The organism is Streptomyces sp. NPDC049627, from assembly GCF_044465645.1.
Lineage (GTDB): Bacteria > Actinomycetota > Actinomycetes > Streptomycetales > Streptomycetaceae > Streptomyces.
Window position 1 is genome coordinate 115344 of record NZ_JBITLW010000004.1, and the last position, 57086, is coordinate 172429.

General features: G+C 72.7%; 51 protein-coding genes and 1 pseudogene (2 of these 52 cut by a window edge). 23 read left to right on the plus strand and 29 right to left on the minus strand.

What is annotated here, in order from left to right:
* On the minus strand, window positions 1-1573 hold the 5' portion of the coding sequence (locus tag ACIBU0_RS12490) for a S8 family peptidase (RefSeq protein WP_398815838.1). 245 nt of this gene lie to the left of the window's left edge; only the first 1573 of its 1818 coding nucleotides appear in the window; it begins with the start codon at window positions 1571-1573; its stop codon lies beyond the left edge, outside the window.
* Between the two features lie 380 nt (window positions 1574-1953).
* Between ACIBU0_RS12490 and ACIBU0_RS12495 the strand changes: the two genes are divergently transcribed.
* Window positions 1954-2919 (plus strand): lytic polysaccharide monooxygenase, encoded by a 966-nt coding sequence (locus ACIBU0_RS12495; RefSeq protein WP_398816889.1) that lies wholly within the window; start codon window positions 1954-1956, stop codon window positions 2917-2919.
* An 18-nt stretch (window positions 2920-2937) separates the two neighbouring features.
* Here the strand turns inward: ACIBU0_RS12495 and ACIBU0_RS12500 are convergent, their stop codons facing one another.
* On the minus strand, window positions 2938-3591 hold the full coding sequence (locus tag ACIBU0_RS12500) for a Tat pathway signal sequence domain protein (protein ID WP_398815841.1): 654 nt from the start codon (window positions 3589-3591) through the stop codon (window positions 2938-2940).
* A 665-nt stretch (window positions 3592-4256) separates the two neighbouring features.
* Between ACIBU0_RS12500 and ACIBU0_RS12505 the strand changes: the two genes are divergently transcribed.
* From ACIBU0_RS12505 to ACIBU0_RS12540, 8 genes are all read left to right on the plus strand, one after another.
* Window positions 4257-4916 carry a DUF6230 family protein gene (locus ACIBU0_RS12505; RefSeq protein WP_398815844.1) on the plus strand — a complete coding sequence of 220 codons (660 nt, stop codon included), beginning with the start codon at window positions 4257-4259 and terminating at the stop codon, window positions 4914-4916.
* A complete protein-coding gene (locus tag ACIBU0_RS12510) occupies window positions 4916-5323 on the plus strand; it encodes a DUF6114 domain-containing protein (RefSeq protein WP_398815846.1) in 408 nt (135 codons plus the stop codon). The genes ACIBU0_RS12505 and ACIBU0_RS12510 overlap by 1 nt, the downstream gene beginning before the upstream one ends.
* A gap of 448 nt (window positions 5324-5771) precedes the next feature.
* Complete coding sequence (locus ACIBU0_RS12515; protein ID WP_398815849.1) at window positions 5772-6767, plus strand: substrate-binding domain-containing protein; 996 nt, start codon at window positions 5772-5774, stop codon at window positions 6765-6767.
* Window positions 6768-7023: 256 nt separating this feature from the next.
* Window positions 7024-9657, plus strand: coding sequence for a nitrate- and nitrite sensing domain-containing protein (locus ACIBU0_RS12520; protein WP_398815852.1), 2634 nt, complete (start codon window positions 7024-7026; stop codon window positions 9655-9657).
* Between the two features lie 11 nt (window positions 9658-9668).
* Window positions 9669-10088, plus strand: coding sequence for a roadblock/LC7 domain-containing protein (locus tag ACIBU0_RS12525; protein WP_147997842.1), 420 nt, complete (start codon window positions 9669-9671; stop codon window positions 10086-10088).
* A complete protein-coding gene (locus ACIBU0_RS12530) occupies window positions 10069-10449 on the plus strand; it encodes a DUF742 domain-containing protein (protein WP_398815855.1) in 381 nt (126 codons plus the stop codon). Before ACIBU0_RS12525 ends, ACIBU0_RS12530 begins: the two co-directional genes overlap by 20 nt.
* Window positions 10436-11020, plus strand: coding sequence for a GTP-binding protein (locus ACIBU0_RS12535; protein WP_398815858.1), 585 nt, complete (start codon window positions 10436-10438; stop codon window positions 11018-11020). Before ACIBU0_RS12530 ends, ACIBU0_RS12535 begins: the two co-directional genes overlap by 14 nt.
* A gap of 146 nt (window positions 11021-11166) precedes the next feature.
* Window positions 11167-12561: a glycoside hydrolase family 43 protein gene (locus tag ACIBU0_RS12540; RefSeq protein WP_398815861.1), complete on the plus strand. Its 1395-nt coding sequence runs from the start codon at window positions 11167-11169 to the stop codon at window positions 12559-12561.
* A gap of 72 nt (window positions 12562-12633) precedes the next feature.
* On the opposite strand, the gene ACIBU0_RS12545 is transcribed toward ACIBU0_RS12540, so the two are convergent.
* Entirely contained in the window at window positions 12634-13593 is a 960-nt protein-coding gene (locus ACIBU0_RS12545; RefSeq protein ID WP_398815863.1) for an ABC transporter substrate-binding protein, read from the minus strand.
* A 311-nt stretch (window positions 13594-13904) separates the two neighbouring features.
* Between ACIBU0_RS12545 and ACIBU0_RS12550 the strand changes: the two genes are divergently transcribed.
* Genes ACIBU0_RS12550 through ACIBU0_RS12565 form a run of 4 tightly spaced genes read left to right on the plus strand, consistent with a single transcriptional unit; the run spans window position 13905 to window position 18148 of the window.
* A complete protein-coding gene (locus ACIBU0_RS12550) occupies window positions 13905-16676 on the plus strand; it encodes an ATP-binding protein (protein WP_398815866.1) in 2772 nt (923 codons plus the stop codon).
* Window positions 16673-17149, plus strand: a complete 477-nt coding sequence (locus ACIBU0_RS12555) for a roadblock/LC7 domain-containing protein (protein ID WP_398815868.1) — start codon at window positions 16673-16675, stop codon at window positions 17147-17149. Before ACIBU0_RS12550 ends, ACIBU0_RS12555 begins: the two co-directional genes overlap by 4 nt.
* A 14-nt stretch (window positions 17150-17163) precedes the next feature.
* Window positions 17164-17586, plus strand: a complete 423-nt coding sequence (locus ACIBU0_RS12560; protein ID WP_398815871.1) for a DUF742 domain-containing protein — start codon at window positions 17164-17166, stop codon at window positions 17584-17586.
* Window positions 17573-18148 carry a GTP-binding protein gene (locus ACIBU0_RS12565; protein WP_398815874.1) on the plus strand — a complete coding sequence of 192 codons (576 nt, stop codon included), beginning with the start codon at window positions 17573-17575 and terminating at the stop codon, window positions 18146-18148. The genes ACIBU0_RS12560 and ACIBU0_RS12565 overlap by 14 nt, the downstream gene beginning before the upstream one ends.
* Window positions 18149-18257: 109 nt before the next feature.
* Here ACIBU0_RS12565 and ACIBU0_RS12570 read toward each other — a convergent pair whose 3' ends face one another.
* The 8 genes from ACIBU0_RS12570 to ACIBU0_RS12605 all read right to left on the minus strand — a co-directional run bounded on the left by ACIBU0_RS12570 (window position 18258) and on the right by ACIBU0_RS12605 (window position 24332).
* Complete coding sequence (locus tag ACIBU0_RS12570; RefSeq protein ID WP_398815877.1) at window positions 18258-18929, minus strand: ABC transporter permease; 672 nt, start codon at window positions 18927-18929, stop codon at window positions 18258-18260.
* Window positions 18926-19639, minus strand: a complete 714-nt coding sequence (locus tag ACIBU0_RS12575) for an ABC transporter permease (protein ID WP_398815880.1) — start codon at window positions 19637-19639, stop codon at window positions 18926-18928. The genes ACIBU0_RS12570 and ACIBU0_RS12575 overlap by 4 nt, the downstream gene beginning before the upstream one ends.
* Window positions 19636-20775, minus strand: a complete 1140-nt coding sequence (locus ACIBU0_RS12580; protein WP_398815883.1) for an ABC transporter ATP-binding protein — start codon at window positions 20773-20775, stop codon at window positions 19636-19638. The genes ACIBU0_RS12575 and ACIBU0_RS12580 overlap by 4 nt, the downstream gene beginning before the upstream one ends.
* Before the next feature lie 122 nt (window positions 20776-20897).
* Window positions 20898-21302: a hypothetical protein gene (locus ACIBU0_RS12585; RefSeq protein WP_398815886.1), complete on the minus strand. Its 405-nt coding sequence runs from the start codon at window positions 21300-21302 to the stop codon at window positions 20898-20900.
* A 15-nt stretch (window positions 21303-21317) separates the two neighbouring features.
* A complete protein-coding gene (locus tag ACIBU0_RS12590; protein WP_398815889.1) occupies window positions 21318-21722 on the minus strand; it encodes a hypothetical protein in 405 nt (134 codons plus the stop codon).
* A 521-nt stretch (window positions 21723-22243) separates the two neighbouring features.
* Entirely contained in the window at window positions 22244-22990 is a 747-nt protein-coding gene (locus ACIBU0_RS12595; protein ID WP_398815892.1) for a methyltransferase domain-containing protein, read from the minus strand.
* Window positions 22987-23598, minus strand: a complete 612-nt coding sequence (locus tag ACIBU0_RS12600) for a DUF2064 domain-containing protein (RefSeq protein ID WP_398815895.1) — start codon at window positions 23596-23598, stop codon at window positions 22987-22989. The genes ACIBU0_RS12595 and ACIBU0_RS12600 overlap by 4 nt, the downstream gene beginning before the upstream one ends.
* Window positions 23595-24332 (minus strand): glycosyltransferase family 2 protein, encoded by a 738-nt coding sequence (locus ACIBU0_RS12605; protein WP_398815898.1) that lies wholly within the window; start codon window positions 24330-24332, stop codon window positions 23595-23597. Before ACIBU0_RS12605 ends, ACIBU0_RS12600 begins: the two co-directional genes overlap by 4 nt.
* Window positions 24333-24435: 103 nt before the next feature.
* Here ACIBU0_RS12605 and ACIBU0_RS12610 point away from each other — a divergent pair, with 103 nt between their 5' ends.
* Complete coding sequence (locus tag ACIBU0_RS12610) at window positions 24436-25158, plus strand: response regulator transcription factor (RefSeq protein WP_398815901.1); 723 nt, start codon at window positions 24436-24438, stop codon at window positions 25156-25158.
* A gap of 5 nt (window positions 25159-25163) precedes the next feature.
* On the plus strand, window positions 25164-26276 hold the full coding sequence (locus ACIBU0_RS12615; protein WP_398816892.1) for a sensor histidine kinase: 1113 nt from the start codon (window positions 25164-25166) through the stop codon (window positions 26274-26276).
* Window positions 26277-26311: 35 nt separating this feature from the next.
* Here the strand turns inward: ACIBU0_RS12615 and ACIBU0_RS12620 are convergent, their stop codons facing one another.
* From ACIBU0_RS12620 to ACIBU0_RS12630, 3 genes are all read right to left on the minus strand, one after another.
* Entirely contained in the window at window positions 26312-27322 is a 1011-nt protein-coding gene (locus tag ACIBU0_RS12620; protein WP_398815904.1) for an NAD-dependent epimerase/dehydratase family protein, read from the minus strand.
* Between the two features lie 180 nt (window positions 27323-27502).
* On the minus strand, window positions 27503-28966 hold the full coding sequence (locus tag ACIBU0_RS12625; RefSeq protein WP_398815907.1) for an ATP-binding protein: 1464 nt from the start codon (window positions 28964-28966) through the stop codon (window positions 27503-27505).
* A complete protein-coding gene (locus ACIBU0_RS12630; RefSeq protein WP_398815909.1) occupies window positions 28963-29652 on the minus strand; it encodes a response regulator transcription factor in 690 nt (229 codons plus the stop codon). Before ACIBU0_RS12630 ends, ACIBU0_RS12625 begins: the two co-directional genes overlap by 4 nt.
* Before the next feature lie 152 nt (window positions 29653-29804).
* Between ACIBU0_RS12630 and ACIBU0_RS12635 the strand changes: the two genes are divergently transcribed.
* The 3 genes from ACIBU0_RS12635 to ACIBU0_RS12645 are packed head-to-tail and all read left to right on the plus strand — an operon-like array spanning window position 29805 to window position 32311.
* The gene (locus tag ACIBU0_RS12635; RefSeq protein WP_398815912.1) at window positions 29805-31145 is read left to right on the plus strand and encodes a ferric reductase-like transmembrane domain-containing protein; all 1341 of its coding nucleotides are present in this window, start codon (window positions 29805-29807) and stop codon (window positions 31143-31145) included.
* A gap of 19 nt (window positions 31146-31164) precedes the next feature.
* Window positions 31165-31569 carry an FMN-binding protein gene (locus tag ACIBU0_RS12640; RefSeq protein WP_398815915.1) on the plus strand — a complete coding sequence of 135 codons (405 nt, stop codon included), beginning with the start codon at window positions 31165-31167 and terminating at the stop codon, window positions 31567-31569.
* 1 nt (window position 31570) lies between these two features.
* Window positions 31571-32311 (plus strand): FAD:protein FMN transferase, encoded by a 741-nt coding sequence (locus ACIBU0_RS12645; protein WP_398815918.1) that lies wholly within the window; start codon window positions 31571-31573, stop codon window positions 32309-32311.
* Between the two features lie 20 nt (window positions 32312-32331).
* Here the strand turns inward: ACIBU0_RS12645 and ACIBU0_RS12650 are convergent, their stop codons facing one another.
* Entirely contained in the window at window positions 32332-32781 is a 450-nt protein-coding gene (locus tag ACIBU0_RS12650) for a hypothetical protein (RefSeq protein ID WP_398815920.1), read from the minus strand.
* Window positions 32781-34007, minus strand: coding sequence for a molybdopterin-dependent oxidoreductase (locus ACIBU0_RS12655; protein WP_398815923.1), 1227 nt, complete (start codon window positions 34005-34007; stop codon window positions 32781-32783). Before ACIBU0_RS12655 ends, ACIBU0_RS12650 begins: the two co-directional genes overlap by 1 nt.
* A 113-nt stretch (window positions 34008-34120) precedes the next feature.
* On the opposite strand from ACIBU0_RS12655, the gene ACIBU0_RS12660 reads away from it, so the two are divergent.
* Window positions 34121-35437, plus strand: a complete 1317-nt coding sequence (locus ACIBU0_RS12660) for a hypothetical protein (protein ID WP_398815926.1) — start codon at window positions 34121-34123, stop codon at window positions 35435-35437.
* Window positions 35438-35705: 268 nt separating this feature from the next.
* On the opposite strand, the gene ACIBU0_RS12665 is transcribed toward ACIBU0_RS12660, so the two are convergent.
* The 10 genes from ACIBU0_RS12665 to ACIBU0_RS12710 all read right to left on the minus strand — a co-directional run bounded on the left by ACIBU0_RS12665 (window position 35706) and on the right by ACIBU0_RS12710 (window position 47345).
* The gene (locus tag ACIBU0_RS12665) at window positions 35706-37256 is read right to left on the minus strand and encodes an ABC transporter ATP-binding protein (protein WP_398815929.1); all 1551 of its coding nucleotides are present in this window, start codon (window positions 37254-37256) and stop codon (window positions 35706-35708) included.
* Window positions 37253-38050, minus strand: a complete 798-nt coding sequence (locus ACIBU0_RS12670; protein ID WP_398815932.1) for an ABC transporter permease — start codon at window positions 38048-38050, stop codon at window positions 37253-37255. Before ACIBU0_RS12670 ends, ACIBU0_RS12665 begins: the two co-directional genes overlap by 4 nt.
* Window positions 38047-39000, minus strand: coding sequence for an ABC transporter permease (locus ACIBU0_RS12675; RefSeq protein WP_398815935.1), 954 nt, complete (start codon window positions 38998-39000; stop codon window positions 38047-38049). Before ACIBU0_RS12675 ends, ACIBU0_RS12670 begins: the two co-directional genes overlap by 4 nt.
* The gene (locus tag ACIBU0_RS12680) at window positions 38997-40562 is read right to left on the minus strand and encodes an ABC transporter substrate-binding protein (RefSeq protein WP_398815938.1); all 1566 of its coding nucleotides are present in this window, start codon (window positions 40560-40562) and stop codon (window positions 38997-38999) included. Before ACIBU0_RS12680 ends, ACIBU0_RS12675 begins: the two co-directional genes overlap by 4 nt.
* Window positions 40563-40577: 15 nt before the next feature.
* A complete protein-coding gene (locus ACIBU0_RS12685) occupies window positions 40578-41396 on the minus strand; it encodes a class I SAM-dependent DNA methyltransferase (protein WP_398816895.1) in 819 nt (272 codons plus the stop codon).
* Between the two features lie 428 nt (window positions 41397-41824).
* Window positions 41825-43066, minus strand: a complete 1242-nt coding sequence (locus ACIBU0_RS12690; protein WP_398815941.1) for an MFS transporter — start codon at window positions 43064-43066, stop codon at window positions 41825-41827.
* Window positions 43050-44117, minus strand: a complete 1068-nt coding sequence (locus ACIBU0_RS12695) for a dipeptide epimerase (protein WP_398815944.1) — start codon at window positions 44115-44117, stop codon at window positions 43050-43052. Before ACIBU0_RS12695 ends, ACIBU0_RS12690 begins: the two co-directional genes overlap by 17 nt.
* Window positions 44114-45190: a PLP-dependent cysteine synthase family protein gene (locus ACIBU0_RS12700; protein ID WP_398815947.1), complete on the minus strand. Its 1077-nt coding sequence runs from the start codon at window positions 45188-45190 to the stop codon at window positions 44114-44116. The genes ACIBU0_RS12695 and ACIBU0_RS12700 overlap by 4 nt, the downstream gene beginning before the upstream one ends.
* Window positions 45187-46053, minus strand: coding sequence for a Rossmann-like domain-containing protein (locus tag ACIBU0_RS12705; protein ID WP_398816897.1), 867 nt, complete (start codon window positions 46051-46053; stop codon window positions 45187-45189). The genes ACIBU0_RS12700 and ACIBU0_RS12705 overlap by 4 nt, the downstream gene beginning before the upstream one ends.
* Window positions 46054-46088: 35 nt before the next feature.
* Entirely contained in the window at window positions 46089-47345 is a 1257-nt protein-coding gene (locus ACIBU0_RS12710; RefSeq protein WP_398815950.1) for an ATP-grasp domain-containing protein, read from the minus strand.
* Between the two features lie 144 nt (window positions 47346-47489).
* Between ACIBU0_RS12710 and ACIBU0_RS12715 the strand changes: the two genes are divergently transcribed.
* Complete coding sequence (locus ACIBU0_RS12715) at window positions 47490-48977, plus strand: alpha/beta hydrolase (protein WP_398815953.1); 1488 nt, start codon at window positions 47490-47492, stop codon at window positions 48975-48977.
* Window positions 48978-49035: 58 nt separating this feature from the next.
* Here the strand turns inward: ACIBU0_RS12715 and ACIBU0_RS12720 are convergent, their stop codons facing one another.
* Window positions 49036-52305 carry a SpoIIE family protein phosphatase gene (locus ACIBU0_RS12720; protein ID WP_398815956.1) on the minus strand — a complete coding sequence of 1090 codons (3270 nt, stop codon included), beginning with the start codon at window positions 52303-52305 and terminating at the stop codon, window positions 49036-49038.
* A 260-nt stretch (window positions 52306-52565) separates the two neighbouring features.
* On the opposite strand from ACIBU0_RS12720, the gene ACIBU0_RS12725 reads away from it, so the two are divergent.
* Entirely contained in the window at window positions 52566-53315 is a 750-nt protein-coding gene (locus ACIBU0_RS12725) for a DUF4142 domain-containing protein (protein ID WP_398815958.1), read from the plus strand.
* Window positions 53316-53381: 66 nt separating this feature from the next.
* On the opposite strand, the gene ACIBU0_RS12730 is transcribed toward ACIBU0_RS12725, so the two are convergent.
* Entirely contained in the window at window positions 53382-53963 is a 582-nt protein-coding gene (locus tag ACIBU0_RS12730) for a hypothetical protein (RefSeq protein WP_398815961.1), read from the minus strand.
* A 135-nt stretch (window positions 53964-54098) separates the two neighbouring features.
* On the opposite strand from ACIBU0_RS12730, the pseudogene ACIBU0_RS12735 reads away from it, so the two are divergent.
* A pseudogene (locus tag ACIBU0_RS12735) lies at window positions 54099-55088 on the plus strand (beta-N-acetylglucosaminidase domain-containing protein); the annotation flags it as partial.
* A gap of 200 nt (window positions 55089-55288) precedes the next feature.
* Here the strand turns inward: ACIBU0_RS12735 and ACIBU0_RS12740 are convergent.
* Window positions 55289-56053, minus strand: coding sequence for a sugar isomerase domain-containing protein (locus tag ACIBU0_RS12740; protein ID WP_398815964.1), 765 nt, complete (start codon window positions 56051-56053; stop codon window positions 55289-55291).
* Between the two features lie 183 nt (window positions 56054-56236).
* On the opposite strand from ACIBU0_RS12740, the gene ACIBU0_RS12745 reads away from it, so the two are divergent.
* Window positions 56237-57086, plus strand: partial view of a MurR/RpiR family transcriptional regulator gene (locus ACIBU0_RS12745; protein WP_398815967.1) — the 5' portion only. 35 nt of this gene lie beyond the right edge of the window; only the first 850 of its 885 coding nucleotides appear in the window; it begins with the start codon at window positions 56237-56239; its stop codon lies off the right edge, out of view.

Here is a 57086-nt window from a genome sequence, read left to right on the forward strand (position 1 = left end):
CCGAGGGGGCGTTGCCGCTGCGGCCGCTGACGGTGATCGGGGACTCGATCGCGGAGCCGTTGTCCGGGATGGAGGCCGCGGAGGTGCTGGTGAAGGTGGTGCTGCCCGTCGACCCATCCGTGCCGCCGGAGCTGCCGCTCACCGCCTGCACCGTCTTGGCCGCGTCCGCGAGGCCCGCACCGCAGCCGCCCGAGCAAGTGCCGGGCAGAGCACGCGCGTTGGTCTTGAGCGCGGACTCGATCTGGGCCGGGGTCAGCGCGGAGTTCGCCGACTTCATCAGCGCGACGAGGCCCGCGATGTGCGGGGCGGCCATGCTGGTGCCCTGGTAGTACTTGTACGTCTCGCTCGACGGGCCCTGGGCGCCGCTGTTCAGCGTGGACAGGATGCCGTTCGCGGTGGTGGTACGGGTCTCGCCGCCGGGAGCCGCGATGTCCACGGTCGAGCCGAAGTTGGAGTAGTAGGCCTTGGAGCCGGAGCGGCCCAGCGCGGCCACCGAGATGACGTTGTTGCAGCTGGACGGCGAGTAGTTGGCCGCGTTGTCGTTCTCGTTGCCCGCCGCGACCACCACCGCGGTGCCGCGGTTCACGGCCGCGTTGATGGCGCTCTGGGTGGCGGCCGTGCAGGCGCCGCCGCCACCGAGGCTCATGTTGATGACCTTGGCGACGTTGGCGTTGGCGGGTACGCCGGAGACGGTGCCGCCGGACGCCCAGGTGATGGCGTCGATGATGTCGGAGTCGTAGCCGCCGCACTGGCCGAGGACCCGCAGCGGGGAGACCTTCGCGCCGTACGCGATGCCCGCGACGCCCTTGCTGTTGTTGGTGACCGCGGCGATGGTGCCCGCGACGTGGGTGCCGTGCCAGGAGGACGTGGTGGCCGTCCAGTCGCTGGCGCACTGGCCGTCGGTGGTCCAGTCGCCCGGGTCGGCCGGGTTGCTGTCGCGGCCGTTGCCGTCGTTGGAGACGGCGGTGTCGCCGATGAAGTCGTAGCCGGCGACGATGTTGGCGCCGAGGTCGGAGTGGGTGACGTAACCGGTGTCGATGACGGCGACGGTCACACCGGTACCGGTGGTGACGTCCCAGGCGCCCGGCACGTTCATGCCCGCGGTGGTCTCGAACAGGTCCCACTGCTTGCTGTACTCGGTGTCGTTGGGCGTGGCCGCCGGCTTGTTCAGCCGGTCCGGTACGACGTAGGCGACCTGCGGATCGGCCCGGTACTCGGCGACGACGTCGGCGACGTCCGCCTTGGTGACGTGCTCGCCCAGGTCGACGAGGGCGGCGCCGGAGCCGAGGCGGCGCTGGAAGTCGAGGTCCTCGCCGGCCTCCTTGCCCTTGGCGGCGGCGTCGGCCTCGGCGGCCTTGTTCGACTTGGCCTCGGCGGCGCCGGACTTGTAGCCGACGATGAGGCGCTCGGCCGGGGTGCCGGGGGCGGCCTCCGTCTGCGCCGCCGGTACGGCGGCTTCCTGGGGAGCGGGTTCCTGGGCCACGGCGACCGTGGTGGTGGCGGCCGTGAACAGCGCGGCGGAGACCGCGGCGACGGATATCAGCTTCCGTCTGAGGGGTGCAGAGGTACGCAAGGGCTTGCCTTTCGTGGGGCCGGCCGTACTCCGGGCAGCGCGGAGCGGCGGTCGAATTCGCTTCGTCGTCGAAGCGGCGGGGGGTGGGGCGAAAGTGCATTGCGGGGGCGCGGTGGCCGGCCTGGCGCGAGCTGCGACCCGTTCGGGGTTACCTGTGGGTCGGCTGTGGTCGAACGATAGGCAAAGAGCAGGTCACAGGGATACAGGGGAAACCCTCGATCCGGCCGGAAACCCACCCTCTACGTCCGACCACGTCGGGGAGTTGACCGCCAATGACGGATTTCGCCCGGCTCGTCGCGCAGTGAACGCGCCGGGCCGCATTCCCGTACTGGACGAGGACCCTTCCCGCACCGGCCGAGGAGACGTTCCGGATGTCCCGGATGCCCTGGATGAGATCGCACCGCACGGCCCTGGCGGCCGCCGCCGTCACGCCGTTGCTGCTGACGGTGTGGGCCGCGAGCCCCGCTCGGGCGCACGGTGCGCCGACCGATCCGGTCAGCCGTGTCTACGCCTGCTCGCCCGAGGGCGGCAGCGCGTCCCGGTCGGCGGCCTGCCGGGCGGCGGTCGCCTCGAACGGCGCGCCCTTCACCGCCTGGGACAACTTGCGGATCGCGAATGTGAACGGCCGGGACCGCCGGATCGTCCCCGACGGACAGCTGTGCAGCGGCGGACTGCCCGCCTACCGGGGCCTCGATCTCGCCCGCGCCGACTGGCCGTCCACCCGGCTGACGCCGGGCGCCACCCTGACCATGCGGTACGTCTCGACGATCCCGCACACCGGCACCTTCCGGCTCTACCTCACGAAACCCGGCTACGACCCGGCGAAGCCGCTCACCTGGTCCGACCTGCCGGACAAGCCGTTCGCGGAAGTGACGGACCCGGCGCTGACGGACGGGGCGTACCGGATCAGGGCGACACTGCCGTCCGACCGGTCCGGTCGGCACGTGCTGTACACGGTCTGGCAGAACAGCAGCACGCCGGACACCTACTACTCCTGCTCGGACGTGGTGTTCCCGGCGGCCCGGGACGCGGGCGATGAGGAGAGCGGCGGCGGGAGTGCGGCGTCGGCCGCCGCGGACGGGGAGCGCGACAACGGCCGTACGACCGCCGGTCCTTCGCCGACGAAGGAGTCGCGCACAACCGGGCCGCGTACGACCGCCTCGCCCGCCGATTCCTCGCCGAGCGGCGCCGAGACCCCGCGACGCGCCGGGGACGACAGCACGCCGGTGGCGTCCACCGGGGCCGCCGGCACAGGGCCCTCGACGCCACTGCTGGCGGGCGGCGCCGCCGCGGTGCTGGTGCTCACCGGGGGCGCCGCCCTGGCGCTGCGGTTGCGCCGGAGGTGAACTCCGGCTCGCCGGGGGTCAGTTGACGTAAACCGCCTCGCCGGTGCCGGTCACCGGGGCGTACTTGGCGGTGAAGTAGCCGTTGGCGAAGCAGAGGGACGAGCCGGAGACCTTGGTGAACTGTGCCGCGGCGAAGTTGATGCTGTTGTCCGTGTTGCTTGCCGTGCCGGCCAGGCTGGGGGCCTGGTAGACGCAGTTGATGCTGCCCAGCAGGGTCCGCAGCACGACCGTCGTCTGGATGGTGGAGCCCGCGGCCGGGGTGACGGTGACGGTGCCGTCGGAGGAGACGGCGGCGCTGTACGGCAGGTTGTTGACCGTGATGCTGGTGACGCCGAGCACGCCGACCACGTTGGTGGTGCAGCTCGCGGCGTCGAAGGTGTGCGCGGTGACCGACTCCGTCGCGGTCCCGGGCGCGCCGGGGTTGTCGGTCACGGTGGCCGTGAACTGCGACGACTTGCAGGAGATGCCGCTCGTACCGGTCGCGCTGGAGTAGAACGTGGCGGCGGTGCCGCTCGCCAGCGGCGCGGTGAGGACCTCGCCGGCCGCGACCGCCGTACCGCCGACGGAGCCGGTGGTCAGGACGGCGCCGTCGGCCGCGGACGCCGGGCCGGCCAGGGGGAGGGTGAGGGCGGCGACGGTGCCGGCGAGGGTGAGGAGGGTGCGTGCGCGCATGCGGGTGTACCTCGTCTTTCGTTGCGGGGGTGTGCCCTGATGGCCTGAGGCCCAGGGGGTTCGGGGAGTCGGTGGGGGGCGCGAGTCGGTGTGTGCCGTTGCCGGTCCGTGACGCCTTCTCCGTACGGCACGGACCGGCAACGGCGGCCCGGCCGGTGACCGGCCGGAGACCCCTGGGGGAGGGCTCCGACCGGAACCGGGCGGGGGCGGCCGGCACGGACCGAGGGGGGAAGCGACCGTGACGGCGCCGTGGAGGGGTCTTGCGAAAAGGAAATGTGAAGGACATCAGGTCCGGGAACGCGGGCAGAGGCCACGCGGCGGCGGATCCGGCGCCACGGATCCAGGGGGGAGCCAGGGAGAGTTGTAGACCTGAGGATCCGTCAACGTCAAGGGTGAGCACGGGAGTTGATATTCGACTCGGCAGGATTGCACGGCCCCGGCGAGCCCAGAGGCACGGGTGACACACAACCGACACCCTTTTTCCACAAGCTCCTTGACCCTCGGCTGTAACCACCGGTAACTTCCGGCCTTGGCTACTGCGGAGTACGAGAAAGCCCTTGCATCCACCGGGAGTTGCGGGGCGGCGTGCGCCGTGGGCGCTGTCCGCGCCAGGACAACGTGCCGCTGATGCCCTACCCGCACTTTCTCTGCACCTGGGAGCAGTTATGGCCTCGTCCGAGAACCCGGAAAGCGGTTCCGCGTCCGAAGCGTCCGAAACCCCCGACGGCCCCGCGAGACGCGGGCGGGTCCGGGCGCGCCGGGCCGCCGTGATGGCGGTGCCGGCCACCCTGATCGCCGGCACCCTCGCGGTCCTCACCGCCGAGGGCGCGCTGGGCGTCCAGTTCGCCATCTCCGGCATGCCCTTCACGGTCACCGCTACCGAGCTCAACGGCACCGGGTTCGAGCAGTTCGGCGGCCTCGACCAGATGGCGCCGGGCAGCCCCAACGAGGGGGACACCGGCGGCCAGGTGCTGGTCGTCACGTCCGCAATCAAGAGCGCGACGCTCACGAAGCTGTGCCAGAGCGTCGATCTCGGCGGCACGAATCTGCTGATCACCGCGGGTGGTGGGGCCGAGAAGGTGACCGCGAGCGATCTGACCACCGACTCGACCGAGCTGTCGGGTGACGCGGCGTTCAACAACATCGAGATCGGCAACGACGCGAGCACGCTGACCAAGGCCGGGGTGAAGGGGCCGATCGGTGTCTTCAGCCAGCAGGCGGACACCGTACGCATCGCCAATCTGCGGCAGACGAACTATGCGACGACCGCGGGTGTCTTCAGGCTTCCGGGGCTGAAACTCCGTTTCAGTGACACGGGTTGCTGATGAGTGAGCGTACGGACTTCCGGTCGGCCTTCCGTCGTTGGCGGGCCGATCGGCCGTTCTGGGGCGGGGTGTTGCTCACCCTGGGCGGAGCGGAGATTCTGCTGACCATGAAGGCGTCGTTGAAGGTCGTTCTTCATGTCGGGATGCAGGGGCTGGCGGGGTATCTGCTGCCGGCGCTGATGGTGGTGCTCGGTCTGCTGATCCTCTTCAATCCGACGCAGCGGCTCTTCTACTCGATCACGGCGGTTCTGCTGTCGCTGGGCACGTGGCTCACTTCCAATCTCGGGGGCTTCTTTGTGGGGCTTCTGTTGGGGATGGTGGGGAGTTGTCTTGCGTTTGGGTGGTTGCCGGATCAGGAACCGCGGAAGCGTTGGGGGGAGCGCCGGAGCACGGTAGGGGCTGGTTGAGTTCGGCGAGTGCGGGTGTGCGGGGGCTGATCGCGCGGTTCCCCGCGCCCCTTGGGTCGGCCCTGTGAACGCCGACTGGAGAGCGCCCGTGTGGAAAGCCTCGTTCTGAGCGAACCCGTCGCGCTCACCGTCCTCGCGATCCGCGCCGAGGTGGTCCGGGACGAGGGCGTCGCGAGGTGGGGGCGGTGGCGCGCAAGCCGACCTGAACCGGTTTGCGGGCGCAAGCGGTGTGGACGGGTCGGCGCCGGGCCGGCCCTCCCGCCAGCGGTTCATCACGATGTGGCAGCAACGACTCACACCCAGTGGTTGCACACTTGACTACCGGTGGTCACACGCGATTGGCTCCGCCTCAGCGAGAGTTCACCAGGTCGGCGAACTCCCCCTCCGACGTCGGCCGTTCTCTCGCTCGTTCCTCCGGCTCGGCCGCACAGCGAGGTGCCGCACCCTCATGAAGACTCCACCCCCCTCCCCCGCTCTCGCTCGCGTCGCGGCCCTCACGGCCACCGCCTGTCTGCTGCTTGCGGGCTGTTCCGCCCTCGACGGGACCGACGAGGCGTCGGACGCTGACGCGGCCGGCACCGCACGGCTGAAGGTCGCCCTCGTCACCCACGGCGGCGAGGGCGACGCCTTCTGGGAACTGGTGCAGAAGGGCGCCCAGGCCGCTGCCGCCAAGGACGACGTCGAGCTGACCTATGCGAGCGACTCCGATCCGGCGGGGCAGGCCGAGTTGATGCGGGACGCGATCCGGCAGAAGGTCGACGGCATCGCGGTGACCCTGGCCAAGCCGTCGGCGATGACGGGCCCCGTCACCGAGGCCCGGAGAGCCGGCATACCGGTGGTCGGCCTCAACTCCGGTATAGACCAATGGCGGTCCGCCGGGCTGCTCGGGTACTTCGGGCAGGACGAGAGCGTCGCGGGCCGGGCCGTGGGCGGCAAGCTCGACGATCTGAGGGTCGAGCACGCGCTGTGCGTCATCCACGAGCGGGGCAACGTCGCCCTGGAAGCGCGGTGTGCGGGCGTGAAGAAGGCGTTCGGCGGCGAGACCGAGAACCTCTACGTGGACGGCACCGACATGGACGCGGTGACCGACTCCGTCGCGGCCCGGCTCGGCCAGGACCCGAGCATCGACGAAGTCGTCACGATGGGCGCCCAGTTCGCGCTGGCCGCGGTGAAGTCGGCCGACGAGGCGCGCAGCAAGGCCCGGGTCGCGACCTTCGATCTCAACAAGGAACTGGCACAGGCGGTCCAGGACGGCGACGTGCAGTTCGCGGTGGACCAGCAGCCGTATCTGCAGGGCTATCTCGCCGTGGACTCGCTCTGGCTCTACAAGACCAACGGCAACACCCTCGGCGGCGGCGAGGCCCCCGTCCTCACCGGGCCGGCGTTCGTCACCAAGGCGAACGTCGCCGCGGTCGCGCGGTTCGCCGCCAACGGCACGCGCTGACCGGACACTTCTCCCGACGGTGTCGCCAAAGATTCGGTCACGCGTGACGCGTACGCTCACATGTACGGATAGCATCCAGCGCACCCCCCGTGACGTACCGGACACGCAGTCACCCCTCACGCTCGTCCCCCTCACGCTCGTCCCCCTTCCGCTCCCTCCCCCCTCCCCCTCCGCTCCCTCTTCCGTCCCCCGCTCCCTCCCCCATCCGCCTCCGCGCTGATCGCCCCCGCCCTCCGCTGATCGCCCTAGGACGACAATGTCTCCACGGACAGGTCCCCGGCGCCGCCGCCTCGGCTCCATACGTCTCTCCCTGATCCTCCTGGCGCTGGTGCCCAGCGTCGCGCTCGCCGCCGTCTGGAGCGTGACGACGGTCCAGATGTTCTCGGAGGGGCTGCGGCTCCACTCGCAGACCGAGCTGAGCAAGTCGACCGGGGCCATGGGCACCGAGGCCACGCTCGCGCTGCAGCGGGAGCGCAGCTACTCGGCCGTATGGCTGGCGTCGCGCCAGGAGGCGGCCCGCGAGGCGCTGGACGAGCAGCGCCGCGACACGGACAAGGCGGTCGCTAAACTCCTCGGGCAGTCGGAGGAGATCCAGCGGGCTCCCTCCCGGGTCAAGGACCGGCTGTACTCGGTCGTCGCGTCGGTGAGCAGCCTGGAGTACTACCGGAGCCAGGTGGACAACCCCACCGACATCACCGCCGTACAGGCGCTGGGGCAGTACACGTCGATCATCGACGATCAGATCCATGCCTTCCAGGAGCTCTCCCAGGTCGACGACGGCGACCTCACCTCGCAGGCCGGTCCGCTCGTCGCGCTGGAGCACGCGGCGGAGCAGGTGTCCCGGGAGGACGCGCTGCTGACCGTGGCCGGGCCGGCGCGGAAGATGGACGAGAAGGCGTGGACCGAGTTCGCGGAGCTGGTGAACACCCGCCGCTGGCTCGTCGAGGACCAGATCCTCCCGTTGCTGACCGGGAGCGCGAAGACCGAGACCGAGCGGATCCTGGGGAGTGCGCAGTGGCGAACCCTGGAATCCGTCGAGAACCGGGTGCTGGCGGCCCGGCTGACGGCGCGGGACAGCGGGGACATCGCGATTCCGGAGGTGCAGAAGCAGTGGCGGGCCGCGCTGATCGAGGTCTCCGACCAGTACGCGGTCCTGATCCAGCAGCAGACGGCCGGACTGCTCCAGCACAGTGCCGACAACGCGCGCGGCCTGCTGATCAAGGCCGCCTCCCTGAGCGCGGGCGGTCTGGCCGCCCTGCTGCTGTGCGTCGGGATGTCCTGGCGGATCACGCGCTCGCTGTCGCGCCGGCTGCGGGGTCTGCGCGAGGCGACCCTGGGTCTCGCGCACGACCGGCTGCCCGACGTGGTGGCCCGGCTGGAGCGGGGCGAGAAGGTCGACGTGGAGCTGGCGACCCCGCCGCTGGACTACGGTCACGACGAGCTGGGCCAGGTGGCCAAGGCGTTCAACACCGCGCAGCGCACCGCCGTGCACACCGCCGTCGAACTCGCCGACACCCGGCGCGGCTTCCAGAAGGTCATCCTGGGCATCGCCCGGCAGAGCCAGAACCTGGTGAATCTGCAGCTGACCAAGCTCGACGCGCTGGAGCGCGCGCACCAGGACCCCGAGGTGCTCAAGGGGCTGTACGAACTGGACTCCACCGCCAGCCAGTTGCGCCGCTACGAGGAGAACCTCGTCATCATCAGCGGCGAGCGGCCCGGCCGCAGCTGGAGCGAGCCGGTCGCGCTCATCGACATCCTGCGCAGTGCGGTCGGCGAGGTCGCCGAGTACCGGCGGGTGGAGGTGCACACCGAGGAGGAGGTGCATCTCGCGCCGCCCGCGGTGGCGGACGTGATCCATCTGCTGGCCGAGCTCATCGAGAACGCCACCCTGTACTCCCCCGCGCCCGCGCCGGTCAGCGTGCGGGCCGCGATGGTGGCCAAGGGCCTGGCCGTGGAGGTCGAGGACCGTGGCCTCGGCATGTCGGAGGAGGATTACGCCTCCTTCAACGCCCAGCTGGCCGAGCCTCCGCAGTTCGACGTGGTGGCGCTCGCCGACGACCTGCGGCTCGGCATGTTCGTGATCGCGCAGCTCGCCCAGCGGCACGGCATCGCGGTCACCCTGCGCTCTTCGCCGTACGGCGGCACGACGGCGATCGTCCTCGTCCCGCACGACGTCGTGGTGCGGGACGTACCCGCTCCGGAGCCGGAGGAGGTGGAGCACGCCGGGGCCGCCGAGCAGGAGGAGCCCGTACGGGAGTCCCGCCCCGTCGTCCCGGCCCGCACCGCGCCCGGCCCGGCCCCCGCACCCATGGCGCGCCGCGACGGCCTCTCCCCGCTCCCCCGCCGCGTACCGCAGACCAGCCTGGCCGCCGAGCTGCGCGAAGAGGCCCCGCCCGCCGAAGAGTCCGAGAACACAGACGAGTTCACCGCGGAACGGGCCGCCGCCTCCCTCGCCTGCTTCCAGCGCGGCACACTCCGGGCTCGCGACGACCACGGCGACGAGACCCCGGACGTCCTCACGTCCCCGGACCACCAGGACCCGGCCGCCCCCACCCGACTCCAGCCGGACACACTCCAAATCCGCGACGACCACGGCGACAAGACCCCGGACGCACTCGGCGCAACAGACCACCAGACCGCGGACGCACTCAGCTCCACAGACCAGCGCCCAGCCGCCCCCGCCCGGTTCCAGCACGCCACGCTCCAAGCCCATGACGACAACGGCGACGAGACCCCGGACGTCCCCACGTCCCCGGACCAGCAGACCCCGGCCGCCCCCGCCCGACTCCGGACCGGCGTCGCCTCCGACGAGCCGCCCGCGGCCGACTCCGCCGCCTCTTCCCGGGCCGCCGCTCCCCCGTCCTCCACCCCGCCCGCCGACCGCTCATGAAGGACATCGCCATGACACGCCCCACCCCCGCCACGGACACCCAGCTCGACCAGTTGCTCACCGGACTCGTGGAGCGGGTCGCCGACGTCAACCACGCCGTCGTTCTCTCCGAGGACGGGCTGGTGGTCAGCAAGTCCACCGGGTTCCTGCGCGACGACGCCGAGCGGCTGGCGGCGACCGCGTCCGGCCTGATGAGCCTCAGCAAGGGCGTCAGCATGGACTTCCGGGGCGGCCCGGTGCGCCAGGCGCTGATCGAGATGGCCAACAGCTATCTGATCCTGACCTCCGCCGGACCGGGCGCCCATCTCGTCGTGCTCACCAACCAGGGCGCGGACGTCGGTGTGGTGGCGTACCAGATGAACATGCTGGTGAAGAAGATCGGCGAGCACCTGTCGGCGGCACCGCGGGCCCATGTCGGCCCTGGTGCGTGAGGTGGGCGGAGACGATACGGCGGGCCGGCTGGTACGTCCGTTCACGCTGACCGGCGGCCGGACCCGGCCCAGCCGCACCGACTTCACGCTGATCACGACGGTGACGGCGGTGGATCCGCCGCCGGAGCGGGCGCCGCGTCCGCAGCCCGAGCAGGCGCGGATCCTGCGGCGCTGCGCGCGGCCGATCGCCGTCGCGGAGCTCGCGGCCCATCTCGACCTGCCGGTGAGCGTGGTCGCCATCATGCTCTGCGATCTGCTGGAGGCGGGTCTGATCACCGTGCACCCGCCGCACCCCGTCACCCCCCGCACCCCGGACCTGGACCTGCTGCAGAAAGTGAGGGACGGCCTTGGCCGGCTCTGACACCACCGCGACGGCGGTCGCACCGCCCGACACGGTCAAGATCCTCATCGCCGGCGGTTTCGGAGTCGGCAAGACCACGATGGTCGGATCGGTCAGCGAGATCGCCCCGCTGCGCACGGAGGAGCCCCTGACCGTCGCGGGTCTGGGCATCGACGACCTCAACGGCATCGAGGAGAAGCGGGCCACGACCGTGGCCCTGGACTTCGGCCGGATCACCATCAGCCGGGAGCTGGTGCTGTATCTCTTCGGTACGCCCGGGCAGCAGCGGTTCTGGTTCATGTGGAACGACCTGGCGGTCGGCGCGCTCGGGGCCGTCGTCCTGGTGGACGTCCGGCGGCCGGAGTCCAGCTTCGCGGCGATCGACTTCTTCGAGCGCCGGGACATCCCCTTCGTCGTCGGCGTCAACGGCTTCCACGGCGAACACCCCTACCCCGCCGAGGAGATCCGGGACGCCCTGGCCCTTCCGGAGCATGTGCGGGTGCTGTTGTGCGACGCGCGGGAGCGCGAGTCGTGCCGGGATGTACTGATCGCCCTGATCGACCAGCTGATAGCGGCGGCGAAGACGGCGTAGCCGTTCACATCGGGTTCACAGATGGATGGCGGGAATCCGCCAAACGTGACAGGACGATTGACCGGTCGGCACCGCCTCCCTAGCTTCTGATCGATTCACCGAACCTTGTTCGACATTTCGACACCCGCGCCCCCCATGGAGAACACATGACCGATGCCGCCCACCTCTCCCGCCGCCGCTTCCTCGGCATGGCCGCGACCGTTCCCGTGGCCGCCACCGGTGCACTGGCCCTTGGCGCCGGGGCCGCTCACGCCGCCGATTCGGCGTACGTCATGTGCTACTTCACCGAGTCGACCAACCTGGGGGACGGCACCGACTACGGCCTCCACCTCGCGGTCAGCACGGACGGGCTGCGCTGGATGCCGCTGAACCAGAACAACCCGGTGGTCACCCCCACCGAGGGCGCGGGGGGCCTTCGCGACCCGTTCATCGTGCGCAAGCAGGACGGCACGTTCGTGGTGCTCGCCACCGACCTCAAGGGCACCGACTGGAACTACAACAGCCAGTACATCCACGTCTGGAACTCCACCGACCTGCGCACCTTCACCGGTTACCACCGGCTGAAGCTGCACGACATGGTCACCCACAGCTGGGCGCCGGAGGCCTTCTGGGACGCGGGCCGCGGCCAGTACGCGATCATCTACTCGTCGGTCAACTCAAGCGGCCACAACGTGATCATGGTGAACTACACCACCGACTTCGTCACGGTCTCGGCGCCGCAGGTCTTCTTCGACCCCGGGTACGACGCGATCGACGGCGACATGACGGTGGGCGTGAACGGCGTCAACTACCTCTACTTCAAGAACAACAGGAACGGGACGCTGCTGGGCGCGCGGTCCACCTCCCTCAACCCCGGCAGCTTCACGACCTTCACCTCGGGCCTCTCGCACGGCGGCACCGAGGCCCCGACCGTCGTCAAGTCCCTCACGTCCGGCACCTACTGGCTCTGGGGAGACACGTACACGCCCAACGGCGTCTTCTACGCCTGGCAGTCCACCGATCTGTCGTCGGGCACCTGGACCGCGCTCGACCAGCGGACGTACACCCAGCCGGTCAACTCCAAGCACTGCGGCATCACGACGATCACCACGACCCAGTACGACAACCTCGTCGCCAAGTGGGGTGCCCCCAGCTGGAACCGGCTGAAGTCGTACAACTACCCGGCCCGTTACGTCCGCCACGCCAATTACGTCGGCCGCATCGACGAGTACCCCATCGAGCCGTACAAGGACTCGCTGTGGAAGCTGGTGCCCGGGCTCGCCGACTCCTCCGGCGTCTCGTTCCAGTCGGTCAACTACCCGACCCGGTACCTGCGGCACTACAGCTATGCGCTGCGCCTCGACGCGAACGACGGCACGTCGGCGTTCGCCGCGGACGCGACCTTCTACCGGACGGCCGGGCTCGCCGACTCCTCGTGGTCCTCGTTCCGCTCGTACAACTTCCCGACCCGCTACATACGGCACGCGGACTACGCCCTGCGCATCGACCCGGTCTCCACGGCCGCCGAACGGCAGGACGCCACCTTCCAGGTCGGCTACTGAGCAGGCCCCGGCAGACGTACGGCGTGGTGGTGGCCGGTCCGCGCCGCCACCACCACGCCGCCGTACGGGACGTCAGACCAGACCGGCCGACTTCAGCCAGGCCTTGGCCACGTCGAGCGGGTCCTTGTTCTCCAGCTGGACCTGGTAGTCCAGGTCCAGGAGCGTCTTGGTGTCCAGCTTGGCCGAGACCGCGTTGAGCGCCGCGACGCCCTCCTGCGACAGACCGCTCTTGTAGACGAGCGGGGTCACGTTGGCGTACCCGAAGAGGTTCTTCGGGTCCTTGAGGACGACGAAGCCCTCCTTGGTGATGGTCGGGTCCGTGGTGAAGATGTCCGCCGCCTGCACGGTGTTCTTCGTCAGCGCCGCCTGGGTCAGCGGGCCGCCCGCGTCCAGCGCCTTGAAGGACTTGAACTTCAGGCCGTACTCGGACTCCAGGCCCTTCAGGCCCTGCTGGCGGGTCTGGAACTCGGGCGAGCCGCCGAACACCAGGTCCGGAGCGGCGTCCTTGAGGTCCTCGAGGCTGGACCCGGAGGTGAGCTTGTACTTCTTCGCCGTCTCGGCGTTGAGGCTGACGGAGTCCTTGTTCTCGGCCGGCGAGGACTCCAGCAGCGTCAGCTTCGGGTCCAGCTTGGACTTGGCCGCGGCGTTCACGGACTCGGCCGACTTCTGCTCCGCCTTGGAGTCGAGGTAGGCGAGCAGCGAGCCGTTGTACTCCGGCAGGACCGTGACGGAGCCGTTCTTCAGCAGGCCGTAGGTCGTCTCGCGGCTGCCGATGTTGGGCTTGTAGGTGACCTTGATGCCCTTGGCCTTCAGGGCCTCGCCGTAGATGTCCGCGAGCAGGATGCTCTCGGCGAAGTTGTTCGAGCCGACGACGACGGTGTCGCCGCTCGGCTTGTCGCCCCCGGCCAGGGGGTCGGACTGGTCGTCGGAGGAGGAACATCCCGCCAGCAGCGCCGCCGTGGCGGCGAGCGCGACGGCGGCCGCGCCGGGATGGTTCCTGAGGGACCTGCTGCGTGAGGCGGTGAAAGTCACGATTCCCGTTCCGGATTCGGCGAGTGGGGAGAAGCTGCGGAGCTCTCGGAGTTCCCAAAGCTCTCCACTGATCCAAACCAGCCACGTCTCGGTCAGTCAAGAGCAGCCCGGTCACGATTGGCCCCAGAAGAACCGGCAGTTGCGGGCCGACGGGAAGGCGGGACGGTTGAGGCCCGGGGCGTTGTAACGGAATATTGATGTTCAGTTTCGGTCATGACCAGCAAGAGACTGTAGTCTCCCCGCAATTGACCTGATCAACACCGGTCACGTGAACCCTTCGCGCGCCGAGTGACGCCACGAAGGAGGCACGTATGCGCGGGTTCGCCGTCCGCTGGCCCTTCCGGCGCAAACTCAACCTCCTCGTGGGCGTGCCGCTGACCGCGGTCGCCGTCCTCCTCGCCTACCTCATCGCCGACCAGACCGTGCAGTCGCGCAACGCGGCGGACGCCGCCCGGCTGGTCCGGGAGAGCGCCGAGGTCGCCACCCTCGTCGACCGGCTGGCGGCCGAACACCAGCAGGCCGTCCTGCTCTCCGTACGACACGAGGCCGCCGAGGGCGACGCGCCCTCGTCCGCCGCCTACCGCACCGCGCAGTCCCTGGTGAACGCCCAGGTCGAGCAGGTGCGCGAGGCCTTCGGGGACACGCTGCCGCAGAGCGAGGCGCAGGCGCTGCGCGGCGTCGAGGGCCTGAGCAGCCTGCGCGAGACCGTCGGGCAGGGGTATCTGCCGGCCGAGAGCATCGACCTGGCGTACACCCACACCGCCCAGGGGCTGATCGACGGCCTGGGACTGGACCACAACCCCGACCTCGCGACCACCTTCACCGGCAACCTGCTGGACTCGCTGCTGCGGGCGGGCGCCGCGCACAGCGCCTTCGAGACCGGCGTCTTCTCCGCGTCGACCGGTGACTCCAACGCGCTGATCGAACTCATCGGCGCGATCGGCTCCTACGACGAGTACATCCACCAGGCCGACCGGTTCGCCCGGTTCGCCACCGAGGCGCAGGCCGCCCAGCTCAACGGGATCAAGTACACCGCCGCGCAGAGCATCGTCAGCCGGCAGTTCGCCGAACTGCAGATCGACCCCGGAGCAGTGCAGGGCGACTCGCCCGCCGAGATCCGCGCATCGCTCGCGCAGGCGCTCGACTCCTACCCCGCCTACCGGGACCAGGCCGGAACCCGGCTCGCGATCACCACGTCGCTCATCGGCCAGATCGCCGACCGTGCGGACAAGGCCTCCGAGGAGGCGGCGTGGCGCGCGCTCCTGCTGCTGGGGTCCGCGCTGCTCGGCTTCGCCGTCTGGCTGGTCCTGGCCATGCTGGTCCGCCGCTCGGTGGTCCGCCCGGTGGTGGCCCTCACGGGTGCCGCACGGCAGGTCGCCGTGGTCGCCGAGCGGGAGCTGGCCCGGGTGGCCGACGACGACGCCGAGGACGACGGTCCGCCGCGGTTGCGCGCGATGCCGGTGACGGCGCGGGACGAGATCGGGGAACTCGCCGAGACGTTCAACCAGGTGCAGACCATGGCGGCCGCGCTGCTGGAACGGCAGGTGCTCAGCCGGCGCAACGTCGCGGAGATGTTCGGCAACGTGGGCCGCCGGGTCAGTAACCTGACGTCACGTCAACTCGCGCTGATCGACGCGGTCGAGCGGGGCGAGACCGACCCCGCACTCCTCGAACGCCTCTACTCCATCGACCACATCGCGGTCCGTCTGCGCCGCAACGCCGACAGCCTGATGCTGCTCGCCGGCATCCACGAGGCGGACCTCGACGCCGGTCCCACCTCGCTCACCAACCTCGTGCGCGCCTCACTGGGCCAGATCGAGGGCTATCAGCGGGTGGAGCTGCGTGCGCGGACCGAGGCGGTGGTGGAGCCGGAGGTCATCGGCGACCTGACACTGATGGTGGCCGAACTCCTGGAGAACGCGGTGTCGTTCTCGCCGGAGGGCAGCCCCGTCGAGGTGACGGTGGCGCACGGCGAGGACGGTGACGCGGTCGTCGTCGTCGCCGACCACGGCCTGGGCATGAGCCCCGAGCGCCTCGACGAGGAGAACGCCCGCCTGATCCGCCGCGAGCGACTGGATCTGGTCCCGACGAAGGTCCTGGGCCTGTTCGTGGTCGGCACCCTGGCCCGCCGCTGGGAGATCGCGGTCACCCTGTCCCGCACCCCGGGCGGCGGTGTCACGGCCGAGGTGACGGTGCCGTCGTCGCTGCTGGTGACGGGGAGCACGACGGGGGCGACGCCCACGGCGGCGCTGGCGGCGGTCGCCGACCGTGGCGGGGCCGGGGCGAACGATGCCGCGCGGCCGGAGAGCACCGGCAACTCCGGCGCGATGGTGTCGTCGATGTCCGGCGGCGTGCAGCGGGGGTCGGTCGGTGGGACGGAAGCGGGTGCGGTCGCTGGGACGGAGGCGGACGACGGCTCCCGCGCCGTTTCACCCGCCGGCTTGCCGCCCGGTGCCACAGCCCCCTCTGCCTCCGTCTCCGGCCCCCGCTCGTCGGCCGTCGCGCCCGACCCCGTACGGGCGGAGACCGACGGACCGCAGCCGCTCCCCCGCCGGGTCTCGCGGCGGCGGGTCGGCGCGGGAGACGCCGGGACCGCCGCCGGCGCCGCGGCACCCGCCGACCACGAAGCCCAGGCCGACGGCCATGCTCTGGCCGACGACCGCGCCCGGGCCGACCGGCCCGAATCCTCGCCGCGCGCCCGGGCCGACGGGCACTCCTTTGCTGCCGCGCCGCGCACCGGCGTCGGTGCCGAGGCGGCGCCGGAAGGTCACCCGGCCTCCGGCGAAACCCGCGTCGGCGGCCGCTCCCTGCGGCGCCGCGTCCGGGGGGCGACCCTCCGTACGAATGCCGACGCCTCTGCCTCGCAAGCGGCGCCGCGGCAGGGCGTACGCATCGTCGACGCCGAGGCCGTGCGGGCCGCGATCGAGGAGTTCGAGGCCGCCGTGGAACGCGCGCACCGCGACAGCCGGCCCGGCAGCGACACCGGCAACAGCAACAGCACCGGAGAGCACTCCGGTCCGGCCACACCCCCGACCCCCCTTGCGCAAGACCAGAACGACCCCCCGGAAGGAGCGGAGCAGTGAGCACGTCGACAGGTGGCACCCCGGCGGAAGGCGCCACGCCGGCCGAACTGCAGGCCGCCGCAGCGGACTTCACCTGGCTGCTGAAGCGCTTCGCGACCGAGACCGCCGGCGTCGTGGACGCCATCGCCGTCTCGTCCGACGGACTGCTCATCGCCGTCTCCGACGTGCGGGAGCACGCCGACTCCGAGCGGCTCGCCGCGATCGTCTCGGGCATCACCAGCCTGGCCGCCGGTGCCTCCGGCAACTACGGTCTCGGCGGCCTCAACAAGGTCATCATCGACCTGGAGGGCGGCCACGTCCTCGTCTCCGCGATCGGCAGCGGCGCCGTACTCGGCGTGGTCACCGACAAGGAGGCCAAGCTGGGCAACATCGCCTACGAGATGACCGTGTTCGCCAACCGCGTCGGCGCCGCCCTCAGCCCGCAGCTCGTGCTGGAGCTGAAGAACAGCGTCGGCGCCGCGTCGGGCAGCTGAGGACGGACAGGGCCATGGCGGACGGCTCCCCATCCCCGGGCTCCGACGCGGAACCCGTTGATCCCGCCTCCGCCGTACGGCCGTTCCTGGTGACCTCCGGCCGGGTGGCACCCAGCCCGTCCGACCGGACGATGCCGCTGGAGACCCAGGTGGTGGCCACCGCCGAGGGGCTCGGCGCGCTCGACCGGCTCGCCTTCGAACAGCACGACATCGTCGCCGTCTGCCGGCTGCCGCAGTCCCTCGCGGAGATCGCGGCCCGGCTGCGGCTGCACCTCAACGTGGTGCGCGTCCTCGCCGAGGACCTGCGCGCCGCCGGGCAGTTGACGGTGCACGTGCCCGACTCCGGCGTCGTCCACGACGCATCCGTCCTGCGCAGGGTCATCGACGGCCTGCGCGCCATCCCCGACGCACGAGGGGCACGCAGTGACACCGACTGAACCGGCCACCGTACGACCGCCGCTGCCGGTGAAGATGGTGATCTCGGGCGGCTTCGGCGTGGGCAAGACCACGACCGTGGGCTCGATCTCCGAGATCGAGCCGCTGACCACCGAGGCCGCCATCACGGAGGTCGCGGCGGGTGTGGACGACCTCACGCACACCCCGCGCAAGACCACGACGACCGTGGCCATGGACTTCGGCTGCATCACCATCGACCCCACCCTGAAGCTGTACCTGTTCGGCACGCCCGGTCAGGAGCGGTTCGGGTTCATGTGGGACGACATCGTCGAGGGCGCGGTCGGCGGCCTCGTCATCGTCGACACCCGCCGCCTCGACGACTGCTACGCCGCCGTCGACTACTTCGAGCACAAGGGCATCCCGTTCGCGGTCGCCGTCAACGCCTTCGACGGCAAGGTCGAGCACAGCCTGGAGGACGTGCGCTGGGCGCTCGACGTCACGGACGGGGTGCCGGTGGTGGTCTTCGACGCGCGGGAACGGGGTTCTGTGCGGGACGCTCTGCTGGTCGTGCTGGAGCTTGCGCTGGCGCGCACCGGAGGGTGACGCCTGTACGCCTGATAGCTCGGGGGCAGTGGAGCGTCGGCGGGTGCGGGTCGTCCGTGGCTTGTCGCGCCCACGCGGCGGAGCCGCACATCGATACAGCCCCGCGCCCCTAAAGGGCGCGACTGCGCACCCCCCGCGAAACGGCCAGCCGCCCTACCGCCCAGAACACCCCGAGCGTCACCAGCGCCAGTCCTGCGACCAGGGTGGCGCCTCCCACCACCTTCTCGTAGTCGCGCTGGTAGAGACCGTCGACGATGTATCTGCCGAGCCCGCCCAGGGCGACGTACGCCGCGATCGTGGCCGTCGACACGATCTGGATGGCAGCCGAGCGCAGGCCGCTGAGGATCAAGGGGAGCGCCGCGGGGAGTTCGACCTGGAAGAGCACTCCGGGCTCGCTCATGCCCATCCCCCGCGCGGCGTCCACCGGAGCCGGATCGACGGAACGCATCGCCTCGTACGTCGTCACCAGGATCGGCGGGACGGCGAGCACGACCAGCGGGGTCATCACGTTCACCATGCCGAAGCCGACCAGCAGGGTCATCAGCACCAGCAGGCCGAAGGTGGGCAGGGCCCGCCCGGCCACGGCGATCAGGGCGAGGGCGTTGCCGCCGCGTCCGTAGTGACCGGTGATCAGGCCGACCGGCAGGGCGATGACGGCGGCGATGGCGAGCGCCTGCAGGGTGTACTGGATGTGCTCCCCCAGGCGCGTGGGGATGCCGTCGTAGCCCTGCCAGTGGGAGCTGTCGCTGAAGAACGCGTTGATGAAGCTGAGCAGGTTCATTTGGCTGCGTCCTCCAGAGCGAGCGCGGCCGGGTCGGGCCGGTCGGCCTTCGGTGTCGTGCGCGCCCGGCGCGGCATCCACGGCGTGAGCAGCATGCGGACGACGACCAGCAGGAAGTCGGCGAGCATGGCGAGGGCGGCGATGGAGAGCACCGCGTTCACCGCGAGTTCCGGCCGGTTGTAGATGTTGGCGTCGGTGATCAGGTTGCCGAGGGCGCCCTGGTTGCCGATGAGGGCGCCGACGCTGACCAGGCTGATGCTGGACACCGTGGCGACCCGCAGTCCGGCGATGATCGCGGGCACCGCGATGGGCAACTGCACCTGGACGTAACGGCGTACCGGCCCGAAGCCCATGGCCGTCGCGGCGGCCAGGGTCTCCTGCGGAACCGAGCGGACGGCGTCCACGACCGCCGGGACGAGGATGACGAGGCTGTAGCCGGTGAGCGGGATCATCACCGTGAGCTCGGTCTGCCCGGTGTAGTCGATGAGGAGGACGAAGAAGGCCAGCGAGGGGACGGCGTAGAGCACGGTCGTCACCCACAGCACCGGCGGGTACAGCCAGCGGAAGCGCACGCACAGCTGGGCCAGCGGCAGCGAGATCACCAGTCCGGCCAGCACCGGCAGCAGCGCTTCGCGCAGATGCAGCCCGACCAGGCCGAGCCAGCTGTTCTGGAGGTCGCTGGGGATGTCGAAGAAGCGGTCCCAGTTCATCCGGCGACCCTCTCGGCCTCACCGGGCCGGCTTCCCTCGGCGTGGGCACCGCGGATCGCCTCGGCGATGGTCTGCTGGGAGACCACGCCGGTCACCCGTCCACCGGCGTCCACGGCGACGGCCCACCCGGTGGGCGAGAGCACGGCGCAGTCCAGGGCGGCGCGCAGCGAGTCGGTGCCGGGGACGAAGGGCCGCCCGTACGGGAGGAGTTCCGCCGGCTCGACGTCCCCGGCGGTCAGGTCCTGCGGCTCGCTCCAGCCGAGCGGCCTGCCGTCCGGGTCCGTGACGAGCAGGTACGGGGCCTCGCTGGTGTCGTGCGCGGCGATCTGCTCGGCGGTGGCGTCGATCGCGACGACCGGCGTGGTCAGCAGCGCGAGGCCGGCGGCGGGGAAGAAGGACAGCCGCCGGATGCCGCGGTCGGCGCCGAGGAAGTCCTCCACGAACGCGTCGGCCGGGTGGGACAGCAGCTCGGCGGGCGGGGCGAACTGGGCGAGCTTGCCGCCGGTGCGCATCACGGCGACCATCGTGCCGAGCTTGACGGCCTCGTCGATGTCGTGGGTGACGAAGACGATGGTCTTGCCCAACTCGTCCTGGATTCGGAGGAGTTCGTCCTGCAGCCCCTTGCGTACGACGGGGTCGACGGCCGAGAACGGCTCGTCCATCAACAGCACGGGCGGGTCCGCGGCGAGCGCCCGCGCCACACCGACGCGCTGCTGCTGACCGCCGGACAGCTGGTAGGGATACCGCTTGGCGAGGGTCCCGTCGAGGCCGACCCGCTCCATCAGCTCCCGCGCCCGGGTGCGGGACTTCTCCCTGCCCCAGCCGAGCAGGCGGGGCACGGTGGCGATGTTGTCGAGGATCGTGCGGTGCTGGAAGAGTCCGGCGTTCTGGATGACGTACCCCATGGACCGGCGCAGGGTGTTGACCGGCTGCTGCTGGACGTCCGCGCCGTCGAGGAGGATGGTGCCCTCGCTGGGCTCGACCATCCGGTTGATCATCCGCAGAGTGGTCGTCTTGCCGCAGCCCGAGGGCCCGACGAGAACGGTGATCGAGCGGTCGGGTATCTCCAGCGACAGCCGGTCGACCGCCACCGTGCCGTCCGGGTACCGCTTGGTGACTGAATCTATCCGTATCAAAACGCCGAATACCCTTCGGGGTTGGCAGAGGTTGCCCGCTTTCGGCCGCGGTGTGCGCCGGCCGCTGCGGGTCGAGTCTAGACGCCCTGTGTTGCGGAAATTCGAACCGCCGGGCAGGCCCTTCAGCCACCACCGAGACACGCCCGGCGGTCCACGACCAGCGTGTGCCAGCGGGCCCGGGTGGCTGCCTCCCCGTCGATCCACCGGGCCCGCGACGGCCGGTCGGCGTTCAGCCGGTGCCGGTCGTCCAGGACCGCGTGGTGAAAGGCGAGGGCCAGTTCCAGGGTCAGCCGGGCGGCCGTGATGCCGGAGACCTCGGCCTCGGTGCGCAGGACGCGTGCGTGGTCCTCCGGTGCGGTTCCCCTGGTGCCCGCGTCGCGCACAGGGGCGGCGATGCGGGTGGTCAGGCCGGTGGCCCGCAGGTCGAGGCCGGTGAGCAGCTGCTGGGAGGCCGAGTTCGTCCTGGGCGACGGCCGGGTCGTGAAGGCCAGCACGAAGGCCCGCTGCGCCTGGGCGGCGCGGGGCATGTCCCCCTGCACCCATCACACGTCGCCCAGGACGCAGTGGTGGCGTCCGGCCCAGCCCAGCGTGCCCGCGGTGCGCAGCGCCATGGGGAAGTCGCCGGCGAGGCGGGCGAGGTGGGCGAGTCCCCGGCGGGGTGCCGGGGCGAGCCGTCCACCGCCGTCGGCCACGAGCTGCGTGCCGTGCCGCGGGTCCTCCGAACGGCCCAGGTCGCGCTGCGCCTTGGCCCGGTAGTACACGGTCATGTCCCGCAGCTCCGAAGGCAACAGCCCCGAGTCGACGACCGCCCCGAGCCGGGCGACCGTGCGTTCGCGGTGCTCGTGCTGGCGGCGCGCGAGCGCGCTCAGGGTTTCCACGAGGGCGTCGGCCGCCGTGCGCAGCGCCGGCCGGGCGTCACGACTCGGCGGGGCGAGCGGCTCCCACACGCTGTCACCGACGTAACTCCAGGCCGCCTGGGCGAGCCGGCCCAGGTCGAGGCGGAAGTCGTGCGCCAGGCGCAGCCCTTGCCGCAGACAGGTGACGAGCAGGTCGCGGTCCCCCTCGGGCGCGGTCGTCGGCCGTACGGAGGGTGGAGCGAATCACCCCGTGCAGGTGATACGGCCATACGGCGTGCGCATCCGACCGGACGAACGGACGCTCGACGAGGCGCAGTGCGGCCGCCTCGTACGTCATCCCCGCGGCCCGGGCGGCCAGGGGCACGTCGAAGTGGTCGAGGAGGGAGACGGAGCGCAGCACATGCCGCTCGTCGGGGGTGAGGTCGATGAGCGTGCGGCCGATGAGGACCCCGGGAAGTCGACGTCGAAGTCGGCCGGCCCGGGTTCGCGTCCCGTGCACCGGATCGCCAGGAACCGCCGGACGGCAAGGTCGAGGCGGAGGGGCAGGCCGCGTGAGCGCATGGTGATCACCGCTCGGATCTCAGGTCCGATGACGGGACGGCCGTCCCGCGTCAGTCGCCCGGCCAGGTAGTCGTCGCAGTCCTCGGCCGAGAAGTCCCCGCGTTCCTTGCGATCCGGCGCAGCGCGGCGAAGGAACGGCCGCCCGCCCGCCACTGGTCGACGGCACGCCAGCCGGCGCGTTCCGCATGCCGGAGCAGGGCGGGGGTGCCGAGGCGGGCCCAGGGGAAGAGGGTGCCGGCGGTGCCGCGGGCGTCGGTGACATGGACCTGGATCCGCTCGTCCAGGTCCAGATCCGGCACGGTCTCGGCCATCAAGAGGCCGCGTGGGGTGAGGAGTTGGGCCATGCGGTCGAGCAGGGCCCGTGGGTCGCCGCCGATGCCGATGTTGCCGTCGACGAGGAGGGCGGTGCCCCAGCGGCCCTCGCCGGGCAGCGGGTCGAAGACGGAGCGGTGCAGCGCCGGTCCGCCGAGCCGTGCGGCGTGCGCGACGGCGGCCTCGCTGACGTCGATGCCGAGCACTCGCCGACCCTGCCGGCCCAACGCCGCCACCAGCCTCCCGGGCCCGCACCCGACGTCCAGCACCGCGCCCTCGCAGCGCCGCAGCACCTCCAGGTCCGCCGCGTCGGCGTCCGCGCACCAGCGCTCCACGTCCAGCGGCAGCAGCCAGCCGTCCGTGCGGCGCAGGAAGAGGGGGCCCCGGCCGGTGCTCAGGGCGCGCGCGTAGGGGTCGGCGGACCAGGGGTGGTCCTCGGTCGCGTCCCTTCTCCCGGACTGTGCGGGGATCCTGACGGTGCTCATCGGCCGGCCGCCGGGATCAGGCGCGCCAGCGTCGTCGCGAAGTGTCCGCCCGGTGCCGCCTGGGCGACGAGGTCGGCGTCGTCCGCCGTGTCGACGTCCCGCAGGTTCGGCAGCTGACGCACCCGCAGGTCCGCGAGCCGCTCCCGCTGTACGGCGCCGGTGTGCGGCGTCGACATCGGTACGCCGCGCAACCGTGCCGGGTCCGGTTCGGCGAGGCCCAGCGCCCAGAAGCCGCCGTCCTCGGCGGGGCCGAAGTACGCGTCGCAGCCCGCCCAGTCCACGGTCAGCAACTCGGGCGTCACCTGCGGGGTGTCCATGCCGACGAGCAGTGCCGGGCCGTCGCAGCCCGCGAAGGCGGCGGCCAGCCGTTCGTCGAGGCCGCCCGCGCACTGCGCCACGACCTCGAAGCCGGGCGGCAGCCAGGGGCCGGGCGCCCCGTCCAGCACCAGCACCCGGCGCCGCGCGGGCGTCCGCGCCACGGCCTCCAACGTGTCCGCGAGGGACGCCTCCGCGAGCGCGGCCGCCTCCTCGGGCGTGAAGGGCGGCGTCAGCCTGGTCTTCACCCGGCCCGGCCGGGGCTCCTTGGCGATGACGAGGAGCGTGGTCAAGAGGGGGCCCCTTCCCGGACGTCGGGGCCGGCCGGTGTCTCGGCCAGCACCTGGCTCATGTCCCGTACCGCGTGCCAGGTCCCGCGCCACGTCCCCGTCACCTTCGAGGCACCCGTGCGCGGGCGGTACGGCACGTCGTACTCGGCGATCCGCCAGCCCGCGTCGGCGGCGCGCACGACCATCTGGAGGGGGTAGCCGCTGCGCCGGTCCGTCAGGCCGAGGGCGAGCAGGGGCTCGCGGCGGGCGGCGCGCAGGGGACCCAGGTCGTGCAGGCGCAGGCCGGTCCGGCGGCGCAGGAGCCGGGCGAGGGCGAGGTTGGCCGCCCGGGCGTGCGGCGGCCAGGCTCCGCGCCGCTGCGGGCGACGGCGGCCCAGGACCAGGTCGGCCTCGTCGGCCACGAGGCGCCGTACGAAGGGCACCAGGTCGCCGGGGTCGAGTGAGGCGTCGCAGTCGCAGAAGCACACGATGTCCGCCGTGGCCGCGGTCAGGCCCGCGTGGCAGGCGGCGCCGAAGCCGCGCCGCGGCTCCCGTACGACGGTCGCGCCGAGGGCGTCCGCGATGTCCGCCGAACCGTCCGTGGAGCCGTTGTCCACGACGAGCGCGCGCCAGCCGGGCGGGATGCGCTCCAGGACCCGGGGCAGCGCCTCGGCCTCGTCGAGACAGGGCAGCACGACGTCCACGGACGCCGCGTGAGGTTCACTCGCTCGTGGTGATGAGGTCGTCACGGCTTTCACCCTACGAGCGCGAAACGGGCATATCGGATTACGGCTTCTTACGAAACCAGGACGTCGCAGCCGGACGGCGCCACGCGCGCGCGTGGGGTGCGACGCTGGCTGCATGGAGCATGAGCAGCCGAACGCGCAGGCCGGGGCCCGCGTCCTCGTCGTCGACGACGATCCCACCGTCGCCGAGATCGTCACCGGATACCTCGACCGCGCCGGATACGTCGTGGACCGCGCCGGTGACGGCCCCGACGCCCTCGCCCTGGCCGCCGCGCACTGGCCGGACCTCGTCGTCCTGGACCTGATGCTGCCCGGGATGGACGGGCTGGAGGTGTGCCGGCGGATGCGGGGCCACGGGCCGGTGCCGGTCATCATGCTCACCGCGCGCGGCGACGAGGACGACCGCATCCTCGGCCTGGAGGTCGGCGCCGACGACTACGTCACCAAGCCCTTCAGCCCCCGCGAACTCGTCCTGCGGGTCGAGTCGGTGCTGCGCCGCACCCGCCCGGCCCAGGCGGCGGGCACACTCCGCGCGGCCGGGCTCTCGGTCGATCCGGCGGCCCGCCGCGCCGTGAAGAACGGCGGCGAACTCTCCCTCACCATCCGCGAGTTCGACCTCCTCGCCTTCTTCCTGCGCCACCCCGGCCGGGTCTACAGCCGCGAGGACCTGATGCGCGAGGTGTGGGGCTGGGACTTCGGGGACCTGTCGACCGTCACCGTCCATGTCCGCCGGCTGCGCGGCAAGGTGGAGGACGATCCGGCGCGCCCGCGGCTGATCCAGACGGTCTGGGGCGTCGGCTACCGCTTCGACGCCACCGGCTCCGGCACCGAGGGGTGATGACCGTGCGCGACACCCTCCTCATCGCCCTCTTCGCCTTCCTCGGCGCCGCGGCCGCCGGCGTGCTCGGCGCCTGCGTGCTCATGGTCATCCGGCGCCGCTCCCTCATCGCGCACCTCGCCGTGGTCGCGGGCGTCGGCATCGGCGCGATGCTCGCGGGCACGCTCGCCGTGGCGCAGGCGATGTTCCTGTCCGGTCACGACCTGACCGTCGTCACGACCGTCGTCGCCATGGCCGCCGTCGTCTCCCTGGCCACCGCGCTGCTGCTCGGCCGCTGGGTCGCCGCCCGCAGCCACGCCCTCGCGCTCGCCGCCCGCTCCTTCGGCGACCGCGGGGACTTCACCTCGCCCGACGGGCCCGCCACGGCCGAACTCGCCGCGCTGAGCCGCGAGTTGGAGGCGACCAGCGCCCGGCTCGCCGAGTCCCGGGAGCGCGAGCGCGCCCTGGAGTCCTCGCGGCGCGAACTCGTCGCCTGGATCTCCCACGATCTGCGCACCCCGCTGGCCGGCCTGCGCGCGATGGCGGAGGCCCTGGAAGACGGGGTCGCCGCCGATCCCGACCGCTACCTCAAGCAGATCCGGATGGAGGTCGAGCGCCTCAACGGCATGGTGGGCGACCTCTTCGAGCTGTCCCGCATCCACGCGGGGACGCTGGCGCTGAGCCCGAGCCGCATCTCCCTGTACGACCTCGTCGGCGACGCGCTCGCGGGCGCCGACCCGCTGGCACGCCGGCACGGTGTACGGCTGGTCGGCGACCGGGTCGAACCCGTTCCCGTGGAGGTGGACGGCAAGGAGATGAGCCGGGTGCTGGGCAATCTGCTGGTGAACGCGATTCGCCGCACGCCCGCCGACGGCACCGTCGCCATCGCCGCCGAGCGCTCGCCCGAAGGCGTCGTCCTGTCCGTCACGGACGGCTGCGGCGGCATCCCCGAGGAGGACCTGCCGCGCGTCTTCGACACCGGCTGGCGCGGCTCGCACGCCCGGACGCCGCCTGCGGGCGCGGGGCTCGGTCTCGCCATCGTGCGCGGCATCGTGGAGGCGCACGACGGGCGGGCCACGGTACGGAACGTCCCCGGCGGCTGCCGCTTCGAGGTGGTGCTGCCCGCCGCCGCTTCCTGAAGGCGGGCAGCACCACCGGTCCATGGCACTGGAGGCTACGCCCCTCGCATGCCGGCTTCGGCGAACTCGCGCATCCCGTCCGCGAACCCCATCTCGGCCTGCCATCCCAGCTCCGCCCGCAGCCGTGACGAGTCCGCCGTGATGTGGCGTACGTCGCCCAGCCGGTACTCGCCGGTCACGACCGGCTCGGGGCCGCCGTACGCCTCGGCGAGCGCGTGGGCCATCTCGCCGACCGTGTGCGGGGCGCCGCTGCCGGTGTTGTACGCCGTGAGGGCGCCCTCCGGCAGAGCCGACGAAGTCGCCTCCAGCGCGGCCACGTTCGCGGCGGCCACGTCCCGCACATGGACGAAGTCCCGGCGCTGGCGGCCGTCCTCGAAGACGCGCGGTGCCTCGCCGCGGGCCAGGGCCGAGCGGAAGAAGGAGGCGACGCCGGCGTAGGGGGTGTCACGGGGCATGCCCGGCCCGTACACGTTGTGGTAGCGCAGCGACACCGCCGTGCCGCCCGTCGCGCGGGCCCATGCCGCCGCGAGGTGTTCCTGGGCGAGCTTGGTCGTCGCGTACACGTTGCGCGGGTCGACCGGGGCGTCCTCCCCGACCAGGCCGGGGACGAGAGCGGCGCCGCACACCGGGCAGGGCGGCTCGAACCGGCCCGCGTCCAGGTCGGCGACGGCACGGGGGCCCGGCCGTACGACGCCGTGCCGGGCGCACTCGTACCGTCCCTCCCCGTACACCACCATCGACCCCGCCAGCACCAGCCGCCGTACGCCCGCGTCGGCCATGGCGGTGAGCAGCACGGCCGTGCCGAGGTCGTTGCGGGAGACGTACTCCGGCGCGGCGGAGAAGCCGACGCCGAGGCCGACCATCGCGGCCTGGTGGCACACGGCGTCGACGCCGGTCAGGGCGTGGTGGAGGGAGTAGGGGTTGCGCACGTCCGACTCGGGGGCGGTGCGGACGTCGTACACGACGGGCTCGTGCCCGCGTGCCGCGAGCGCCTCGACGACATGGGATCCGATGAACCCGGCTCCGCCGGTGACCAGTACGCGCATGAGCTCACGCTAGGGCCGGCAGGGGTGCCGGGGCTTCTCCGCGCGGGTCTCGTCACGGGTCCGTAAGTGTTTCGCCCCCGCCGCCCCTACCCATTCCCATCCTGAAGGGGCTCCGCCCCTTCCACCCCGCCAGGGGGCTCCGCCCCCTGGACCCCCGTCGGCCCTGAACGGGCCTCGTCCTCAAACGCCGGACGGGCCGGCATTGCCGACCGGCGTCAGTGGGATCGTCACCGTGAACACCGTCGCCCCGGGTCCGCTGCTCACCTCGATCCGGCCGCCATGGGCCCGTACCAGCGACTGTGCCACCGCCAGGCCCAGACCGCTTCCGCCCCGGTCGCGGCTGCGGGCCTTGTCGACGCGGTAGAAGCGGTCGAAGACGCGTTCCCGGTCGGCGGGTGGGATGCCGGGGCCGGCGTCGGCGATCCGGACCTGGGCGGCGCCGTTGGTCAGGGACAGCGTCACGGACACCGGCGTGCCGGGCGGGGTGTGCACGGCGGCGTTGGTGAGGAGGTTGTCCAGGACCTGGCGGATGCGGTGGGGGTCCAGGCGGAGTGTGAGGGTGGCGGGGCCGGGGGCGACCGTCAGGGGGTGGTCGGCGTGGGTGGCCCGGAAGGCGTCGACGGCCTGCTCGACCAGTTCCACCAGGTCCGCCTCCTGCGGCCGCAGCGGCGTCTGGACCTCCGCGGCGTCCAGGCGGGCGAGCAGCAGCAGGTCGTCGAGGAGAAAGCCCATCCGGGCGGCCTCGGCGCGCAGGCGCGCCAGGTGCTTTTCGCGTTCCTCGGGGGCGTTGGCGGCCGCGTACTGGAAGAGGTCGGCATAGCCCCGTACCGACATCAGGGGGGTGCGCAGCTCGTGCGAGGCGTCCGCCACGAAGCGGCGCAGGCGCTGTTCCGCCTCCGCGCGCACGGCGAGGGAGTCGTCGATGTGTTCCAGCATCGTGTTGAACGCGGTGCGCAGTTCCTCGACCTCGGGCCCGCCGCCGCGCCGGTCGTGGCGCACGGGCAGCCGCGCCGAGTCCGTGAGGTCGTGCGAGGTGATGCCGCGGGCGGTGTGCGCCATGTCGCTCAGCGGCTGCAGGCCACGCCGCAACATGGCCCGCCCGAACACCACGAGCGCCAGCAGCGCGAGGACGAAGGTGACCACCTGGACGACGATCAGCCGGCCGACGGTGTCCTCGATGTCCTCCATGGGCGCCGCGCTGACCAGGACCACGCCGGGCTCGACCTCGCAGGCGCGCAGCCGGTACTCGCCCTTGCCGCGGAGGTGCTCGGTGCGCAGCACCTCCGTGTTCGCGGTGGTCTGCGCCTGGGCCACGGCGGTGAAGTCGTCGACGTCGTCCGGCAGGTCCGCCGGGTCCTCGGGCCTGCGGAGCACGGCCGCGCCGTCCGACACGTCGTACACGGCGTAGAACCAGCTGTAGTACTTCTTCCCCGAGAGCGTGCCGTAGTCCGCGAGGCTCCTGGACTGGGCGATCTGGGCCTGGGCCAGCTGTGTGTCGAGCTGGGAGGACAGATAGTCCCGCATGTACGTCGTCAGGGCCGTGCCGACGACGGCGAACACGACCAGCGCCAGCCCGCCCAGCCCCAGCGCGAGCCTGGTGCCCAGCCGGAGGCTGCCGTACGTCCGCCGCAGCCGCCCGATCACTCGGCGGCCTGCCGGATCACGTACCCGAAGCCGCGCACCGTGTGGATCAGCGGCGCGCCGGTGTCGTCGAGCTTGCGGCGCAGCCTGCTGACGACGAGCTCGACGACGTTCGAGCGGCCGCCGAAGCCGTACTCCCAGACATGGTCGAGGATCTGCGCCTTGGTGAGCACGGTCGGCGACTTGCGCATCAGATAGCGCAGCACCTCGTACTCGGTCGGTGTGAGGGTGAGCAGCTTCTCGCCGCGGCGCACCTCTCGGGTGTCCTCGTCCATGATCAGGTCGCCCACCCGCAGCACCGAGCGCTGGAAGCCGGGCCCGGCACTGCGGCGCAGCACGGTCCGCAGCCGGGCCATGAGCTCCTCCACCGCGAACGGCTTGACCAGGTAGTCGTCGCCGCCCCGGGTCAGCCCGGCCACCCGGTCGGCGACCCCGTCGCGGGCGGTGAGGAACACCACGGGCACCATCGTCCCGGCGCCGCGCAGCCGGTCCAGGACGCCGAAACCGTCCACGTCCGGCAGCATCAGGTCCAGGACCACGATGTCCGGGTGGAACTCGGCGGCCAGCCGCAGCGCCTCCTCGCCGGAGTTCGCGGTGACCGCCTCCCAGCCCTCGTAGCGGGCGACGGTCGCGACGAGGTCGGCGATGGGCGGGTCGTCGTCCACGACCAGAAGACGTACTTTCTCCACCCGCTCATAGTGCGGCACCCGGCGCCGGTCCCCCGGGGCGGGTGGGGTCCCGGGGCCACATCGATAAACACTTGAAAGAAGTACGACAGCTTTTCGACAGCTCCGGACGGACAAGCTCGGTAACCACAGACGAGATCAAGGAGCTGTCGCCCGTGACGACGACCGTCCAATCGCCCCCTGCGCCCCCCACGGCGATACGCCCCAGGGTGGTCGCCCGCACAGGCCTGTACGCCGTGCTGGCCGCGAACGTGGCCGCGGTGCTCTACTTCTTCTCCGCCGCGGGCTTCGCCTCGAACACGCTGATCGTGCTCGGCCGGCTGACCGGTCTGTTCGGCGCGCTGCTCATGGCGTTCCAGCTGCTGCTGGTGGCACGGCTGCCGTGGCTCGACCGCCGGATCGGCATGGACCGGCTGACCTCCTGGCACCGCTGGACCGGCTTCAGCGTCCTGTGGACGCTGCTCGCGCACGCCGTGTTCATCACCTTCGGCTACGCCGAGTCGTCCTCGCTGGACCCGGTGAACCAGCTCGTCGACCTCGCGGAGACCACCGAGGGCGTGCTGCGCGCCATCGTCGCGCTGGGGATCATCATCGTGGTCGGTGTCGTCTCCGCCCGGTTCGCGCGGCGGCGGCTGGCGTACGAGACGTGGCACTTCATCCACCTGTACACCTACGTCGCCGTGGTGCTGGCCTTCACCCACCAGGTCGCGGTCGGTACGACCTTCACCTCCTCACCCGCGGCGAAGGCGTACTGGTACGGCGTGTGGGGCGTGGCCCTCGGCGCGGTGTTCACCGGCCGGTTGGTCCTGCCGCTGTGGCGGAACCGGCGCCACCAGCTGCGCGTGTCCGCCGTCGTCCCCGAGTCCCACAACGTCGTGTCCGTCTACATCACCGGCCGCGACCTGGACAAGCTGCCCGCGCGGGCCGGCCAGTTCTTCCTGTGGCGGTTCCTGACCAAGGACCGCTGGTGGCAGGCCAATCCGTTCTCCCTGTCGGCCGCGCCCGACGGCCGCACGCTGCGGCTCACCGCCAAGGCGGCCGGCGACGGCTCGGCGGCCCTCAGGCACCTCGAGGTCGGCACGCGCGTCTTCGCCGAGGGCCCCTACGGCGCCCTCACCGCACTGCACCGCACCCGCCCGGAGGCCGTCCTCATCGCCGGCGGCGTCGGCGTCACGCCCATCCGCGCGCTCCTGGAGGAGCTGCACGGCCACGCGGTCGTGATCTACCGGGTGGCCACCGACCAGGACGCCGTCCTCTACGACGAGCTGCGCGACCTCGCCCACGCCAAGGGCGCGGAGCTGCACCTGGTGACCGGCCCGGCCGCCCCCGACAAGCTGGCGCCGGCCGCGCTGGCGCGGCTGGTGCCGGACATCACCGACCGGGACGTCTTCCTGTGCGGGCCGCCGCCCATGATGAACGCGGTGATCGGCAACCTGCGCGAGCTGGGCGTGCCGAAGCCGCAGATCCACTTCGAGCGTTTCAGCCTGGCAGGATGACGGGACCGAGGAGAACACCGTGAAGCGAGCAATACCCGTCCTGGTCCTGTCCGTCGTGGGCCTGATCCCGGTCTGGCGCTACGAGCCGTCGACCGGTACGACGTCCACCACCGAGTCGGCCGAGTCGGCCTCGACATCGTCGTCGTCCGGTACGTCGAGCGGCTCGAGGGTCGTCACGAGCCCGACGATCACCACCGAGAAGGGCCCGGTGCAGGTCCAGGTGACCTTCCAGGGCGACAAGATCACGGCTGTGAAGATGCTCCAGCAGCCCCATCATCCCCAGACGACGGCTGCCGTACCGAAGCTCGTCGCGGAGACGCTCCAGGCGCAAAGCGCGGACATCGACACCGTGTCCGGCGCGACGATCACGAGCGAGGCCTACAAGAAGTCCCTCCAGGCCACCATCGACGAGGCGGACGCCTGACATGCACCGCGTCGAGCAGGTGATGGGGTTCCCGGTCTCGCTGCGGGTCGACGACGAGCACGTCGGCGAGGAGACCGCGGACGCGGTCTTCGCGTGGCTGCGTGAGGTCGACGCGCGGTTCAGCCCGTTCAGGGCCGACAGCGAGGTCTGCCGGCTGGACCGGGGCGAGCTGGCGGACGGGGACGTCAGCGCGGATCTGCGTGAGGTCCTCGATCTGTGCGAGGAGTACCGGGTCGCCACCGGCGGCGCCTTCGACGTACGGCTGCCCGGGCGCGGGCTGGATCCGTGCGCGGTGGTGAAGGGCTGGTCCGTGCAGCGGGCGGCCGGGTTGCTGAAGGCGGCGGGGGCGCGGCGCTTCGTCCTGAACGCCGGAGGTGACGTGGTCGCCTCCGGCGGGCCCTGGCGGGTGGGTGTACGCCACCCCGACCAGGCCGACAAGGTGTGCACGGTGGCGGAGCTCACCGACGGGGCGATCGCGACGTCCGCCCGCTATGAGCGCGGCGACCACATCGTCGACGGCCGCACCGGGCGTCCGGCGACGGGGCTGCTGTCCCTCACCGTCGTGGCGTCCTCCCTGACCGTGGCGGACACCGTGGCGACCGCCGCGTTCGCCCTGGGCGCGGAGGGCGTCGAGTGGGCCGCCGCGCGGGAGGGCTGCGAGGTGTTCGCGGTGGACGCCGAGCGGCGGGTGTTCCGTACGGAGGGGTTCCCGGTGGCGTCCGCGCAGGCGCGGGCGGCGTAGGCGGCCTGGAACCGGGGACGTCAGGTCCGTTCCTTCGACGCCCTGCGCCGCCGCAGGACGAACACCGCCGCGGAGCCGCCGAAGAGCAGGGCGGTGATCAGCAGCCAGCGGGCCGCGAAGCCGTCCGCGGACAGGCCGGTGGCGGAGGTGTAGCGGTCCGCCACCCGGCCGCTGATCAGCGGGAACCAAACCAGCAGGAGCAGCAGGGACAGCGCGGCGGGGACGCGGACGTACGACACCCACGTCCGGCGCCCGGCCGCCTCGCACCCGCGCAGCAGCACCTGGTCCGCGGTCCCGTACAGCGGCAGCAGGACGAGGTCGTGGAGGACCGCCGAGCCGACGAACCACAGCGCGACGCCGAACCAGTCGTCCTCCAGCAGGCGCACACCCGCGTATCCCGCGAGCGCGAACGAGCTGACGAGCAGGAGCAGGTGGAAGGGACTGCCGATCACCGCACGGGGCAGGCGCATCACAGGTCTCCGAACGTCATCCGGGCCACCCACTTGGTGTTCAGCACACCGGGCGCGGCCGGCACGATGATCCGGGCCGGGTGGCCGTGGTCGGGGGTCAGGTCCTCGCCGTTGACGGAGAGGGCGAGCAGGGAACGGGGGTCGGCGACCTGGTTGGCGCGCAGGGCGGCCCGCCGGAAGGCGCCGCGCCGCTGGAGCGACTCCACCAGGACATCGGGCGGGTCGGCGTCGTATCCGACGAGGGCCGCGAGGTCCCGCAGCCGCACCCCGCGCCACCACTGGTCGGACGTCGACCAGCCCTCCACGCAGGCGATGGGCAGCGCCGCGCTGTGCAACGGCAGGCCGAGCAGGTCGGCACGGCTGAGGCGGACCGTGCGCCCGTCCCGTCCCACGACCACCAGCCGCCACGCCTCCTCGCTCGTCTCGGCCGCTCGGATCCCCGCGTACGCGGCCGTCTTGTTGATCTGGAACCCGCCGGGTCCGCTGCCCGGTTCGGCGCCGCCGTGCGGGGCGAGGAGCGCGGTCCGGCGCAGGGCCCCGTCGAAGTTCTGGCCGGCGGTCGTGGCGAACAGCAGCAGCGAGCCGCCGCCGACGAACCAGAGGGCGCCGCGCCGGGAGACGGTCGGCTCGGCGGGATCCGGCGAGACCAACTCGGTCTCCTCCTCCCGCAGGTGGCGCAGATTGCGCCAGGCCATGGGCATCTTCAGCACCGTGTGCGCGACGAACGCCGCGAAGAACACCCACGCCCCGTAGAAGTGCAGGGTGTAGAAGGAGCCGGGGAAGACGTAGTCCAGCTGGACGTTGAGGATGCCCGTGACGAACTCGAACAGCGCGCCGCCGACCAGCAGCAGCAGCGAGATCCGCTCCAGGGCGTGTGCGAGCGACCGTGCGGGCGGCAGCGTGAAGAGCTTCGGCACGACCGACCACAGCTTGGCCAGCAGCACGGGGACGAGGGTGATGCCGAGCGTGACGTGGACGCCCTGGTTCAGCCGGTACAGCCAGTGCGGGTCGGTCGGCCAGGAGAAGAGGTAGAAGCCCAGGATCCCCTTGTCCGGGGTCTTGTCGTTCACCGGTGACAGGTTCGGGTTGTAGGCGGCGTAGGAGACCAGGCCCGTCACGAACAGCACCGTGACGCCGCCGAGCAGCACGACGCCGAGCAGCGAGGTCAGCCAGGGGCCGCGCAGCGGGCTGCGCCAGAAGGAGGGGGAGAAGGGAGACCGTGCCATGCCCCGACGGTAGGTCCGGCGCACCCCGGGAAGGGGTGCGTGAACCATGACGAATCCCTGACGTCCGCGCCTGTCAGCCGTCCGGAGGAGGGTGCCCGCCCTAGCGTTCTGGCGTGAACCGCGACCTCCGCCATGACTTGTCCACCGCAGCGGCCGCCGCGCTGCTCGTCGTGACCGCAGCTGTGGTCGGCACCCGCATCCAGCACCGGTACGGCACGCTCCGGGTCAACTGGCCGCCGCTGCTGGCGGACTGGGAGCCGCATCTCGGGCCCGGCACGCCGGCCGCGCTCGCCGTCGCGGCGGCCGTGGTGGCGTACGGCCCCTCCCTGGCGGTCCGGCTGCCGTGGCGCCCCCTGCTCCTGGCGACCTGGGTCACCGGGATGGCCTGGACCTGGTCCCTCGCCCTCATCGACGGCTGGTACCAAGGGGTCGCGGGACAGCTGACGACTCCGCACGAGTACCTCCGGGTCGTCGACCGCTTCCACGACCTCCCCGCCGCCCTCCGGGACTTCTCCGGCCACATCCTGCTCGAGTCGCCCGACAACTGGCCCGCCCATGTCGCCGGCCATCCCCCGGGCGCCACCCTCACCTTCGTGCTCCTCGACCGGATCGGCCTGGGCGGGGGCGGCTGGGCGGGAACCTGGTGCATCACCGTCGGTACGACGGCCGCGGTCGCGGTCCTCCTGGCCGTACGCGCCCTCGCCGACGAGCAACTCGCCCGCCGCGCCGCGCCGTTCCTCGCGCTCGCTCCCGCGGCGGTGTGGGTGGGCACCTCGGCCGACGGGTACTTCGCGGCGGTCGCCGCGTGGGCGGTCGCGTTCCTCGCGCTGGCGGTGACGGGGACACGGCCGCGGTGGACAGGGCTGGTCTCGGGGCTCCTCTTCGGCTGGACGGTCTACCTCTCGTACGGCCTGACCCTCTTCGCCGTGATCGCCGCCGCCGTCCTGCTGCCGGGCTCCCACCGCGCCCGCCCGCTCCCCTTCCTGCTGGCCGGCTTCCTGGTGGTCCCCGTCGCCTTCACCGCCGTGGGCTTCGACTGGTGGGAGGCGTACCGTCTGCTGGTCACCCGCTACCACCAGGGCGCCGGCGGCGTGCGGCCGTACGGCTACTGGGTGTGGGCCAACCTGGCGTGCACGGTCGTCATCGTGGGCCTCGCGACGGTGGCGGGGCTGCGGCGGGCGGGCGGGGCGTTGGTCCGGCGCACGGAGCGGGCCGAGGTACGCCTGGCGCTCCTCGTGCTCGGCGCGCTCGTCGCCCTGCTCGTCGCCGACCTGTCCGGGATGAGCAAGGCGGAGACGGAGCGGATCTGGCTGCCGTTCGCGGTGTGGCTGCTGCCGGCGTGCGCGTGGCTGCCGGGGGCGCGTGCCTGGCTGACGGTGCAGGCGGTGCTCGCGTTGCTCGTCAATCACCTTTTGCTGACGGGTTGGTGAGGCCCCGGGGAGGCGACGCACGGCCACCGCGTCGAACTGACCGGCCTGCACACCGCGAACGCGGCCGCTCCCGCCCCCCCCCCCCCCCCCGGACGCCCACCTCGCCGCCGAGCTCGCCCTGGCACCGCACGGCGCAGGACGACGGCACGACCGTCGTCGGCCCCGACGAGCCGACCCTGGCCGCCGACGGCCCCCTGGCCTCGACCGCCGGCCAGGGCCACTCGCTGAGGTCCTCCCGTCACCTCCAGGGGTGCGGCCCCAGGCCGGCTCAGAGGCGGGCCCCGGCCTCCAGGCGCTCGGTCGTCTCCATGAGGGAGATCGTGAAGGGGTGCCGAGGGTCCGTCAGGATCTGCCGCGCGACCCCCTGTTCGACCAGTTCTCCCGCGTCCAGTACCGCGATGCGGTGCGCCAGGCGTGCGGTGTCGAGGTCGTGGGTGATGAGGACCAGGGACAGGTCGTCGCCCCCGCCCACCAGGCCCGTGAGGACGTCGAGGATGCCGCGCCGGGTGACCGAGTCCAGGCCGGAGGTGACCTCGTCGCAGATCAGTACCCGGGGGCGGGCCAGCAGGGCGCGGGCGAGGGCGGCGCGCTGGAGTTCGCCGCCGGAGAGTTCTGCGGGGCGGCGGCGGGCCAGGTCCACCGGCAGGCCGAGGCGGGTGAGGGTGGCCACCGCCTCGTCCGTCGCCGTCCGCTCGTCGGTGCCGCGCAGCCGTACCGCCGTACGGGCCACCTGCTGGAGGACCGGCCGGTGCTCGTCGAAGGCGGCGCGGGCGTCCTGGAAGACGTACTGCACGGCGGCGAGTCGGTCGCCGTCGCGCCGGCGCAGGCTGCGCGGCAGCGGGGTGCCGTCGAGCAGGATCTCGCCGTCGTGGTCGCGGTGGAGGCCCGCGAGGCAGCGGGCGAGCGTGGTCTTGCCGCTGCCGGAGCGGCCGACGACGGCAAGGCATTCGCCGGAACGGAGGACGAGGTGCGGGACGCGCAGCACGACGGTCCGGCGGTCGTGTACGGCGGTCAAGTCCCGTACTTCCAGCAGGGGTTGCCCGGAGTCGGCGCTCGTCCCGTCCTGCGGGGCCGCGCGGCGTGCGTCGAGCAGCCGGCGCGTCCACTCGTGCCGGGGCGCCTCCCACAGCCGCTCCACCGGGCCCGACTCCACGACCCGGCCCGCCCGCATGACGAGGACCTCGTCGGCGAGGGAGCGCACCACGTCCAGGTCATGGCTGAGCAGGACGACGGCGATGCCGCGCGCCGCGACCGCCGCCAGCTGCTCGACGACCCGGCTCTTGGTCAAGGCGTCCTGGCCGGTGGTGGGTTCGTCGGCGACGATGACACGGGCGCCGAGCAGCAGGGCCTGGGCGAGGACGAGGCGCTGCTGCTGGCCGCCGGAGAGCTGGTGCGGGTGGCGGCACAACAGCGCCTCACCGTCCGGGAGTTGCGCGTCGGCCAGGGCACGCAGGACACGTTCGCGGGCCGCCGTCCGGCGCTCGGCGCGGGGCAGGTGGCGGACCTGGAGGCGGGCGATGTCGTGCAGGAGCGCGCCGACGCGGCGGGCCGGGTTGAGGACGGCGGCGGGGTGCTGGGGGACGTAGCCCACCGGGCCGTCCCCGGTCCGCCGTACCTCGCCCGTGACGCGGGCGCCGGGCGGGTACTCCCCGAGCAGCGCCAGGCCGGTCGTGGTCTTGCCACTGCCGGAGGCGCCGACCAGTGCCGACACCTTGCCGGGCAGCACCCGCAGGTTCACTCCGTCGACGATCGCGCGGCCGTCGATCTCGACACGCAGGTCGCGTATTTCGGCGACCACCGCATCCGTTGCCGGGCTCACCGCTGTCGTCGTCCCTTCGTCTCCAGCGCCGCGTCGAAGAGCAGGTTGGTGCCCGTCGTCAGCGCCACGATCAGCAGCGCGGGCACCACCACGGCCCACGGCTGCACGAACAGTCCGGTGCGGTTGCGGTCGACCATGACCGCCCAGTCGGCGGCGTCCGGCGCGACGCCGACCCCGAGGAACGCCGCCGTCGACACCAGGTACAGCACACCGGTCAGCCGTATCCCGGCGTCGGCGGCGATGGTGCGCAGCGCCGACCGGCCGACATGGCCGACGGCGATCCGCCACCAGGTCTCCCCCTGCATGCGCAGCGCCTCGACGGCGGGGCGCGCGGCGGCCTCCCCCGCGGCCGCCCGCACGATCCGGGCGGCGTCGGGCACGTTCACCAGCGCCACGAGCAGCGCGAGCCCGGCGGCGCCCGGCGAGAACACGGAGGCCACCAGCAGGATCAGCAGCAGCGACGGTACGGCGAGCAGCACGTCCAGCGGCCGCATCAGCAGCTCCTCCAGCCACCTGAGGCGGGTGAGCGCGCTCATGAGGGCGACCGGGACGGCGACGAGGTAGGCGAGCGCGGTGGCGGCCAGGGCCGTGACCACGACCGTACGGCCGCCCAGCAGGACCTGGCGCCACACGTCGCGGCCCACGAAGTCGGTGCCGAGCCAGTGGTCGCCGCCGAGCGTGAAGGACGTGGCGCGGGGGCCGGGGTCGCCGGCGAACAGCGGTCCGAGGAGGGCCAGGACGAGGGGGACGGCCATGACCGCGAGACCGAGTGCGAAACGGCGATACGTCGTCATGCGGCCACCCCCGCACGGGGAGTGAGCCGGTGGGCCACCAGGTCGGCCCCGAGGTTCAGGACGACCGTCAGCACCCCGAACACCACGGCCAGCCCCTGCACCACGGGTACGTCCCGTTCGGCCACGGCGTTGAGGAGGACCGTGCCCAGGCCCGGGATCACGAAGAGGGCCTCCACGACGATCACGCCGCACAGCAGCCAGTCGACGGTGCGGGCGAGTTGCTGCACGGCCGGGGCGAGGGCGTTCGGCAGGGCGTGGGCGTAGCGGACGCGGGCGCCGGGGATGCCGCAGCGGCGGGCGTGGGCGGCGTAGGGGGAGGCGAGGGCGTCGACCATGCCGGCCCGCACCAGGCGGGACAGCGAGCACACCGGGCGGGACAGCAGGACCAGCACGGGCAGGACCAGCGCCGCCGGATGGCCGAGCAGGTCGGTGCCGTAGCCGAGCGCGGTCGGCGGCAGCCAGGCCAGCTCGAGAGCGAGGAGCGTGATCAGCAGGACGCCGAGGGCGAACTCGGGGACGGCGTACACGGCCAGCGTCACCGAACTGATCAGCCGGTCGACGAGGCGTCCCTCGTGGCGGGCGGCGAGCACGCCGAGGCCGAAGCCGAGCGGGACGAGGAGCGCCAGCGTGAGGGCGGCCAGCAGCAGGGTCGGGCCGAAGCCGTCGGCGAGGTACCGGGTGACCGGGCGGCCGGAGGTCAGGGATGTGCCGAAGTCGCCGTGCAGCAGGCCGGCCGCCCAGTCGGCCAGCCGCTGGTACGCCGGCCGGTCCAGGTTCATCGCCTCGCGGATCGCGGCGATCCGCTCGGGGTCCGGCTGGTCACCCGCGAGGGCCACCGCGGCGTCGCCCGGCAGCGCCTCGGTGAGCGCGAAGACCAGGAGCACGACGGCCATGGTCTGCGCGACGCCGAGGAGCAGCCGCCGGGCGACGAAGGAGCGAAGTCCGCTCACGCCAGCCACACCTTGTCGAAGCGGGCCCAGTCCAGGGTGTTGGCGGGCGCCTTGGTCTCGACCCCCTGCACCGTGCGGGCCGTTCCGATGATCCAGTCGGCGAAGCCCCAGATGAGGAAGCCGCCCTCGGCGTACAGACGGCGCTGCATGCGCTCGTAGACGGCGGCCCGTTCGGTCGTGTCGCGGGTGGACTGGGCCTGCTGGTAGAGGGCGTCGAAGTCCTTGTGGTGCCACTTGGTGGCGTTGGTGGTGGAGTCGGTGAGCAGGCGCTGGGAGATGTGGGCTTCGATGGGCATGGCGCCGGAGCGGTAGCAGCACAGGGTGCCGCCGTCGAGGATGTCGCTCCAGTACGAGTCCTTGCTGCCCATCCTCACGTCGATCGTGACGCCCGCCTTCGCGGCCTGGTCGCGGAAGATCCCGGCGGCCTCGGTGAACCCGGCGGCGACGGCCGAGGTGTCCAGGGTGACCTTGAGCTTCTCGGCGCCGGCCTGCTTGAGCAGGGCACGCGCCCTGTCGAGGTCCTGCTCGCGCTGCGGCAGGCCGGCGGCGTAGTACTCGTACCCCTTGCCGAACAGGTCGTTGCCGACCACGCCGGCGCCGGACAGCGCGCCGTCGACGAGTTCCTGCCGGTCGGCGATCAGGAAGAAGGCCTCGCGGACCCGCTTGTCGTCGAAGGGGGCCCGGTCGGTCTTCATGCAGAACGCCTGCATGGCGCTGTTGCGAAGCCGCACGATCTCGATCTGCCCCTTGCCCTCGTGGGCGCGGGCGGTGGTCGGGTTGAGTTCGTGCGCGTACTCGACCTGGCCGCCGAGGAGGGCGTTGACCCGGGCGGACTCCTCGTTGGCGACGACGAACTCGATCTCGTCGAGGAGCGGGGCGCCGTCCCAGTGGTCGTCGTAGCGGCGGAAGACGGCGGAGCGGCCGGGGGCGAAGGAGACGAAGCGGAAGGGGCCGGAGCCGATGGGATTCCTGTCGAACTCGGTGGCCTTCCCGGGGACGATGTACGCCCCGAACGCGGCCAGGATGTTGGGGAATTCGGCGGTGGGCCGCTTGAGGACGAACTCGATGGACCGCTCCCCGGTGGCGCGGCTGGCGTCGAGGTCGATGGGCTCCAGGGACGCCTTGGCGCGGAACGCCTGCTCGGGATCGGCGATGCGGCGGTAGCTGTAGAGGACGTCGGCGGCGGTGACCGGCTTGCCGTCGTGGAAGGTGGCCTGACGGAGCGTCACCTGCCAGCGGTCCAGCGTCTTGTTCGGCTCCCACTTCTCGGCCAGGCGGGGCTGGGCGGAGAGGTCGGCGCCGTAGTCGGCGAGCTTGTCGAAGAGTGCCTTGGCGCGGGCGACGTCGGCGAAGAGGTTGGCCAGGTGCGGGTCGAGCGTCTCGCTCGCGCCGCCCCCGGCGAACGCGGCGCGCAGCCGGCCGCCGCGCTTCGGGGTACCGGATGCGCGGGCCGCCCTGTCGTCCGTGCCGCCTCCGCAGCCGACGAGGGCGAGGGCGGCGGCGCCCGAGGTGGCGGCGAGGAAGCCGCGGCGGCGCAGGGCGGGGAAGCGTTCGTCGTACATGGGTGGTCCTTTGTGTCAGTTGGTGTGCGAGCGGCGCGCGACGACGTGCAGCCGGTCGCGGTCGGTGGAGATGCCGGGCGACTCGCCCTGCCGCCAAGGCGGTTCGGTGCGCGGCCCGGGCCCGTCGTGGAGTTCGAGGACCTCGAAGCCGTGTGCCGCGAGGAAGTGCCGTAGCTCCTGCGGGAACAGCAGCCGCCAGGCGGAGCGCTGTTCGACCGGCGGCGATCCGTCGTCGGCCGTCCATACGCGGATACGGCGCAGGAGTTGGGCGGTGCGGTCGACGGTCAGGGTGGTGGTCGACCGGTAGGCCGTGCCCTGCCAGGTGAAGGCGTTGACGGACGGGGTGTCGAGCAGGTCCGTACGGCCCAGGAAGTACGCCCCGTTGCGCATCTCCGCGACCAGCAGCCCGCCCGGCGCGAGGGCGCGGCGGCAGGAGGCGAGGAAGCCGTCGAGCTGGTCGTTGGTGTGGCAGTACAGCAGGGAGCTGTCCAGGCAGACGACGGCGTCGAAGGGGACCCCGCCCAGGTCGCGCAGGTCGAATCCGTGCAGGTCGGCGCGGACGTACGCCGGCCCCGGGTGGTGGGCGCGGGCGTGTGCCAGCATCGCCTCGGAGAGGTCGGCGCCGGTCACCGTACGGCCGGCGGCGTGCAGGTGGGCGGCGTCGCGGCCGGTACCACAGCCGATGTCCAGGACACGCGGTCCGGCCCCGTGGCGACGCAGACAGTCCTCGGTCCAGCGCCCGGCGAGCCGGTCGGGGTCGGGGAAGCGGGCCTCGTACAGGGCGGGGTGGTCGGTGAGAAAGTTGGCTTCCTCGCCCTGCGCCTCGACGGTCATACCTGCCTCCAGGCCGGCCGGTCCGACGGTCGCGCGCCGGCCCTCACCTGTCGACGGGCCCGCCGTCGCAACCGTCGCCGCGCGCACCGCACTCACACCGTGCTCCTCTCTCCGGCCCGCACCGGAGCCGCCTGGCCCGGATCCGCGGGCCTCATACAGGGCGGGGTGGTCGGTGAGGAGGTTGCGGCTGCCGACCGGGCCGCCGGCGAGAGGGGCGCCCTCCTCGTCTTGCGCGGCGGCGGTCATACCTGCCTCCAGGCCGGCCGGTCCGACGGTCGCGCGCCGGCCCTCACCTGTCGACGGGCCCGCCGTCGCAACCGTCGCCGCGCGCTCGGTCACGCCTGGTGCCCGGCCGCCGGGCTCGGTGCCGGCAGTGCCTCCGCCGTCGGCCGTACGCCGCTCCGCTCCTTCTCCCGCGCGCACCGCACTCACGCCCTGCTCCTGTCTCCGGCCCGCACCGGAGCCGCCTGGGCCGGATCCGCGGGCAGCGCCCCGAGCCCGCGCAGCCAGGCCACCCCGGCCGCCGAGGCCAGGCCGCAGCCGGCGCAGCACACCCACGGCAGCCAGGCGCGGCCACCGCTCTGCCCCGCGTCCATGGCCCACCCGACGACGGTGTTCCCGACGGCCGCGGCGATCCCGGAGACGACGTAGAAGATCCCGAAGTACGTGCCGGTCAGCTCGGGGCGGCCGAAGCGGGGGATCAGCTCCATCACGAACGGCGAGGCGACCATGACGCCGAGGTAGAGCAGCAGCGCACTCACCAGGACAGGCACCGCACCTGACGCGAGGGCCGGCGGCAGGAAGGCCAGCCCCATCACCGCGAGTCCGGCCGCGATCCAGCGCGCCCTGTCCCCGCGGGACTTGAGGCTCGTCGTGATCCTCAGCTGGAGCGTCAGGTTGGCGACCGTGCCGACGAGGAAGACGATGCCCGCCGCCCCGTCCCAGCCGGTGGCCTCGCGGGCGCCGTCGGGCAGCAGCAGGTACAGCTGGTTCTCCAGGGTGAACATGCCGACCATGGCCAGCGCGAAGGCCAGGAAGGCCCGGTTGCCGAGCACCTCCCGCCAGTCCGCGAGGACACCGCTGTTGCCGCTGGGCCGTACTTTCCGCGCGGGCAGGACGAGGGCCTGGGCCACGGTGAGCACGGCGAAGATTCCCGCGGCGGTCAGCGCCGACGTGCGGAAGTCGACGAGCAACAGGACGCTGCCGAGCAGCGGCCCGATGAGCGCGCCGGTCGTGGCGAACACGTTGAACAGCGCGAACGCCTCCGCCTTGCGCTCGCCCGCCTCCTGCGCGAGATAAGCCCGCACGGCCGGGTTGAACAGCGCCCCCGCGAGCCCGCTGAGCACGGACGCGGCGAGCAGCACCGGCAGCCCGTCGCCGAGGGCGAACAGCGCGAACCCGACGGTCCGCAGCGCGCACCCGGCGATGATGACGCCCCGCGCCCCGAGCCGGTCCGAGGCCGAGCCGCCGATGATGAACAGGCCCTGCTGGCTGAGGTTGCGCACGCCGAGGACGATCCCGACGACCGCCGCCGACATGCCGAGGTTCTCGCCGAGGTGGGTGGCGAGGTACGGGATGAGGAGGTAGAAGCCGGTGTTGACGCCGAGCTGGTTGACGAGGAGGAGCCGGACGGCGAGCGGGAAGCCCCGCATCTCATGCCACGTCCTCATGCGCCCTCACCTCCTCGGCCTGCCACCCGCGGGGTTCGGTCTCCTCGACTCCCAGTCCGGGACGGCCACTTGGGCGCACGACGCCGTCGGCGCCGCCGATCCCGGTCCACGGGTCGTGGGCGAGGAGCAGATGGCCGTCGAGGTCGGCCCAGCGGGCCCGGTCGGCGAGGTGGACGGCGGGCGCGAGGCCGAGGGTGCTGGCGGTGAGGCAGCCGAGCATCAGGTCGGTGCCGCTGCCCTCGATCAGCTCGGCGATCCGCAGGGCCGCCCGAACGCCCCCGCACTTGGCGAGCTTGATGTTGACGCCGTGGACGCGCCCGGCCAGCCGCCGTACGTCGTCCTCACTCACCGCGTCCTCGTCGGCGATGACCGGCATCGGCGACTTCTCCGCGAGGGCGCCGAGCGCGTCCGGGTCACCGGGCGGCAGTGGCTGCTCGACGGCCTCGACGCCGAGCGCGGCGAACCGGGGCAGCAGCCGCTCGGCCTGCGCCACGCTCCAGGCCCCGTTCGGATCCAGCAGCAGCCGCATGCGAGGAGCCGCGTCACGGATGACCCGTACGCGCTCCACGTCGTCCTCGGGGTCGGGGGTGCCCGCCTTCACCTTGATGACCCGGAATCCGCTCGCGGCCAGGCGCCGGGCCTCGGCGGCGGCGTGCGGGAGCGAGGTGATGCCGATGGTGCGTGCGGTGGCGACGCCGGACGACGTCCCGGCCCCCAGCAGACGGTGGACGGGCACCCCGTCCCGCTTGCCGAGGAGGTCCAGCAGCGCGGACTCGACGGCGGCGACCACGGCGGGCGGTGCGCCGGACGAGGGCAGGGCCTCCAGGGCGCTGTCGGGATCGGCGAACCGTTCGAGACCGACTCCCGAGATCAGCCGCAGCAGCGTGCCGGCGTCGAGCCCGTAGTACACGCTGCTGACGGCCTCGCCGTATCCGGTCGCTCCGTCGTGCTCGACGGCCAGCCACACGGCGTCGCGGGCGGTCATGGTGGAGCGGGAGATGCGCAACGGCTCGGCGAGTTCGAGACGTACGGTGCGCAGGCGGGCCTTCATCGCGTCCTTTCCAGGGAGAGCGGATCGGTGACCCGCGTGCAGCGCACCCACCCGCTCGCCTCGGCGGCATACGGGTGCGGTATCTCCACGGGCCGGGTGGCGGCACCGGCCGGGTCGAGGCCGTGGGCGGCGAGGAAGTCGTCGTCGTAGACGGTGCCGAGGTAGCGGTGGGGTCCGTCGGGGAAGACCGTGGCGACGACCGCGCCCGGATGCACGCAGGCAGCCCAGGCGGCGACCCGCGCCACCGCCCCGGTGCTCCAGCCGCCGCTGACGAAGCAGCCCCGGGCGAGCCGTCGGCAGCTGTCCACGGCCTCGGCGGGGCCGATCCAGTGGACCTCGTCGAAGGCGTCGTAGGCGACGTTGCGCGGGTGGATGCTGCTGCCGAGGCCGCGCATCAGGCGGGGGCGCGCGGGCTGGCCGAAGATGGTGGAGCCGGTGGCGTCGACGCCGATGAGCCGCAGTGCGGGCCAGTGCCGGCGCAGCGGGGCGATGACGCCGGCGCTGTGTCCGCCGGTGCCGACGCTGCACACCAGGATGTCCACGTGGTCGAGCTGGGCGCCGAGTTCGGCGGCGAGGGAGGCGTAGCCGGCGGTGTTGTCGGGGTTGTTGTACTGGTCGGGCCAGTAGGCGCCGGGGAGTTCGGCGAGCAGTGCGCGCAGCCGGGTCAGGCGTGCGGCCTGCCAGCCGCCCTGCGGCGCCGGGCGGTCGACGAGCTCCAGTCTCACTCCGTGGGCCCGCAGCAACTGACGCATGGACGACTCCAGTTCGCTGTCGCCGACCAGCACGACTGGGTGGCCGAGCGCCTGCCCGGCGAAGGCGAGCCCGATGCCGAGGGTGCCGGAGGTGGACTCCACCACCGGGGCGCCGGGCCGCAGTTCGCCGCGCTCGCGCGCGCCGAGCAGCATCGACACGGCGGCCCGCGCCTTCATGCCGCCCGCCGCGAGCCCTTCGAGCTTGGCCCAGAAACCGGGGTGGGCGTGGGGCAGGTCGGTGGTGACACGGACGACCGGGGTACGGCCGAGCAGGGCGAGCAACTCAGGGCGCGCGGTGGGCCGTACCGCGGTGGCGGTCATCGCGCACCCCCGGGACAGCGGTACCGGTGAACGACGCCGGGCCCGCCGTCGAGCCAGAAGAAGGGGTACGGCTCCGCGCACACCGCGCTCACGCCCTGGCCCAGGAAATGGGGCAGGACCGCGCTGCCGGTCTGCGCGAACATCACGAGCTGCTTGCCGTGCCGCAGCGCGTGCTCCCGCAGCGGCTCGAAGCTGCCGTTGCCCAGGGTCATCCCGGACACGAGCAGCGCGTCACAGCGCGCGGCGGCGGTGAGCGCGTCGGTGACGACCGGCTCGCCCCACTCGGTCACACCTCCCTTGAGGTCGCACGGGACGTATCCGAGCCCTCGCGAACGCAGCTCCTCCAGAAGGGAGTTGACGACCCCGACCAGCAGGACGGTCGCCCCGGCCGGCACATCGAGCAGCTCGACCACGGCCCTGGCCCGGGCCCGGGACTTCTCCAGCGAGGACCCCGCGGGCAGCGGCACGGGGCGGGCTCCGTCGGCGAGGGCATGCGGGGTGACGTGCATCAGGTAGGCGTCGAGGGCGGCGACCCGGACGGGCGGCAGCGGATGATCGAGCAGTTCCGCCACGTCGGCGCCCACGCAGTCGTCGAGTGCGCCGTCGGGCAGTTCGCCGGGCTCGACGGCGCACGATCCGACGGCCTCGGCGAGGCGCAGGCTGAGGACCTCGTTGCGGTAGCCGGTGCCGCGCCCGTCGTGCCGAACGGCCTGGCGGGTGGTGAAGGCGACGGCGATGCGCCGGCTGCGCGGGTCGGGGCCGACGGCACCGGCGCGGACGCGGGCGACGAGCTCGTCGTACGTCCGGCAGGGCGCCGTCGGTGAGAGCCTGTGAAGAAACCCCCGTCGTCCGCCCGCAGGCAGGGGCTTCTTCGCAGGCTCTGAGGCACTCGCGGCGGTCACCGGATCACCAGCCCCGCGCGCAGTCCGGCCAGCAGGTCCTCGACGCGGCTTCGGGCGCCGGGGCCCTCCGCGTCGCCCGCCATGACGTGGCCCAGGTACTCGTTGTTGCTGCCGGCCGCCTTCACGGTCCTGCCGGGCTCGGCGAGCTGCACCTCCAGCACGCCGGGCCGGCCGGCCAGGTGGCGGCCGTCGAGCGCTTCGAGGGTGCCGGCACGGTCGGGGACGAGGAAGCCGATGGCGGCGCTGCGCAGCCCGGTGTCCGTGCGCCGCAGGTCGGGCTCGCGGCCGAGGGCGACGTCCACGAAGGCGGCGGCGAGGTCGATGCCGGTGACATGGCGGACGAGCTCGGTGATGCGGTTGCCCGCGGGCCGGGCGTTGACCTCGACGACGCGCGGCCCGGCGGAGGTCAGCTTGATCTCGGTGTGCGCCACGACGCCGTCGGTCAGCCCGAGCGCCTTGAGCACCGCGAGCGCGGTCTGCTCGGAGGCGTCCAGGTCGGCGAGCGGCAGGGCGGCGGGGAACATGTGGCCGGTCTCGACGAAGGCGGGCGCCGCGCCGACGCTCTTGTCGGTGACGCCGACGACGTGCACCGCGCCCGCGTGGGACACGGTCTCGACGCTCACCTCGGGGCCGTCGAGAAGCTCTTCGAGGAGCACGGCGGAGGTGCGCCGCTGGCCCCGGGCGTTGACCGGGAAGGCGGCCAATGCCCGGACCGCCTCGGCGAGTCGGGCCTCGTCGTCGACGCGCCGCACGTACATGCCCGCGCACAGATCGACCGGCTTGACGACCAGCGGGTAGCCGATCTCCCGCGCGGCCCGCGCGAGGTCGGCCCACTCCTCGTGCACGGCGAAGCGCGGTCCGGGCACGCCCGCGTCGGCGAGGACCCGGCGGGTGGCGTCCTTGCGGCAGGCGTTCTCCACCGCCTCGGGGCCCGGGCCGGGCAGGCCCAGGTGCCCGGCGATCCGGGCCACCGTCGGCAGGTAGTAGTCGCAGGAGGTGAGCACTCCGTCGAAGCCGAGGACCGAGTGCAGCCGCGCCACCTCGGGCAGCAGGGCGTCGAGGTCGTTGGTCTCGGCGGTGATCGCGTGGCGGAAGCCGAGCAGCGGGTGCGCCGTCCCCTCGGGCGCCGAGCGCAGGTAGTGATGCAGGTCCCGGGTGAGGAAGGTGAACTCGTGTCCGCCCTCCCGGATCGCGCGTGGCAGCAGCCTGCTCATCGATCCGACCCAGCTCTCTACCACCAGCAGATGAGCCACAACTCCCCTTTTCGTGCCGCGAGTTCAGTCGTCAGGGCAGCCCGGGGCGCCCCTCGGGCGGAGGGGTGCCGGACTTGACGCGCACACGTTATCGATAATCATTTTCATTTGCTACCCCGTTCTCACCCTTCCCTTGGAGAGCCCTTGTCCGTCCTGTCCCGCCCCGCCGCCCTGCTGTGCGCGCTCGCAGCCGCGGCCGCCCTGCTCCCCACCGCCGCGCCCGCCCGGGCGGAGGGGGCTGCTCTCACCTTCGGCGCGTGCCCCGCGTCGATACCGCGGCCGCCCGCCCCGGACCGCGTGGAATGCGGCAGCCTGAGCGTCCCGCTCGACTGGGAGAACCCGACCGGCCCCCGCATCGAGATCGCCGTCTCCCGCGTCCCCGCCGCCGGAACCCCGGCCGAGCGACGCGGCATCCTGCTGGTGAACCCCGGCGGCCCGGGCGGCTCCGGGCTGCCGTACGCGGTGACCAAGCGCGCCAAACTCCCTCCGGCCGTGCGGCGTTCGTACGACGTCATCGGCTTCGACCCCCGCGGGGTCGGCCGGAGCACGCCGGCCGGCTGCGGCGCGATGGGCGGCCTGTTCGACAGCCCGGGCGCCGACCCGGTGCCGGTGGGCCGGGCGGCCGAGCGCAGGTACCTGGCATCACTGCGGAACCTCGCCGACGACTGCGCGGCGGGCGCGGACGAGGTCCTGCCATACCTGTCCACCGAGCAGACGGCGTACGACATGGACGCGATCCGCGCCGCGCTGGCCGAGCCGCGGACCAGCTTCCTCGGTGTGTCGTACGGCAGTTACCTGGGAGCGGCCTACGCGGCCCGCTTTCCACACCGGGTGGGCCGCATGGTGCTGGACAGCGTGGTCGGCCCCTGGGACTGGTACGACTTCGACGTCATCCAGAGCCGGGCACTGCTGCGGGCCCGTGACACCTTCCTCACCTGGACGGCCGCACACGCGGAGCGCTTCGGGCTGGGCGGCGACGCGGATGCCGTACGGCGGTCGTATCTGCGCGTACGCCGCGAACTCGCCGCCCGGCCGGTGGACGGGTTCGGCCCGGCGGAGTTCGACCGCGCGGTCTACCGGGCCCTGGGCCGCACGGAACGCTGGACGGGCCTGGCCGACGGACTGCGCACCTACCTGACCGAGGGCAGCCCCGAAGGCCTTCGCCCCGCGTCCGCCTTCGACAGCCCGGACTCCCGCGCCTACGAGGCGGCCAACCGGATCGTGAAGTGCGCGGACGGTCCGGGGCCGACGGCGCGCGAGGTCGTGGCGGACATCCGGCGCACCCGGCGGCTGGACCCGCAGCCGGTCCTGACCGGCATGGAGGCGTCGGCCTGCGCCTACTGGCACCACCGCCCGACCCACCGCACCCCGCTCGGCAGCCCCGCCGTCCCGCCCGTCCTGCTGGTCGCCTCCGCGCACGACCCGGTGACCCCGATCGAGGGGGCCCGGCGGCTGAGGGAGGTGCTGCCGGACTCCCGGCTGGTGACCCTCGACGACGACTACTCGCACGGTGTGTTCGCGAGCCGGGGGAACGCGTGTGTGGACGGCGCGGTGACGGCGTATCTCGTCGACGGCGTGGTGCCCGGGGCGGATGTGCGGTGTGCCGGGCCGGGGTTGCCGGGGACACGGTGAAGGCGTCCGCCTGGACGCCGGTCAGCAGCTCAGCATCCGTGGCACGCCCGGCGGAGCGTCACGGCAACGGCTGTTCCGTCCAGATGACCTTCCCGTTCGGGGCGTACCGCGTCCCCCACCGCTCGGTGAGCTGCGCGACCAGGAAAAGGCCCCGGCCGCCCTCGTCCGTGCTGCGGGCGCGCCGCAGGCGCGGTGAGGTGTTGCTGCCGTCGGAGACCTCGCAGATCAGGGCGCGGTCACGGAGCAGCCGCAGCTGCACGGGCCCGGTGGCGTGGCGGATGGCGTTGGTGACCAGTTCGCTGGCGATCAGCTCGGTGGCGAAGGCCAGCTCGCCGAGGTGCCAGGCGGCGAGCTGATCGGTGACCGCCGCCCGCGCGCGGGAGACGACCGCCGGATCGCTGGGCAGGTCCCACTGGGCCACCCGGTCGGCGCCCAGCGTGTGCGTGCGGGCGACGAGCAGCGCGACGTCGTCGACGGGGCGGGCGGGGAGCAGGGCGCGGAGGATGGCCTCGCAGGTCTCCTCCGGCGGACGGTCGGCGTGGGCCAGGACGGCCCGCAGCTGGTCCATGCCGGCCTCGATGTCGCGGTGCCGGTCCTCGATCAGACCGTCGGTGTAGAGCACGAGTTGGCTGCCCTCGGCCAGCTCCAGCTCGACCGTCTCGAAGGGCATGCCGCCGAGTCCGAGCGGCGGACCGGACGGCAGGTCCACGAAGTCCACCGTGCCGTCGGGGGCGACCACCGCGGGCAGGGGGTGCCCGGCGCGGCTGAGGGTGCAGTGCCGGGACACCGGGTCGTAGACGGCGTACAGGCAGGTGGCGCCGACGATGCCGGCGTCCGGCGTGCTCTCCGCGGCCCAGCCCTCGCCCCGGTCCAGCCGGCCGACCAGGTCGTCGAGGTGGGTGAGGACGTCCTCGGAAGGCAGGTCCAGGGAGCAGAAGTTGTGAACGGCGGTGCGCAGCCGGCCCATCGTGGCGGCGGCGTGCAGTCCGTGGCCGACGACGTCGCCGACCACCAACGCCACGCGGGCGCCGGACAGTGGGATGACGTCGAACCAGTCGCCGCCGACCCCGGCCTGCGCGGGCAGGTACCGGTAGGCGACCTCGACGGCGCTCTGTTCGGGGCGGCCCCGGGGCAGCAGGCTGCGCTGCAGGGTGAGGGCGGTGTTGTGCTCACGGGTGTAGCGGCGGGCGTTGTCGATGCAGATCGCCGCGCGTGCGGCCAGCTCCTGGGCGAGGGACAGGTCGTCGTCCTCGAAGGGAGCGGGCTGCAGCGACCGGTAGAAGCTGACCACGCCGAGCGTCGTGCCACGCGCCCGCAACGGCACGGTGATCAGGGAGTGGATACCCGCCGCGAGCACCCGTTCCAGCCGCTCCGGGTCCTGCGCGATCCAGCCGCCCGCCTCGGCGAGGACCGGTTCCAGCACCGACTGCCGGGTCTCCAGGGAGCGGGCCTGCGGCGTGGACGGAACGTACTCGACGGGGTCGCCGACGTCGTACAGGTGGTAGGGATCCTTGCGTACGGCCCGGAGGGCCACCCGGCGCAGCGCCGCCCGGCCGCCGAGCGCCTCCGGTTCCTCGCCGCGCAGCACCGAGTCCGGGAGGTCGACGGCGACGAAGTCGGCGAACCGGGGGACGGTCACCTCGGCGAGTTCCTCCGCGGTGCGGGTGACGTCGAGGGTGGTGCCGATCCGCACGCTCGCGTCGTGCAGCAACTCCAGCCGCCGCCGCGCGAGAACGGCGAGCCGTCCGACCCCGGGCTCCCCGACGAGCAGCAGCCAGCCGTCGGCACCGCCGTCGCCGTCCGGTCCGGGGCGCGAGGAGGGCTGGGGCAGGGGTACGGCGGTCCGGGCAGCGCCGTCACCGTCACGGCCGGCGTCCGGGGCGGGGCGGGCGGACGGCTCGAACGGGGACGCGAGGGTGCTTGCGGTGCCGGTGCCGGTGCCGTCGGCGTGCGCGGGCGGGGCGGGCGGCTGCGGGCGTACGGCCGTGTGCGTCGGGGCGGGCGGTGCTGCGGCCGCCTCCGGTGCGGTGTGGGCCGGGTCCGCGGGGGATGTCGATGCCGCTCCGGTCCCGGTCGCCGCGGGCTCGGCGGACTCGGGCGGCGCGGAGGGTGCGGAGGGTGCCGGAGTCGCCGAAGTTGCCGAAGGCGCATAGGGCGCCGAAGACGCGGCCGATGCCCGGGCGGACGCGATCGACGGGGCCGGGGGCCGCGCCGCCGACCCGGCCGTGCCCTGCGGAGCCGACCCCGCCGTGCCCTGCCGAGCCGAGGCTGCCGTGCCCACCGGGGCCGCCGCATCTGTCCCCTGGACGGCCGGCGCGACCGCACCCTGTCCCGCCGACTCACCCGTGCCCTGCGCCAACCAGGCAACCGGGGCCTGGGTGCCCGACGCCGCCGGGCGGACGTGGCGCAGGCGCGGGCCGCCGACCACGCGGGCCTCGACGGCGACGCCGCTCTCCCCCGCCGCTCCCTGGACCTGCCGGCGCAACAGGGTGGCCGTCCGGCCGCTCGGCAGGGCGACCTCGTCGAGGGTGCGGTGCGGTGAGGCGATGAGCTCCTCGGCCTTCTCACGCAGCACCGCCAGATCGAGCCGGCCGAGGGCGCCGCCGTCATGGCCGGACGGCAGTGCCGGGGGCTGCTTCGGCCAGCCGCGCGCATGGCCGTCGGCCCGCCGGTACGCGGCGAGCAGGGCACGCTCCCGTTCCGTGGCCTGCTCCAGCAGCCGGGCCTCGATGTTCCGGGCGGCTTCGCGGACCGTCCCCACCATCGCCGGGTCGCCCTGGTCGCGCAGGCAGGTCAGATCGAGGACGGCCTCGATACGCCCGCTGAGCGGGTCCCGCACGGGTGCGCCCGCGCAGGCGAAGGGCTGCAGGCAGTCGGCGAAGTGCTCACGGCCGGCGACGTAGACCGGGCCGCGCTCTGCGAGGGCGGTGCCGACGCCGTTGGTGCCCACGACCGGTTCCGAGGCGTCGAACCCGGGCGCGAACTGCACGGCGTCGAGGCGCTCGCACAGCTCGCGGCCACCACCGAGCCGCTGGACCATGCGGCCCTGGGAGTCGCAGAGCGCGATGGTCATGCCCCCACCGTCGAGCGAGGCGGTGAGGTCCGACAGGACCGGGTCGGCGGCGCGCAGGAAACGGTCGTCCAGTGCCACGTCCGCGGTGTAGCGGACCAGCAGCCGGTGCGGCTCCAGCCCGGCGGAGCGGCAGCGCTTCCAGGAGTCGAGCACGGAGTCCCGTACGTCCGGCTCGACCAGTGAGCCGGCGAGGAAACGCTCGTGGGCATCGACGAGCCCGCCGATGTCGTCCCAGGCGACGGTCAACGGGATCACTTCCCTCAGCCGGAGCCGTCCCGGTCACGCGCGCCGCTGTTCGGCCGACGGCCCGGTGGGCGTCCAAGCGCTGTCAGCCTAGCCCTTCTGTGACACAGCTCACAACGGCCTGCCCGGGTCCTGCGCCTCACCCCTGACGATCCCGCGCATGTGAGGGACGCCGCCGAAACGGGCCGCGAGTTTTTTCCCGCGGCGATGATTGTTTCGCGCGTTCCATCCGTACTTCCTGAGGTACCGAGTCGTTCACGTCAGGAGTCACGATGCCCATCTCGCGCCGCATGGTAGGCACCGTCTTCGTGGGAGGCGCCCTCGTCCTCACTCTGTCCGCCCTCGCCTACCCCGCCATGCTGGGGGTGCAGACCACGTCCGCCAGCCAGGACCGCGTCATCGCCAACACCCGGTACGGGCCGCTGACCGAGGCCGACCGCGACTTCGTGGTCAAGGTCCGCGCCGCCGGCCTGTGGGAGCACCCACTGGGCATGCTGGCGATGCAGCGGGGGACGACCGCGGCGATGAAGGAGGCCGGCCAGCACCTGGTCGTCGGACACGCCCGGCTCGACCTCGCCTGCCGCAAGACGGCGGCGGAACTGAACATCACGCTGCCCAACCAGGCCAGCCCGCAGCAGCAGCAGTTCGTGGCGACCGTGGACTCCAAGACGGGCAAGGAGTTCGACGCCACCGGTGTCGCCATCATGCGGGTGACCCACGGGCAGATCTTCCCCGTCATCGCGAAGATCCGGGGCACCACGCAGAACACCTTGGTGCGTCAGCTGGCCGACCTGGCCAACGACACCGTCCTCGACCACATGACGATTCTGGAGAAGACGGGCCTGGTCAACTTCGACACGAACAACTTCCAGCAGACCACGCCCCCGAAGCTCCCCAAGGACCAGCTCACGCCACCCGCACCCCAGCCGGGCGCGCCCGTCCTCACGCTCTCCATCCCCAAGGGCCTGGAGGACCTGAACACGGCATCGCCGACGGCGCTGCCGAGCGCGGACGTCAAGTGACGGCGGCAGCGGGCCGCCGCTGAGCGCGGTGCCCGTCGTGGTGGGCGGCGGGTGCGGGACGCCGTATCAGCCCGTCTTCCACCCCCACGGCGTGTCCATCCGCTCCCACTCCGCGGCCCACTGATCCATCCGGCGCCGTTCCAGCCCCAGCCGTACCGCCCAGGCGCACCCGAGCACGACGCCGCCGGCGCCTCCGGCGGCCAGCACGCCTCCGGCGATGGAGTGCAGCAGGATCTCGGCCCCGGACAGCGGCTCGTTGACGACGGCACCGTGGCGGTCCGTCCACACGTCGACCTTGCTGCCGGCGTGCATCTTGGGCGGCACCCGTGCCTCGTCCGTGCGGACCGCGCCGTCCGGGTCGGTCCAGCGGACGGCGGCCCACACGAGATGGTCGGTGGTGACCCGCGAGGCCCCCGGGTCCTCCGCGTCCTTCACCAGTACGGCCGTCACCTTGCGGCTCCCGACCCGCTGCTCCTCGGCGGAGTGCGACACCGCGTCCGCCGCCGCGAGCCCCGCGAACAGGGCACCGACCAGCGCGAACAGCCATGCGCACAGGACGACCCACGCTTCGACGAGGTCACTGCGCCGCCTCAGCGGGCTGCGCCGCCACCGCCACAGCCGCACCCTCGGGCACCTTGACGCAGCCATGCCGACACCCCCTTGAGCACCGACGGCCTTGTATCCAGTGTGCGCCCCCTGTGGCGGCCTGCGCCTCCGGCGGGCTCATTGAATGATGCATTCATCATATCTAGCATCGCTCGGTGGATCTATTCACCCGGGAGGATTCGTGCTTCCATCCCTTCGTGTCAGACGTCCACGGCGCCCGCTGATATCGGCCGCCGCCCTGTTCCCCTCCACGCACGCTCGGACCGGCTCGCCGTCCCGGACACGGTCGTCCAGGTTGTCGGCCCGCACGCCGATGCCGCCGCCCAAAGCCTCGTCGCCTCGGTCCTGCGCGAGGCCGGCGCCCGGCGCATCGTCACCGTGCCCGCGGACGAGAAACCACCTCCCGCCGCCCTCACGGTCTACCTCGGCGGCCCCTCCGAGAACACCGCCACCGCGCGGGCGTTGAGACAACTCGCCGCCAAGTCCCGCGCAGGACTGCCCTCCGGCGGCTACACCCTCGCCTCCGGCCGCTCCCGGGACCGCGCCCTCGTCGCCCTCTCCGGCGTCGACACCACCGGCACCTTCTACGCGGCCCAGACCCTGCGCCAGCTCGTCACCCGGGACCGCGTGCCCGCGGTGACCGTCCGCGACTGGCCCACGGCCGGCCTGCGCGGTGTCATCGAGGGCTTCTACGGCACCCCCTGGTCGCACGCCGAGCGGCTCGCCCAACTCGACTTCTACGGCCGTACGAAGCAGAACGTGTACGTCTACTCCCCCAAGGACGACGACTATCTCCGCGCCCGCCGGCGCGACGCGTACCCGCCGGCCGAACTGGCGAGGCTGAGGGAACTCGTCGACCGCGCCCGCGCCAACCACGTCCGCTTCACCTACGCCCTCTCCCCCGGCCTGTCGGTCTGCTGCTCCTCCGCCGCCGACGCCAAGGCACTCACCGCCAAGTTCGCCTCGCTGTACGCCATCGGCGTGCGCTCGTTCGCCGTCCCGCTGGACGACATCAGCTACACGAAGTGGAACTGCGCCGAGGACGGGAAGGAGTTCGCCACGGGCGGCGCGGCGGCCGGTGCCGCGCAGGCGCATCTGCTCAACACCGTCCGGCAGGAGTTCTCGGCCGGCCACCCCGGTCTGGAGCCGCTGGCGATGGTCCCCACCACAGATCACCGTGGGCAGGTCGGCCTTCGATGTCACCCTGGACTGGAACGGCAGCACGGCGTACGTCACGACGGCCGACGGAAACGCCTTGGTGCCCGTCGATGTGGCATCCGGCAAGGCAGGGGCGCCTTTGACCACCGGCGCCTATCCACTCGGTGGCGCTGACCCCCTAGGGGCGCGCGGCGCCCCCAGCGGAGCGCCTAGCTCGCGGTGCGCCGGATCCGTCCGGCGTACCGCTTCTCCAGCTCCAGGTTGCCCTCGAAGCCGCCCGGCACATTGGCCGAGACGTACACCGGCGGGCGTTCCCCGGCGGCGAGGAGCAGGGCGGAGGCCTCGGCCACGGCCATCTGGACGAGCATCACGCCGGTCAGCGTGGACAGGGCGCAGACCGCCCCGCCCTCCGGGAGTGCCAGCAGCGCGTCGCCGCGCGGGGCCTGGTTGTCGAGGACGACGTCGGCGAGGTCGGCGAGCTTCTTGCCGCTCGCGTGTCCGGCCGGGACGGCGCGGGTGTGGGTCAGGGAGGTGACGGCGAGGACGCGGTGGCCGTGTTTCTTGGCGTGCAGGGCCATTTCCACGATGACGTTGTTGACGCCGGAGTTGGAGATCACCACGAAGAGGTCCTCGGGGCGCGGTGCGGCGAGGTCGTAGATGCGGGCGGCGACCCCGGGCCGGCGCTCCAGGAGCGGATCGTCGAGGACGCTCGGGGGCTCGCCGCCGAACAGGACGAGGTCGGCGATGCTCAGCCGGTTCGTCGGCACCAACCCACCGGCCCGTCCGGCGAGTTCGAGGACGATGGCCTGGGAGTGGCCGGTGCCGAAGGCCTGGATCACGCCGTCCGCGCGCACGCAGCCGGCGATCAGCTCGGCGGCGCGGGCCACGTCGTCGCGGGCGGACGCGGTCATGCGGTCGAGGACGGCCATGCTCTCGCGTGCGAAGCACCGGGCGCTCACGGACTCGTCGGACACGGGTCACTCCCCACTGGTGGATTGAACCACCTCGCACTACTGCATTGGTGAATCAATAAATCACAGACCGGATGGCATGGGCAACGAGCCGGGCCAATGAGGCCAGACAATGAGCGGGGCGCCCTCCGCATCGGTCCTGGTATTCAATCTGCAAGAGAACCGGTGGCTGATACCTTCTCCCCTATGCCCCCGACGGACGTCACCACACTGATCCGCACCGAGCTGCCCCGGCTGGCCGGCTCACTCCGCAAGGTCGGCGAGCTGATCCTGGAGGATCCGGCCGCCGTCACCCACTGCTCGGCCGCCGAGCTGGGCCGCCGCACCGGCACCTCCCAGGCGACGGTGACCCGCTTCTGCCGCGCCATCGGCCTCGACTCCTACCAGCACCTGCTGATCGAGCTGGCCCAGGAGCGCGGCCGCGGCGAGGTCTCCGACTGGGGCTCGGCCGAGATCGGCCCCGACATCTCGCCCGACGACAGCCTGGAGCGGGTCGTCCAGGTCGTCGGCAGCGCGGACCTGCGCGCGATCCAGCAGACGATCGACCGCATCGACCTCGACGCGCTGGAGCGCGCGGCCCAGGCCGTGGCCAAGGCCCGGCGCATCGACGTGTACGGCGTCGGCGGCAGCGGCGCGGTGGCGCAGGAGACGGAGACACGGCTGTTCCGCATCGGCTGCCAGGTCCGCGGCTGGACCGAGGTGCACGGAGCGGCCACCTCCGCGGCCCTGCTCACGCCGGCCGACGTGGCCATCGGCATCTCCCACTCCGGCGCCACCCGCGAGACCCTCGAACCCTTCGAGATGGCCAAGGAGCGGGGCGCCACCACCATCGCCATCACCACCGACCCGCGCTCGCCACTGGCCAGGGCCGCCGACATCCGGCTCATCTCGTCCACCTCGGAGACCAGCTTCCGCACCGGCAGCATCGGCGGCCGCCACTCCGTCCTGATGATCGTCGACTGTCTCTACGTCCGCGTCGGCCAGGTCTCCTACCAGCGCGCCAGCGCCTCCCTCGCGCTGACCGACCACATCACCC

Excerpts from the sequence above, each read along its gene's own strand:
- ACIBU0_RS12515 (WP_398815849.1), top strand. The coding sequence starts at position 5,772 with ATGAAGACTCCACCCCCCTCCCCCGCTCTCGCTCGCGTCGCGGCCCTC.
- ACIBU0_RS12550 (WP_398815866.1), top strand. The coding sequence starts at position 13,905 with ATGCGCGGGTTCGCCGTCCGCTGGCCCTTCCGGCGCAAACTCAACCTC.
- ACIBU0_RS12525 (WP_147997842.1), top strand. The coding sequence starts at position 9,669 with ATGACACGCCCCACCCCCGCCACGGACACCCAGCTCGACCAGTTGCTC.
- ACIBU0_RS12540 (WP_398815861.1), top strand. The coding sequence starts at position 11,167 with ATGACCGATGCCGCCCACCTCTCCCGCCGCCGCTTCCTCGGCATGGCC.
- ACIBU0_RS12570 (WP_398815877.1), bottom strand. The coding sequence starts at position 18,929 with ATGAACCTGCTCAGCTTCATCAACGCGTTCTTCAGCGACAGCTCCCAC.
- ACIBU0_RS12595 (WP_398815892.1), bottom strand. The coding sequence starts at position 22,990 with ATGAGCACCGTCAGGATCCCCGCACAGTCCGGGAGAAGGGACGCGACC.
- ACIBU0_RS12575 (WP_398815880.1), bottom strand. The coding sequence starts at position 19,639 with ATGAACTGGGACCGCTTCTTCGACATCCCCAGCGACCTCCAGAACAGC.
- ACIBU0_RS12725 (WP_398815958.1), top strand. The coding sequence starts at position 52,566 with ATGCCCATCTCGCGCCGCATGGTAGGCACCGTCTTCGTGGGAGGCGCC.
- ACIBU0_RS12620 (WP_398815904.1), bottom strand. The coding sequence starts at position 27,322 with ATGCGCGTACTGGTCACCGGCGGAGCCGGGTTCATCGGATCCCATGTC.
- ACIBU0_RS12505 (WP_398815844.1), top strand. The coding sequence starts at position 4,257 with ATGGCCTCGTCCGAGAACCCGGAAAGCGGTTCCGCGTCCGAAGCGTCC.
- ACIBU0_RS12685 (WP_398816895.1), bottom strand. The coding sequence starts at position 41,396 with ATGACCGTCGAGGCGCAGGGCGAGGAAGCCAACTTTCTCACCGACCAC.
- ACIBU0_RS12700 (WP_398815947.1), bottom strand. The coding sequence starts at position 45,190 with ATGACCGCCACCGCGGTACGGCCCACCGCGCGCCCTGAGTTGCTCGCC.
- ACIBU0_RS12530 (WP_398815855.1), top strand. The coding sequence starts at position 10,069 with ATGTCGGCCCTGGTGCGTGAGGTGGGCGGAGACGATACGGCGGGCCGG.
- ACIBU0_RS12655 (WP_398815923.1), bottom strand. The coding sequence starts at position 34,007 with ATGGCACGGTCTCCCTTCTCCCCCTCCTTCTGGCGCAGCCCGCTGCGC.
- ACIBU0_RS12510 (WP_398815846.1), top strand. The coding sequence starts at position 4,916 with ATGAGTGAGCGTACGGACTTCCGGTCGGCCTTCCGTCGTTGGCGGGCC.
- ACIBU0_RS12645 (WP_398815918.1), top strand. The coding sequence starts at position 31,571 with ATGCACCGCGTCGAGCAGGTGATGGGGTTCCCGGTCTCGCTGCGGGTC.
- ACIBU0_RS12695 (WP_398815944.1), bottom strand. The coding sequence starts at position 44,117 with ATGAAGGCCCGCCTGCGCACCGTACGTCTCGAACTCGCCGAGCCGTTG.
- ACIBU0_RS12650 (WP_398815920.1), bottom strand. The coding sequence starts at position 32,781 with ATGCGCCTGCCCCGTGCGGTGATCGGCAGTCCCTTCCACCTGCTCCTG.
- ACIBU0_RS12520 (WP_398815852.1), top strand. The coding sequence starts at position 7,024 with ATGTCTCCACGGACAGGTCCCCGGCGCCGCCGCCTCGGCTCCATACGT.
- ACIBU0_RS12585 (WP_398815886.1), bottom strand. The coding sequence starts at position 21,302 with ATGCCCCGCGCCGCCCAGGCGCAGCGGGCCTTCGTGCTGGCCTTCACG.
- ACIBU0_RS12730 (WP_398815961.1), bottom strand. The coding sequence starts at position 53,963 with ATGGCTGCGTCAAGGTGCCCGAGGGTGCGGCTGTGGCGGTGGCGGCGC.
- ACIBU0_RS12495 (WP_398816889.1), top strand. The coding sequence starts at position 1,954 with ATGCCCTGGATGAGATCGCACCGCACGGCCCTGGCGGCCGCCGCCGTC.
- ACIBU0_RS12610 (WP_398815901.1), top strand. The coding sequence starts at position 24,436 with ATGGAGCATGAGCAGCCGAACGCGCAGGCCGGGGCCCGCGTCCTCGTC.
- ACIBU0_RS12560 (WP_398815871.1), top strand. The coding sequence starts at position 17,164 with ATGGCGGACGGCTCCCCATCCCCGGGCTCCGACGCGGAACCCGTTGAT.
- ACIBU0_RS12500 (WP_398815841.1), bottom strand. The coding sequence starts at position 3,591 with ATGCGCGCACGCACCCTCCTCACCCTCGCCGGCACCGTCGCCGCCCTC.
- ACIBU0_RS12690 (WP_398815941.1), bottom strand. The coding sequence starts at position 43,066 with ATGAGGACGTGGCATGAGATGCGGGGCTTCCCGCTCGCCGTCCGGCTC.
- ACIBU0_RS12670 (WP_398815932.1), bottom strand. The coding sequence starts at position 38,050 with ATGACGACGTATCGCCGTTTCGCACTCGGTCTCGCGGTCATGGCCGTC.
- ACIBU0_RS12680 (WP_398815938.1), bottom strand. The coding sequence starts at position 40,562 with ATGTACGACGAACGCTTCCCCGCCCTGCGCCGCCGCGGCTTCCTCGCC.